The sequence below is a fragment of the Kushneria konosiri genome (assembly GCF_002155145.1).
GTDB lineage: Bacteria > Pseudomonadota > Gammaproteobacteria > Pseudomonadales > Halomonadaceae > Kushneria > Kushneria konosiri.
Window position 1 is genome coordinate 173,014 of record NZ_CP021323.1, and the last position, 57,671, is coordinate 230,684.

The 57,671-nt window shown below is 58.5% G+C and carries 55 protein-coding genes and 1 pseudogene (1 of these 56 running past the window's edge); 23 read left to right on the top strand and 33 right to left on the bottom strand.

Annotated features, from left to right (window positions below):
- Window positions 1-54 precede the first annotated feature (54 nt).
- The 3 genes and pseudogenes from B9G99_RS00900 to B9G99_RS00910 all read right to left on the bottom strand — a co-directional run.
- Window positions 55-1,629: pseudogene (locus tag B9G99_RS00900) on the bottom strand (DNA translocase FtsK); the annotation flags it as partial.
- Window positions 1,630-1,643: 14 nt separating this feature from the next.
- Window positions 1,644-3,824 (bottom strand): DNA translocase FtsK, encoded by a 2,181-nt coding sequence (locus B9G99_RS00905; RefSeq protein WP_086620331.1) that lies wholly within the window; start codon window positions 3,822-3,824, stop codon window positions 1,644-1,646.
- A gap of 184 nt (window positions 3,825-4,008) precedes the next feature.
- The gene (locus B9G99_RS00910) at window positions 4,009-5,952 is read right to left on the bottom strand and encodes a methyl-accepting chemotaxis protein (RefSeq protein ID WP_158521413.1); all 1,944 of its coding nucleotides are present in this window, start codon (window positions 5,950-5,952) and stop codon (window positions 4,009-4,011) included.
- A 162-nt stretch (window positions 5,953-6,114) separates the two neighbouring features.
- Between B9G99_RS00910 and aat the strand changes: the two genes are divergently transcribed.
- The 3 genes from aat (at window position 6,115) to infA (ending at window position 7,987) form a co-directional block, all read left to right on the top strand.
- Window positions 6,115-6,804, top strand: coding sequence for a leucyl/phenylalanyl-tRNA--protein transferase (gene aat / locus B9G99_RS00915; RefSeq protein WP_086620333.1), 690 nt, complete (start codon window positions 6,115-6,117; stop codon window positions 6,802-6,804).
- Window positions 6,805-6,850: 46 nt separating this feature from the next.
- The gene (locus tag B9G99_RS00920; RefSeq protein ID WP_086620334.1) at window positions 6,851-7,615 is read left to right on the top strand and encodes an arginyltransferase; all 765 of its coding nucleotides are present in this window, start codon (window positions 6,851-6,853) and stop codon (window positions 7,613-7,615) included.
- A gap of 153 nt (window positions 7,616-7,768) precedes the next feature.
- Window positions 7,769-7,987, top strand: a complete 219-nt coding sequence (gene infA, locus B9G99_RS00925; RefSeq protein WP_007111068.1) for a translation initiation factor IF-1 — start codon at window positions 7,769-7,771, stop codon at window positions 7,985-7,987.
- Window positions 7,988-8,171: 184 nt separating this feature from the next.
- Here the strand turns inward: infA and clpA are convergent, their stop codons facing one another.
- From clpA to icd, 3 genes are all read right to left on the bottom strand, one after another.
- Window positions 8,172-10,448, bottom strand: a complete 2,277-nt coding sequence (gene clpA, locus B9G99_RS00930; protein WP_086620335.1) for an ATP-dependent Clp protease ATP-binding subunit ClpA — start codon at window positions 10,446-10,448, stop codon at window positions 8,172-8,174.
- Between the two features lie 30 nt (window positions 10,449-10,478).
- A complete protein-coding gene (clpS, locus tag B9G99_RS00935; RefSeq protein WP_227875864.1) occupies window positions 10,479-10,811 on the bottom strand; it encodes an ATP-dependent Clp protease adapter ClpS in 333 nt (110 codons plus the stop codon).
- 316 nt (window positions 10,812-11,127) lie between these two features.
- The gene (icd, locus tag B9G99_RS00940) at window positions 11,128-12,390 is read right to left on the bottom strand and encodes an NADP-dependent isocitrate dehydrogenase (RefSeq protein WP_086620337.1); all 1,263 of its coding nucleotides are present in this window, start codon (window positions 12,388-12,390) and stop codon (window positions 11,128-11,130) included.
- 115 nt (window positions 12,391-12,505) lie between these two features.
- On the opposite strand from icd, the gene B9G99_RS00945 reads away from it, so the two are divergent.
- From B9G99_RS00945 to B9G99_RS00990, 10 genes are all read left to right on the top strand, one after another.
- Window positions 12,506-13,114, top strand: a complete 609-nt coding sequence (locus tag B9G99_RS00945) for a pseudouridine synthase (RefSeq protein WP_086620338.1) — start codon at window positions 12,506-12,508, stop codon at window positions 13,112-13,114.
- On the top strand, window positions 13,111-13,593 hold the full coding sequence (locus B9G99_RS00950) for an NUDIX domain-containing protein (RefSeq protein ID WP_086620339.1): 483 nt from the start codon (window positions 13,111-13,113) through the stop codon (window positions 13,591-13,593). The genes B9G99_RS00945 and B9G99_RS00950 overlap by 4 nt, the downstream gene beginning before the upstream one ends.
- A 105-nt stretch (window positions 13,594-13,698) precedes the next feature.
- Window positions 13,699-14,841, top strand: a complete 1,143-nt coding sequence (gene mnmA, locus B9G99_RS00955; protein ID WP_086623201.1) for a tRNA 2-thiouridine(34) synthase MnmA — start codon at window positions 13,699-13,701, stop codon at window positions 14,839-14,841.
- Window positions 14,838-15,449, top strand: a complete 612-nt coding sequence (hflD, locus tag B9G99_RS00960) for a high frequency lysogenization protein HflD (RefSeq protein ID WP_086620340.1) — start codon at window positions 14,838-14,840, stop codon at window positions 15,447-15,449. The genes mnmA and hflD overlap by 4 nt, the downstream gene beginning before the upstream one ends.
- Window positions 15,450-15,523: 74 nt before the next feature.
- The gene (gene purB / locus B9G99_RS00965; RefSeq protein WP_086620341.1) at window positions 15,524-16,900 is read left to right on the top strand and encodes an adenylosuccinate lyase; all 1,377 of its coding nucleotides are present in this window, start codon (window positions 15,524-15,526) and stop codon (window positions 16,898-16,900) included.
- A 26-nt stretch (window positions 16,901-16,926) separates the two neighbouring features.
- On the top strand, window positions 16,927-18,126 hold the full coding sequence (locus B9G99_RS00970; RefSeq protein WP_086620342.1) for a cupin domain-containing protein: 1,200 nt from the start codon (window positions 16,927-16,929) through the stop codon (window positions 18,124-18,126).
- A 47-nt stretch (window positions 18,127-18,173) separates the two neighbouring features.
- Window positions 18,174-18,560: a GNAT family N-acetyltransferase gene (locus B9G99_RS00975; protein ID WP_335617620.1), complete on the top strand. Its 387-nt coding sequence runs from the start codon at window positions 18,174-18,176 to the stop codon at window positions 18,558-18,560.
- Window positions 18,561-18,710: 150 nt separating this feature from the next.
- Window positions 18,711-19,178, top strand: a complete 468-nt coding sequence (locus B9G99_RS00980; protein WP_086620344.1) for an outer membrane lipoprotein — start codon at window positions 18,711-18,713, stop codon at window positions 19,176-19,178.
- A gap of 145 nt (window positions 19,179-19,323) precedes the next feature.
- The gene (locus B9G99_RS00985; protein WP_086620345.1) at window positions 19,324-20,301 is read left to right on the top strand and encodes a lipid A deacylase LpxR family protein; all 978 of its coding nucleotides are present in this window, start codon (window positions 19,324-19,326) and stop codon (window positions 20,299-20,301) included.
- Window positions 20,302-20,513: 212 nt separating this feature from the next.
- Window positions 20,514-21,083 (top strand): OmpW/AlkL family protein, encoded by a 570-nt coding sequence (locus B9G99_RS00990; protein ID WP_158521414.1) that lies wholly within the window; start codon window positions 20,514-20,516, stop codon window positions 21,081-21,083.
- Between the two features lie 86 nt (window positions 21,084-21,169).
- On the opposite strand, the gene B9G99_RS00995 is transcribed toward B9G99_RS00990, so the two are convergent.
- Both B9G99_RS00995 and B9G99_RS01000 read right to left on the bottom strand, forming a co-directional pair.
- Window positions 21,170-21,703 carry a gamma-glutamylcyclotransferase family protein gene (locus B9G99_RS00995; RefSeq protein ID WP_227875865.1) on the bottom strand — a complete coding sequence of 178 codons (534 nt, stop codon included), beginning with the start codon at window positions 21,701-21,703 and terminating at the stop codon, window positions 21,170-21,172.
- Entirely contained in the window at window positions 21,700-22,053 is a 354-nt protein-coding gene (locus tag B9G99_RS01000; protein ID WP_158521415.1) for a YqcC family protein, read from the bottom strand. Before B9G99_RS01000 ends, B9G99_RS00995 begins: the two co-directional genes overlap by 4 nt.
- A 283-nt stretch (window positions 22,054-22,336) precedes the next feature.
- On the opposite strand from B9G99_RS01000, the gene B9G99_RS01005 reads away from it, so the two are divergent.
- From B9G99_RS01005 to B9G99_RS01020, 4 genes are all read left to right on the top strand, one after another.
- On the top strand, window positions 22,337-23,359 hold the full coding sequence (locus tag B9G99_RS01005) for a DUF3549 family protein (RefSeq protein ID WP_158521416.1): 1,023 nt from the start codon (window positions 22,337-22,339) through the stop codon (window positions 23,357-23,359).
- Window positions 23,352-23,789: an ATP-dependent zinc protease family protein gene (locus tag B9G99_RS01010; RefSeq protein ID WP_086620349.1), complete on the top strand. Its 438-nt coding sequence runs from the start codon at window positions 23,352-23,354 to the stop codon at window positions 23,787-23,789. Before B9G99_RS01005 ends, B9G99_RS01010 begins: the two co-directional genes overlap by 8 nt.
- Before the next feature lie 23 nt (window positions 23,790-23,812).
- Window positions 23,813-24,721 (top strand): 30S ribosomal protein S6--L-glutamate ligase, encoded by a 909-nt coding sequence (gene rimK / locus B9G99_RS01015; RefSeq protein ID WP_086620350.1) that lies wholly within the window; start codon window positions 23,813-23,815, stop codon window positions 24,719-24,721.
- Between the two features lie 162 nt (window positions 24,722-24,883).
- Window positions 24,884-25,327 carry a hypothetical protein gene (locus B9G99_RS01020; protein ID WP_086620351.1) on the top strand — a complete coding sequence of 148 codons (444 nt, stop codon included), beginning with the start codon at window positions 24,884-24,886 and terminating at the stop codon, window positions 25,325-25,327.
- Window positions 25,328-25,364: 37 nt separating this feature from the next.
- On the opposite strand, the gene B9G99_RS01025 is transcribed toward B9G99_RS01020, so the two are convergent.
- The 18 genes from B9G99_RS01025 to B9G99_RS01110 form a co-directional block, all read right to left on the bottom strand.
- Complete coding sequence (locus B9G99_RS01025) at window positions 25,365-26,159, bottom strand: SanA/YdcF family protein (protein ID WP_227875866.1); 795 nt, start codon at window positions 26,157-26,159, stop codon at window positions 25,365-25,367.
- A gap of 138 nt (window positions 26,160-26,297) precedes the next feature.
- Window positions 26,298-26,861, bottom strand: a complete 564-nt coding sequence (gene sufT, locus B9G99_RS01030) for a putative Fe-S cluster assembly protein SufT (RefSeq protein ID WP_086620352.1) — start codon at window positions 26,859-26,861, stop codon at window positions 26,298-26,300.
- A gap of 22 nt (window positions 26,862-26,883) precedes the next feature.
- Window positions 26,884-28,131, bottom strand: a complete 1,248-nt coding sequence (locus B9G99_RS01035) for an aminotransferase class V-fold PLP-dependent enzyme (protein WP_086620353.1) — start codon at window positions 28,129-28,131, stop codon at window positions 26,884-26,886.
- Window positions 28,128-29,450, bottom strand: a complete 1,323-nt coding sequence (gene sufD, locus B9G99_RS01040; protein ID WP_086620354.1) for a Fe-S cluster assembly protein SufD — start codon at window positions 29,448-29,450, stop codon at window positions 28,128-28,130. Before sufD ends, B9G99_RS01035 begins: the two co-directional genes overlap by 4 nt.
- The gene (gene sufC, locus B9G99_RS01045) at window positions 29,447-30,199 is read right to left on the bottom strand and encodes a Fe-S cluster assembly ATPase SufC (RefSeq protein ID WP_086620355.1); all 753 of its coding nucleotides are present in this window, start codon (window positions 30,197-30,199) and stop codon (window positions 29,447-29,449) included. Before sufC ends, sufD begins: the two co-directional genes overlap by 4 nt.
- 94 nt (window positions 30,200-30,293) lie before the next feature.
- Entirely contained in the window at window positions 30,294-31,736 is a 1,443-nt protein-coding gene (sufB, locus tag B9G99_RS01050) for a Fe-S cluster assembly protein SufB (protein WP_086620356.1), read from the bottom strand.
- 79 nt (window positions 31,737-31,815) lie between these two features.
- The gene (locus tag B9G99_RS01055; protein ID WP_086620357.1) at window positions 31,816-32,283 is read right to left on the bottom strand and encodes an SUF system Fe-S cluster assembly regulator; all 468 of its coding nucleotides are present in this window, start codon (window positions 32,281-32,283) and stop codon (window positions 31,816-31,818) included.
- Window positions 32,284-32,459: 176 nt separating this feature from the next.
- Window positions 32,460-33,755 carry an adenylosuccinate synthase gene (locus B9G99_RS01060; protein ID WP_086620358.1) on the bottom strand — a complete coding sequence of 432 codons (1,296 nt, stop codon included), beginning with the start codon at window positions 33,753-33,755 and terminating at the stop codon, window positions 32,460-32,462.
- Between the two features lie 56 nt (window positions 33,756-33,811).
- The gene (locus B9G99_RS01065; protein WP_086620359.1) at window positions 33,812-34,996 is read right to left on the bottom strand and encodes an ATP phosphoribosyltransferase regulatory subunit; all 1,185 of its coding nucleotides are present in this window, start codon (window positions 34,994-34,996) and stop codon (window positions 33,812-33,814) included.
- 173 nt (window positions 34,997-35,169) lie between these two features.
- A complete protein-coding gene (hflC, locus tag B9G99_RS01070; protein ID WP_086620360.1) occupies window positions 35,170-36,138 on the bottom strand; it encodes a protease modulator HflC in 969 nt (322 codons plus the stop codon).
- Window positions 36,138-37,391 (bottom strand): FtsH protease activity modulator HflK, encoded by a 1,254-nt coding sequence (gene hflK / locus B9G99_RS01075; RefSeq protein ID WP_086620361.1) that lies wholly within the window; start codon window positions 37,389-37,391, stop codon window positions 36,138-36,140. The genes hflC and hflK overlap by 1 nt, the downstream gene beginning before the upstream one ends.
- 177 nt (window positions 37,392-37,568) lie before the next feature.
- Window positions 37,569-38,885, bottom strand: coding sequence for a ribosome rescue GTPase HflX (gene hflX / locus B9G99_RS01080; RefSeq protein ID WP_086620362.1), 1,317 nt, complete (start codon window positions 38,883-38,885; stop codon window positions 37,569-37,571).
- An 11-nt stretch (window positions 38,886-38,896) separates the two neighbouring features.
- Complete coding sequence (gene hfq / locus B9G99_RS01085; RefSeq protein ID WP_086620363.1) at window positions 38,897-39,148, bottom strand: RNA chaperone Hfq; 252 nt, start codon at window positions 39,146-39,148, stop codon at window positions 38,897-38,899.
- A 125-nt stretch (window positions 39,149-39,273) separates the two neighbouring features.
- A complete protein-coding gene (gene miaA / locus B9G99_RS01090) occupies window positions 39,274-40,212 on the bottom strand; it encodes a tRNA (adenosine(37)-N6)-dimethylallyltransferase MiaA (protein WP_086623204.1) in 939 nt (312 codons plus the stop codon).
- A gap of 15 nt (window positions 40,213-40,227) precedes the next feature.
- Complete coding sequence (gene mutL, locus B9G99_RS01095; RefSeq protein WP_086620364.1) at window positions 40,228-42,228, bottom strand: DNA mismatch repair endonuclease MutL; 2,001 nt, start codon at window positions 42,226-42,228, stop codon at window positions 40,228-40,230.
- A gap of 40 nt (window positions 42,229-42,268) precedes the next feature.
- Window positions 42,269-43,720: an N-acetylmuramoyl-L-alanine amidase gene (locus tag B9G99_RS01100; RefSeq protein WP_335617621.1), complete on the bottom strand. Its 1,452-nt coding sequence runs from the start codon at window positions 43,718-43,720 to the stop codon at window positions 42,269-42,271.
- Between the two features lie 79 nt (window positions 43,721-43,799).
- Window positions 43,800-44,285 carry a tRNA (adenosine(37)-N6)-threonylcarbamoyltransferase complex ATPase subunit type 1 TsaE gene (gene tsaE / locus B9G99_RS01105; protein ID WP_227875868.1) on the bottom strand — a complete coding sequence of 162 codons (486 nt, stop codon included), beginning with the start codon at window positions 44,283-44,285 and terminating at the stop codon, window positions 43,800-43,802.
- Between the two features lie 69 nt (window positions 44,286-44,354).
- Entirely contained in the window at window positions 44,355-45,854 is a 1,500-nt protein-coding gene (locus B9G99_RS01110; RefSeq protein ID WP_086620366.1) for an NAD(P)H-hydrate dehydratase, read from the bottom strand.
- Window positions 45,855-46,215: 361 nt separating this feature from the next.
- Here B9G99_RS01110 and queG point away from each other — a divergent pair, with 361 nt between their 5' ends.
- On the top strand, window positions 46,216-47,328 hold the full coding sequence (gene queG / locus B9G99_RS01115) for a tRNA epoxyqueuosine(34) reductase QueG (RefSeq protein ID WP_418268961.1): 1,113 nt from the start codon (window positions 46,216-46,218) through the stop codon (window positions 47,326-47,328).
- A 26-nt stretch (window positions 47,329-47,354) separates the two neighbouring features.
- Here the strand turns inward: queG and orn are convergent, their stop codons facing one another.
- The gene (gene orn / locus B9G99_RS01120) at window positions 47,355-47,900 is read right to left on the bottom strand and encodes an oligoribonuclease (protein ID WP_086620368.1); all 546 of its coding nucleotides are present in this window, start codon (window positions 47,898-47,900) and stop codon (window positions 47,355-47,357) included.
- A gap of 153 nt (window positions 47,901-48,053) precedes the next feature.
- Here orn and rsgA point away from each other — a divergent pair, with 153 nt between their 5' ends.
- Complete coding sequence (rsgA, locus tag B9G99_RS01125; protein ID WP_086620369.1) at window positions 48,054-49,070, top strand: small ribosomal subunit biogenesis GTPase RsgA; 1,017 nt, start codon at window positions 48,054-48,056, stop codon at window positions 49,068-49,070.
- A gap of 93 nt (window positions 49,071-49,163) precedes the next feature.
- On the opposite strand, the gene B9G99_RS01130 is transcribed toward rsgA, so the two are convergent.
- Window positions 49,164-50,492 carry an NCS2 family permease gene (locus B9G99_RS01130; RefSeq protein ID WP_227875869.1) on the bottom strand — a complete coding sequence of 443 codons (1,329 nt, stop codon included), beginning with the start codon at window positions 50,490-50,492 and terminating at the stop codon, window positions 49,164-49,166.
- Window positions 50,493-50,678: 186 nt separating this feature from the next.
- Here B9G99_RS01130 and B9G99_RS01135 point away from each other — a divergent pair, with 186 nt between their 5' ends.
- From B9G99_RS01135 to B9G99_RS01145, 3 genes are all read left to right on the top strand, one after another.
- Window positions 50,679-51,506 carry a sulfurtransferase gene (locus tag B9G99_RS01135; protein WP_086620371.1) on the top strand — a complete coding sequence of 276 codons (828 nt, stop codon included), beginning with the start codon at window positions 50,679-50,681 and terminating at the stop codon, window positions 51,504-51,506.
- 86 nt (window positions 51,507-51,592) lie between these two features.
- On the top strand, window positions 51,593-52,471 hold the full coding sequence (gene asd / locus B9G99_RS01140) for an archaetidylserine decarboxylase (RefSeq protein WP_086620372.1): 879 nt from the start codon (window positions 51,593-51,595) through the stop codon (window positions 52,469-52,471).
- Window positions 52,472-52,552: 81 nt separating this feature from the next.
- Window positions 52,553-52,849: a YciI family protein gene (locus B9G99_RS01145; RefSeq protein ID WP_086620373.1), complete on the top strand. Its 297-nt coding sequence runs from the start codon at window positions 52,553-52,555 to the stop codon at window positions 52,847-52,849.
- Window positions 52,850-52,921: 72 nt separating this feature from the next.
- On the opposite strand, the gene epmA is transcribed toward B9G99_RS01145, so the two are convergent.
- On the bottom strand, window positions 52,922-53,905 hold the full coding sequence (epmA, locus tag B9G99_RS01150) for an EF-P lysine aminoacylase EpmA (protein WP_086620374.1): 984 nt from the start codon (window positions 53,903-53,905) through the stop codon (window positions 52,922-52,924).
- Between the two features lie 83 nt (window positions 53,906-53,988).
- Window positions 53,989-54,555 (bottom strand): elongation factor P, encoded by a 567-nt coding sequence (gene efp, locus B9G99_RS01155; protein WP_086620375.1) that lies wholly within the window; start codon window positions 54,553-54,555, stop codon window positions 53,989-53,991.
- A 138-nt stretch (window positions 54,556-54,693) separates the two neighbouring features.
- On the opposite strand from efp, the gene epmB reads away from it, so the two are divergent.
- Window positions 54,694-55,752 carry an EF-P beta-lysylation protein EpmB gene (epmB, locus tag B9G99_RS01160; protein ID WP_227875870.1) on the top strand — a complete coding sequence of 353 codons (1,059 nt, stop codon included), beginning with the start codon at window positions 54,694-54,696 and terminating at the stop codon, window positions 55,750-55,752.
- A 10-nt stretch (window positions 55,753-55,762) separates the two neighbouring features.
- Here epmB and B9G99_RS01165 read toward each other — a convergent pair whose 3' ends face one another.
- The 3 genes from B9G99_RS01165 to B9G99_RS01175 form a co-directional block, all read right to left on the bottom strand.
- The gene (locus B9G99_RS01165) at window positions 55,763-56,092 is read right to left on the bottom strand and encodes a protealysin inhibitor emfourin (RefSeq protein WP_086620376.1); all 330 of its coding nucleotides are present in this window, start codon (window positions 56,090-56,092) and stop codon (window positions 55,763-55,765) included.
- Window positions 56,089-57,132, bottom strand: coding sequence for a M4 family metallopeptidase (locus B9G99_RS01170; protein WP_086620377.1), 1,044 nt, complete (start codon window positions 57,130-57,132; stop codon window positions 56,089-56,091). Before B9G99_RS01170 ends, B9G99_RS01165 begins: the two co-directional genes overlap by 4 nt.
- 195 nt (window positions 57,133-57,327) lie before the next feature.
- Window positions 57,328-57,671: the final stretch of a lytic murein transglycosylase gene (locus B9G99_RS01175; RefSeq protein ID WP_227875871.1), read on the bottom strand. It continues 1,048 nt past the right edge of the window; 344 of the gene's 1,392 nt are visible here — the last part of the coding sequence; the start codon falls outside the window, past its right edge; the stop codon is at window positions 57,328-57,330.

The window sequence follows — 57,671 nt, forward strand, 5'->3', positions numbered from 1 at the left end:
CCCAGCTGAAGCTTAAGACTTGTCGAGAGATATCAAGGTGTTGCCTCATTCCTATCAATGTGCCGGCGGCGATGCCAGCACCTCTCTTGCGCCATTGCTGCCCATGGAAGAGACCACGCCGGCCATCTCCATCGCTTCCACTAGCCTTGCCGCTCGGTTGTAGCCAATCTTGAAGCGGCGCTGGACCGAAGAGATCGAAGCACGACGCGACTCGGTCACATAGGCCACGGCTTCGTCGTAAAGCGCATCCTGTTCCGGGTCATCGCCGCCTTCCCCTTCGGCTTCAAGGCCTGCCAGTGCATCGGCAGAAACGCCGCCGGAGAGGATCTCATCGATATACTCGGGCTCTCCACGTCGTTTCCAGTCATCCACCACCCGATGTACCTCGTCATCATCGACGAAGGCGCCATGAACGCGCATGGGAATGCCGGCACCGGCCGGTAGATACAACATGTCGCCGTGACCGAGCAGATGTTCGGCACCGCCCTGATCAAGAATCGTGCGGGAATCGATTCTGGATGACACCTGAAAGGCCATGCGGGTAGGAATATTGGCCTTGATCAGACCGGTCACGACATCCACGGAAGGACGCTGCGTGGCCAGAATCAAATGAATACCGGCAGCACGGGCCTTCTGGGCGATGCGAGCAATCAGCTCCTCGACCTTTTTACCCACGATCATGAACATGTCGGCGAATTCGTCGATCACCACCACGATATAGGGCAGTTTTTCGAGCACCGGTGGCTGCTCGTGCATTTCCCAGGGCTGCGGCTCCCAGAGCGGGTCGGCAATCTGGGCACCGGCCTGCGAAGCTTCATCGATACGGGCATTGAAGCCGGCCAGGTTACGTACCCCCATGGCTGCCATCAACTTGTAACGACGTTCCATTTCAGCCACACACCAGCGCAGCGCATTGGCAGCTTCCTTCATGTCGGTAACCACTGGCGCCAGCAGATGCGGAATGCCGTCATAGACCGACAGCTCCAGCATCTTGGGGTCCACCATGATCATGCGCACTTCATCTGGCGTGGCCTTCAAAAGCATCGAGATCAGCATGGCGTTGACGCCGACCGACTTGCCCGAGCCGGTGGTACCGGCCACCAGCAAATGCGGCATCTTGTTGAGGTTGGCAACGACCGGATTACCACCGATGTCCTGACCCAGCGCCACCGTGACCGGCGAGCGCGCATCCTGATAGACGTCGGAGTCAAAGACCTCTCTAAGCCGGATCATCGCCCGGTTGGGGTTGGGGATCTCGATACCGACCGTTGGTCGACCCGGAATGATCTCGACCACGCGAACGCTCTTGACCATCAGCGAGCGCGCCAGGTCCTTGGCCAGATTGCTGATCTTGGAAACCTTTACCCCGGGCGCCGGCTTGATTTCAAAGCGGGTAATGACAGGGCCGGGCCAGGTGTCGACCACCTCTGCCTTGACACCATACTCACGCAGGCGCACTTCCAGCAGCTCTGCCATGTCCTGCAGCTGTTCGGCCGTATAGGTCGGTTCATGCGACGACGGCGGCGTCAAAAGTGACAGAGCGGGCAGCTTGCCAACCGGCTCCCCGTCAGAGTCGTGCGCAGGACGCTGGGTCTGCATCTGCTGCACGGTCCAGAGCGTGGGACTGCTGTTGTCCTCGGCCGTCACTTCCTGCTCGGGGCGTGCTGCAGGCGTCTCACTGCCTGCTGCCCCCCCTGATCAGGAGGTGCGACAGGTGGCGTCACTGCTCTGTCTTCACCGTGATGCGAGGGGCCAGACGGCACCGGTGTCTCGCGAGCAGCAGGCGTGGAAGGCGCTGTCACCGAGGACTCGGATGCCGGCGCTGCCGGTGCGACATCCTGACGATCGTTCTCATCTTCCTCGAACGTCAGCGCTGAAGCTGAAGGCGCACTGGACGACGGCTCTGCTTCATCACGCGCGCTCAACGGTGTCGAGAACTCAGGCTCATCATCTTCCCAGCTCAATACCGGGCGAGGAGCGGCCTGTAGATCATCGACCAGCGGCATGTCGCGCTCATTCGAGGGCTCTGTCGCTGACAGCGGCATGTCATCATCCGTGGTCGGCTCGCCAGAAGCGGTCGAGGCCGGCACGTCGCTTTCAGCAGAGGCATTTGTTGACGACCCGGATTGCTGACGCATCGCGGACTCGGGGCGCTCAAACGCAGGCGTGACGGGCGACTCGAAACCATCTTCATCATCTTCGGCCAGGCGTGGCTCGGGGATAACCTCAGGAATTCGCCGGCGTGTAACATCACCCGGGGCATGCTCTGCTCGAGGCGCCTCAGCGTCCTGTGGTGTACCCACCGGCGGTGAGGAAGGCTGCGCCTGCGCCGGAGTCTCGTCAGCTGGCGCACTGCTAGCCATATTGCCGGAGGCAGCACTGGAAGTTTCTTCATCAGACGTTACCGGGCGAACCAGTGGTTCCTCGATGGGTGCGGCCCTGGAAGAAAGCACATCACCGCGCTCTTTCGGCACCTGTGAAGATACCGCAGCACTCGTGATAGAAGGGGCCGAGGCATTTGCTGTGCCTGCATCAGTGCGAGCGTCATGGCGCTCGACATCGGCCGTCTGACGCTCCGGGCTCACCGGCGCATCAGTGTTATGGGTTTTCGACGCCTGATCCGATTCGGGAACGGTTTCGGATGTGGAGAGCATTGGGTCGATGGTCGTACGGTTGTCACGATGTGACTCACGGGCTTTTGGAGCTTCCTCATAAGGCTGCTCCCAGGGGATATCGTCATCGCCAGTACGCATACCGGAGATCTGCTCCGGCATATCGTCAGCGTCACGATCACCACCCTGCTGACGTGTCGGCGCGACCGGTTCCTCGTCATCTTCAAGGAATTCGTCGTCGTGAGCTGGTGCACGGCGCCCGGGCATGAAACGCGCCAGCAAACCACTTCGTTCACGTCTGGGGCGAGCATCTTCGGCATCTGCTCTCAGATCGGTGTCGACATCATCGTCATCATGACCAAAATCAAACTCGTCCTCTTCCTGAGCGGCCAGATAGGCTTCGCGGCGCTCCTGCGCCATTTCCCGACGCCGCTCCTGGAGTCTCGAGCCGGCACTGCCAATACTTGCGCCTGCCATGCCTACACGACGGGCACACCAGCGCACGCCACGCCAGATGCCATTGCCCACTTCATCGATGATGGAAAACCAGGACATGCCGGTCAGTAGCGGCATGCCGCAAAGAAAGGCCGCCAGCGACAGCAGTGTGGTGCCGTGCCTGCCCACCAGAGACGCCAGTGCCGCCGAGATACCCTCACCCACAATGCCGCCCGAGCCGTAGGGCAGATCATTGCTGGCATCCTGAAAATGCAGGGCCCCCACGTTACAGGTCGCTACCATGACCAGCAGCAATCCGCCGCCGCGTACGGCCAGGGCCATGGGGTCCCAGACAACGTGCGCCTCTTTGGCCCGTATCAGACGCCAGGCGCCCAGGCCCAGCATGCCGGGTGCCCAGAGAGCACTAGCACCAAAAAGGGAATAAAGAACATCGGAAAGCCATGCTCCGACAGGCCCCATCCAGTTGGTCACCTGCTGATCCGGTCCGCTGTGTGACCAGCTGGGATCAGCCGGTACATAGCTGAAAAGCGCCAGCAAAAGGAAGGCGCAAAGCGCCAGCATGACGATGGCGACTCCCTCCTTGGCGGCACCCTGAAGTCGGGCACTGAAATGTCGGGCGTTATCCCGGGCTTTGGTCACACGCTGTCGAGAGCGCTGCGTCGTGGCGCTTTTGCGCGTTGTTCGCGGGCTGGCACCACTTTTACTGCGGCGGGCCTGTGACTGCGACTGCGATTGTCTGGTCTTGCTGGCGCTCAACGGCCATCCCCCCTGCACTCATGCGAGTGTTATGGCTGTACTCTGATGAAGCATTCGAAGGCCTGATAAAGGCATATTGGCAGGGTAATGACACTGGGTCACACCCTGCCAGAGGCAGGTATCATACCTGGAGATGATGGTACGGCACAGACCCGGCAATTGCAGCCGGCAAATCCGGGAAATCTCAGGCTGGCAGATGAAAGACCTTTACTACCTCGCTGAGCTTGCGCGCCTGCTCATCCAGATGACCCGAGGCAGCCGCCGACTGCTCGACCAGTGCGGCGTTGTGCTGCGTCGTTTCATCCAGTGACGCCAGCGCACTGCTGACCTGCTCGATTCCTGTAAGCTGCTCTTCGCTGGCACGGCTGATTTCATTGACGATGACGCTCAGATTTTCCATTCGCGCGGTGATTTCTGCGATTTGCTCACCGCTTTGCTGGATATGAGCATTGCCGGTAGTGACCTCTTCGATGGTGTGTCGAATCAGATGACCAATGTCAGCCGAGGCTTCACTGCAACGAACCGCCAGACGGCGCACCTCGTCCGCCACGACGGTAAAGCCTCGACCATGGACGCCGGCACGCGCCGCTTCAACCGATGCGTTAAGCGCCAGCAGGTTGGTCTGAAAGGCGATACCATCAATGGTGGCGATGATATCGGACATTTTCGAAGCCGTTGCGTCCAGATCCCTGAGCGTGGTGACAGCGCGGCCCAGCCGCTGTTGCCCTTCCCGGGCCGAAGCCACTACTTCGCCAGCCATGGTATCTCCCTGGCGGGCTCGCTCGGTGTTCTGACGCACCGTGGCAGTAAGCTCCTCGATACTGGCCGCGGTTTGCTCAAGGCTTGCCGCTTGGCTTTCGGTACGACGTGACAGATCCATGTTGCCACTGGCGATTTCGCCCGACGCGTGGCCGATACTTTCCACCGACTGGCGTACGCGACTGACAATATCTCGCAGGCCATCTCCGATACCGTTCATGGCGCCTATCAGTGAGCCGATCTCATCCTGACGGCGACTGTCCAGGTGCTGCCTGAGATCACCACTGGCCAGATGGCCGGCCATGCCCTGTACGCGAGCCAGCGGACTGCTCAGGCTACGGCGCATCATGACATAAACACCCAGCGCAGCGGCCAGCGCCAGACCCAGTGCAATCAGCAAAAACCGATTTCGCGCCGCGGCAATCTGGTCATCAATATCAGCGTTGATGGCCGTGGCCGTGACGATCCAGTTCCAGGCGGGATACTGCATGAAATAGGTAGTTCGACCCGCGTGTTCGGTATCGGGCAGCTGATACTCGAAAAGGCCACGCTGCTCATTGAAAATGGGCGCAAAGGCAGGGTTACCTTCGACATCGGACATTTCCCGCAGGGAAACGCCTTCGTTTTCGCCGCCCGCCAGTACCTTGCCGCTATCAGCATTGACGATCATGAAATAGCCGTTGTCCCCGATCTTCAGGGATCTAACGCGCGACTCAAAGCTTTTCAGATCCTCCGTGATATCCACGCCAATAAAGCTTGCGCCGATCACGCGGCCCTGGGCGTCATGAATGGGCTCATAGCGGGTGATGTAGGGCGTACCAAACAGTGTGGCGATTCCCGAATAGACCCGGTCTTCCATCAGGGCACGATAGCTTGCGCCGTTGCGATCAAGAAGCGTGCCTATGGCACGAGCGCCCTGGTCGTTCTTGAGAGAGGTGTTCACCCGCACAAAATCATCACCGGTACGGGCAAAAATGGTAACCGGTGTGCCGGTACGCTGAGTAAAGTCATCCACCCGCTGAGTGTCCATATTGATCACCCCACGCTGATCCATCAAAAGCGGGGTCTGACGAGCGTTGATCTCCATGGTTTGATCAGCATCGAGCACAAAGGGCGGGGCCAGACTATCGGTCTGAAAAAGCTTCAAAAAGCGCGCACTTTGTTGCTGTAGACTCTGATCGAAAAGCGCGACGGAATCAGTGAACTGCTGCGTTTGTTGCTCCATGCTGTTTGTTGACTGCTCACGAAGCGCGCGAGCATTTGAAGCCGACAGCCCCCAGCTCAGGGCAACAAAGGCAATAATGGCCACCAGCCCGATAATCAGCGCCAGGCGCGAGCCGATACCCATGCGTCGAAAATAGTTTCCCATGATAGATATCCGGTAATGTGATACTTCTTCTCTGGTGGCCAGAACCTGGCAAACCTTCCTGCAATCCAATGTCGGCCGGAATGAATAAAACTGAAGAGGCTTTGATGTGTTACCGGTCACCCGCCCATGCATCACCACTCTGCCCGTCCACAAGATGCGATCATGATTGACTGGCTCGCTCCGTGGCCTGTCGGCTTTCCACCGTCAGAGAACGCGCTTGAAACCCCCAACGGCCTGCTGGCCGCTGGAGGAGCACTCACGCCGGACTGGCTGCTGGCGGCCTATCGGCGCGGTATTTTTCCGTGGTTCAATGAGGAAGATCCCATACTCTGGTGGTCACCCGACCCCAGAATGGTGCTGTTCCCGGAGTCACTTCGTGTGCGGCGCAGTCTGGCCAAACGACTTCGAAACTCGGGCATGACAGCGACGTTTGATCAGGCCTTCGAGTCTGTCATCACGCAGTGTGCCGAACAGCGACAGGCGCTCGAAGGCACATGGATTTCATCCGACATCATCCGGGCCTATGTGAACCTGCATCAACTGGGCCACGGACACAGCGTTGAAGTATGGGAGGGAGATACACTGGTGGGTGGACTCTACGGTATCCTGCTGGGACGCGTGTTTTTCGGCGAATCCATGTTTTCCATACGACCCGACAGTTCAAAGATTGCGCTGGTACGGCTGGTAGAGTGGCTGTCCGAGGATCATGATCTGGCGATGATAGATTGTCAGATGCATACGTCACACCTGGCCAGCATGGGGGCCTGTGATATTTCACGCGAACATTTCGATGCCCTGCTCAGGCGCTATATACCTGAAGACTGTCAAGAAGCCTCGACACCGCGCCGATAATCATGATCAAGTCATTCATGTCGCAAGCCCCGGCCCACACTTTTGGATGTTGCGCCCGTTGAACAATTCAAGCACGCATTCGTCTCTTCAGGATTTACGGTTTTTCCTGACAAAACCTCATGATTGCAGCTATCTGGGATCACATGAGGCTACAACGCTGTTCATGGATCCACACACTCCCGTGGATCATGATATGTACAGCGCTCTGACGTTAATGGGCTTTAGACGAAGTGGCACACACCTCTATCGCCCCCACTGCCAGGAGTGTAATGCCTGTGTCTCCGTGCGCGTGCCGGTCGATGATTTCGAGCCCGACCGTTCACTCAAGCGTACCGAGCGCAACAATCAGGATCTGGACGTCATCGAGCGGCCGGCCGTGTTCGATGAAGAACATTACGCGCTTTATGAGCGATATATCAGCACACGTCACAGTGATGGCGAGATGTATCCACCGGCCATCGAACAGTACCGCGCCTTTTTAAACATCGCGCACGATTTTTCACGCCTGATCGAGTTTCGTCTAAAGGGTAAGCTTCTGGCGGTGGCCGCCGTGGATTTTCTGACCCATGGACTTTCTGCCATCTATACTTTCTTTGACCCTGATGAAGCGTTCCGGCCGAGATCACTTGGAAGCTGGGCGGTCATCTGGCAGATCCGTCGGGCCCAGTCATTGGGACTCAAGCACGTTTACCTCGGGTACTGGATCCACAAGAGCCAGAAAATGGATTACAAGCAGCGCTTCAAGCCGCTCGAGTATCTGCAGGGGCACCGCTGGCATCGGGGCATTCCGATCACACAGGCGCATCATTAAAGGCGCGTCAGCGTCAAGCGGCTTTGCGCTTCAGGCAGGTATCAGGCAAAATATCGCACGTTCAGTCCGCCATCATTTACGTTGTCTGATGATTTAATCAGCAAGACTGCCCTGATGGCGTGCTCATATTACGATTATCGGGGACTACATCATATGGCAAGAGAAGATCATATTGAAATGGAAGGCGTGATTGTCGATACGCTTCCCAACACCATGTTCCGCGTTGAGCTGGAAAATGGCCACGTCGTGACCGCTCATATTTCCGGCAAGATGCGCAAGAACTACATCCGCATTCTGACCGGTGACAAGGTCAAGGTTGAGCTGACCCCTTACGATCTGTCCAAGGGCCGCATCGTCTATCGCTCCCGCTAAAGGACGCCCGGCGTCCTTGTGACTCTGCCCTCCTCATGTCTTTTCGCTGCCTGTCAGCGCCCTGACTGCCCTGCCAATGGCTGACAACCTGCTGTCCGAGGCACAGCCTCTTGTCTGCCATTCGTAACCTGCATAAAAAAACGCCCCGTCCGAAGACAGGGCGTCAGTAGTGACCGGCAGCCGATCAGGCCACCTGTTCGGCAGCCGCTGACAGCTGAAGCTCTCCGTTTTCCAGTGTGACATGCACCGTGCCACCATGGTCCGCCAGATCGCCGAACAGAATCATCTCGGCGAGAGGCTTCTTGAGCTTTTCCTGAATCAGACGCGCCATGGGGCGCGCGCCCATTTGCGGATCGTACCCATGTTCGGCAAGCCAGCTTCGTGCCTCATCATCGACGTCAAGCTGAACACGCTTCTCGTCCAATTGCGCCTGCAGCTCTACCAGGAACTTGTCGACGACACTTCGTACAATCTCCATGTCCAGATGGCGGAACTGAATGATGCTGTCCAAACGGTTGCGGAATTCAGGCGTGAAGGTGCGGCGAATGGTTTCCATGGCGTCGGTAGTGTGGTCCTGAGTCTGGAAGCCAATGGAGCGACGCGAGGCCAGCTCTGCCCCGGCGTTGGACGTCATGACCAGAATCACATTACGGAAATCCGCTTCACGACCGTTGTTGTCGGTCAGCTTGCCATGATCCATGACCTGCAAAAGCAGATTGAAGACATCCGGATGCGCCTTTTCGATCTCATCAAGCAGCAGCACACAGTGCGGGTTCTTGGTGACGGCTTCGGTCAGAAGTCCACCCTGATCGTAGCCGACATATCCCGGAGGCGCGCCGATCAATCGAGACACGGTGTGACGCTCCATATACTCGGACATGTCAAAGCGTACCAGCTCGATCCCCATGATCTGCGCCAGCTGACGGGCCACCTCGGTTTTGCCCACCCCGGTCGGACCGGCAAACAGGAAATTACCCACCGGCTTGTCCGGAGAGCCAAGCCCGGCACGCGACAGTTTGATTGCCGAGGACAGGCTATCGATGGCCTCATCCTGACCAAACACCAGCATCTTGAGGTTGCGATCCAGATCGGCCAGCAGCTTGCGATCCGAGCTGGAAACGCTCTTGGGCGGAATGCGGGCGATGGAGGCCACGATCGATTCGATCTGCTCGACATCGATCTGCGAAAGACGCGCCTCGACCGGTAGCAGTCGTTGATGCGCGCCGGCCTCATCAATGACGTCGATCGCCTTGTCCGGCAGATAACGGTCATTGATATAGCGTGATGCCAGACGTACGGCAGCTTCCATCGCTGCATCGGTGTACTTGAGCTGATGATGCTCTTCAAAGCGACCACGCAGCCCCTTCAAAATACGGATGGCGTCATCCACCGTCGGCTCCAGTACATCCACCTTCTGGAAGCGACGAGCCAGCGCGCGATCCTTTTCAAAGATGCCGCGAAACTCCTGAAAGGTCGTGGACCCGATGCAGCGCAGCTCACCTGAAGACAGCATGGGCTTGAGCAGGTTGGAGGCATCCATGACACCGCCTGAGGCAGCACCAGCACCGATGATGGTGTGGATCTCGTCGATGAATAGAATCGAGTTGGGCTCTTTCTTGAGCTCGGCGAGCAGACCCTTCAGGCGTTTTTCAAAATCGCCACGGTATTTGGTTCCTGCCAGCAGGGCACCCATGTCAAGTGAGTACACTACGGCATCACTGATGACATCCGGCACATCTTCTTCGACGATGCGCTTGGCAAGACCTTCTGCGATGGCTGTCTTGCCGACACCCGCCTCGCCCACCAGTAGCGGATTGTTCTTGCGACGACGCGCCAGAATCTGAACTACACGTTCAAGCTCATGATCACGGCCGACCAGAGGGTCGATACGCCCGATACGCGCCTGCTCGTTCAGATTGGTCGCATAGCCGGTCAGGGGATGCGATGAGGCATCACCAGAAGCGTCCTCACCGTCCTCCGATTCCGAGCCACTGTTGTGCTGGCCCTGCTGCTGGTTGTGTCCGGCCACCTTGGCAATACCGTGAGCGATGTAGTTGACCGCATCAACGCGCGCCACGTTTTGCTGCTTGAGGAAATAGACTGCCTGGCTTTCCTGCTCGGAGAAGATTGCCACCAGCACGTTGGCACCGGTCACTTCCGACTTGCCGGAAGATTGAACATGGAAAACCGCGCGCTGGAGTACTCGCTGAAAGCCCAGAGTTGGCTGGGTTTCACGATCATCCTGATCCTCGGGAATCAGCGGCGTGGTGGTATTGATGAAATCCTGTAAATCGGTGCGAAGCTTGTCGAGATTGGCTCCGCAAGCCCGTAGAACGTCTGCAGCCGAAGCATTGTCCAGCAATGCCAGCAGAAGATGCTCCACAGTCATGAACTCGTGTCGCTTTGAACGCGCCACGGTAAATGCGGTGTTCAGGGTCAATTCAAGTTCTTTGCTCAACATGGCAGTCCCCTCTTGGCCGCTGCAGACAGCTCAGTCTGCCCGGTCGATGTCGCACAGCAGTGGATGCTGGCATTCTCGAGCGTATTGATTGACCTGCTGGCTCCTGGTTTCCGCAATATCACGGGTATAGATGCCACAGGTCGCCTTACCCTGAGTATGAACGGCCAGCATGATCTGTACCGCCTTCTCGTGATCCATGGCAAAAAAGGTTTGCAGTACTTCGACGACAAACTCCATGGGCGTGTAGTCGTCATTGTGAAGGACCACCTTGTACATCGGAGGTTCTTCAAGTTTCGGATCACTCGTCTGCTCGGCCACATCGCCCTGGTCCTGATGCTCAGGATCGGAATCGGGAGGTGTCATGCCTGCACGCGTAACCGTATTACGAAAATCGTAGTGAAGTGCTTCACTATCTATCTTGAACATATGTGCCCGGGTCGATGAAAACAAGCGGAAAGATGATTGAATGCACTCATCGAGCTAACAGTTTGAGCGCTGATACGACTCAGTGTTCCCTATAAAGATGGTGCTGCCCTGCCGACGATGCAAGCCTGCGGCGATAAAAACAGTATCTCATGCCCGGGGGTAGCACGGGAGTCAAACATCATCAGGCGTGTCATGCAGGCAGCCATCCTCCCTTCAGCCGCCCTGCATGACGTCCGGCGCTTAAAGAAAATCCTCAGGCCGACATGTTGCGCACCACGGCATCGGCAAAGGCCGATGTGCTTAAAAGCGTCGCCTCGGACATGACCTGATGAAAATCTCCGGTCACCTCACCGTGGGCGATCGTGGCTTCCATGGCGCTGACGATGCACGCCGCTGCTTCATCCCAGCCAAGATAGCGCAGCATCATTTCAGCCGAGAGTATCAGTGACCCCGGGTTGGCACTATCCTTTCCAGCCAGCTTCGGGGCCGTCCCGTGAGTGGCCTCGAACATCGCTACAGCGTCACCGCGGTTGGCACCGGGTGCGATACCGATACCGCCTACCTGAGCCGCCAGCGCATCGGAGAGAAAGTCACCGTTGAGATTGAGCGTGGCGATGACATCAAACTGCTCGGGATGAATCAGGACTTCCTGAAGCATGGCATCAGCGATGACATCCTTGATCACGATCGTACTGCCATCGAGCGGGTTTTCCATGGAAAGCCACGGTCCGCCATCGAGCGGCGTTGCCCCGAACTCGTCACGTGCCACGTCATAGCCCCACTGCTTGAAGGCGCCCTCGGTGAACTTCATGATGTTGCCCTTGTGCACCAGCGTCACCGATTCCCGACCATTTTCGATGGCGTAGTGAAGCGCCTTGCGCACCAGTCGCTTGCTGCCCTCTTCCGAGACGGGCTTGATGCCGATTCCACACTGATCGGTAAAGCGAATATTGTCGACCTGCATCTCTTCGCGCAAAAACCGGATGACCTTCTGGTTTTCGGCCGTCCCTGCCTGCCATTCAATACCGGCATAAATGTCTTCGGCATTTTCCCTGAAAATCACCATATCGACATTCTGCGGCTGGCGTACCGGACTGGGCACCCCCTTGAACCAGCGTACCGGGCGCTCACAGACATAAAGATCCAGCGTCTGGCGAAGTGTCACGTTCAGTGAGCGCATGCCACCGCCGACCGGCGTGGTCAACGGCCCCTTGATGGAGACCACATAATCCCTGACGGCGTCGAGCGTTTCCTGGGGTAGCCAGGTACCTTCACCATAAACACGCGTTGCCTTTTCACCGGCATACACCTCCATCCACTGAATCTGACGGTGTCCGCCATAAGCGTTTTTGACGGCGGCATCCACCACCTTTTTCATGGCCGGCGTGATGTCTGCACCGATTCCGTCGCCCTCAATGAAGGGAATGATGGGATGATCCGGTACCGACAGCGTTTGATCGTTGTTGACCGTAATCATATGGCCACTGTCAGGAATGCTGATATTGCCGCTGGACATGGGGTGAGGTACTCCGACGTGATGAGGACGAAAGATTCTGTCCCGAGATGAGTCGCCTAATGTAGCATCAAGGACCCGCCACTGCGTAGAGGTTGTCGACAATCAGACCAGACTTATGAGCACACTTTATCTCTTTCACAAGCCTTTTCAGGTACTGACCCAGTTCACCGACCCGCAGGGCCGTGACACGCTTTCCCACTGGATCAATGTTCCGGACATCTATCCGGCAGGCCGGCTGGATTATGACAGCGAGGGGTTACTGCTGCTGACCGATGACGGCATGCTGGCCCACCGAATCACCCATCCTGATCATAAACAGCCCAAGACCTATCTTGTACTGGTAGAAGGTCAACCTGATGACAATGCCATCAAGGCCCTTTCCAGGGGGGTGATGCTCAAGGATGGGCCAACGCGCCCGGCCCGCGTACGTCGCGTCACCTCACCACAGGTTCACCGACGAGAACCGCCGGTGCGTCATCGTGCCAATATTGTTGACACATGGCTCGAGATATCAATCACCGAAGGTCGCAATCGGCAGGTACGCCGCATGACGGCACACGTGGGCCACCCCACCCTGAGACTGATCCGCACGGCCATCGGTCAATGGACACTGGGTACGCTTTCGCCGGGTGAATGGCGGCGTGAGACCATTCACATGCCGCGCACTACGTCGTCAGCAAACACACGCCCCTCGCGCGACCGATCACGCAGGAAACCGCGATGAACCGATTCCTTCCTCACGTCACGGTGGCTGCCGTGGTGACCGACCGTGAACGTTATTTGCTGGTTGAGGAGCGCAACCGTCTCCGACCGGACGCGACAGTAACCGTCTTCAATCAGCCGGCCGGTCATCTCGAGGCCGATGAATCCCTGATCGATGCTGTTCACCGGGAAACGCTTGAAGAGAGCGGCTGGGAGATCGCGCTCGAGGGCTATATGGGCCTTTACATCAATACCGCACCCAACGGTGTGGTCTATCACAGCCATACCTTTCTGGCACGCCCGGTGCGACGGACCAATGAGACACTCGATGACGGCATCATACGGGCTGACTGGTACTCGCTGACCGACATTCAAGCGCTGGAGTGTCAAGGACGACTCAGAAGCCCCCTGGTGCTCAGACGCATTCATGATGCCCTCGAAGACCGTCTCTATCCGCTGACCCTGATCCGGGATCTCGATCACCCTGATACTGCCTCATGAGATTTCAGGACAGGCATCGTGCCAGGCTCGTTGACTCTCGCCTGTCAAGGCAGGGGGCCGCTGACGTATAATGTCGGCCAAATGATTTCTTACGACGGGTACGCCATGACTTCCCCTGTCAACAACACAGTCTCCTCTTCCACGCTTTCAAGAGTCATCGTAGGCATGTCCGGCGGTGTGGATTCTTCCGTGACGGCGCTTTTGCTGCTTGAGCAGGGCTATCACGTGGAAGGTCTTTTCATGAAGAACTGGGATGAGGACGACGGTACCGAGTACTGCACGGCGAAAGCCGATCTGGCCGATGCGCAGGCCGTGTGTGATCGCCTGGGCATCCGCCTGCACACGGCCAATTTTGCCGCCGAATACTGGGACAACGTCTTCGAGCATTTTCTCGAGGAATACCGTGTCGGTCGAACGCCCAATCCGGACATCCTTTGCAACCGCGAGATCAAGTTCAAGGTCTTTCTCGACTATGCCGCCATGCTGGGCGCTGACCTGATCGCCACCGGCCACTACGTTCGGCGCGAGGATCGTGACGGTCGCACCCTGCTGTGCAAGGGCATCGATGCCAACAAGGATCAGAGCTATTTCCTGCACGCCGTCAGCGAACAGGCGCTCAGCCGCACCCTGTTTCCGATCGGGGAAATGGAAAAGTCCGAAGTGCGAGCCATCGCTGAACAACACGGTCTGGCGACAGCACGCAAGAAGGATTCCACCGGCATCTGCTTTATCGGCGAACGTCGCTTTGCCGATTTTCTGCGCCAGTACCTACCGGCCCAGTCAGGGCGCATTCAGACCCCTGAAGGCGAGGATATCGGCGAACACATGGGGCTGATGTATTACACCCTGGGGCAGCGCCAGGGGCTGGGCATCGGTGGCATCAATGGCTATCCGGAAGCCCCCTGGTATGTGGCTGACAAGGATCTTGAACGCAACGTACTGATTGCGGTACAGGGCAAGCATCATGACCTGCTCTATCGACAGTCGCTGACCACCGAAGCCATGCACTGGATCGGTGAAGCGCCTGCAACGAAGGATTTCCACGCCAGCGCCAAGATTCGCTATCGCCAGAGCGATCAGCCCTGCCGGGTCGTCGTCAACGAGGATCAAAGCGTTACCCTGATCTTTGACGAACCCCAGCGCGCCGTCACCCCGGGGCAGTCCGCAGTCCTCTACCAGGGCAACGTTTGCCTGGGCGGTGCGGTGATTGCCACGACATTTCGTCAGGCACTGGAGAGTGCAGCATGAACAGTGAAGCGCGCCAGGCACTGGCACTGGCCGGCGTATTCCAGGCCGCGACCGTGGTTGATGAACTCGCTCGTACGGGACATACCAATGAACGGGCCTGGTCGACGCTGATCAGAGCCACGCTGGATACCGACCCCGCCTCGTTCGAGGATATCTATGGCGGCCAGATCAACAATCTGCGTCCGGGTATCGAGGCACTGGAGAGTGTCCTCACGCGCCAGCAGGTTTCCCCCAATGTCATGCGCTACGGCTTCTCCCTGATTCTGCTCATGCATCGCCTGCGCAAGAACAACGAGATGATGAACACGCTGGGGCAGCGTCTTGGGCAAATCCAGGGCCAGGCCGAGCATTTTGGCGAGTTGCACGAGAACGTGATCGCAAGCCTGGGTGAACTCTACCAGGAGACCCTGTCCACCTTTCGATATCGCATTGTGGTACAGGGTGACCCCTCCCTGCTGCAGAGTCGGCAAATGCCGGAGCGTGTCAGAGCAATTTTGCTGTCCGGTGTGCGTTTTGCGCTGCTCTGGCACCAGCAGGGTGGCCGACGCTGGAAACTGGTCGCCGGGCGCAGCGGCATTCGACGCGCGCTTAAATCGCTCGACGGCTAATGGCTTTTCGGGCAGCTCTCCCCCGGGCTGCCCTTTTCATTTCACAACGATTGGGCAAAGGCCCGGGAATCACGATGGAACTTTCTGCACTGACCGCTCTCTCTCCTGTTGATGGCCGCTACGGCAGCAAGACGATGGCACTGCGTGAACATTTCAGTGAATACGGCCTGATTCGCGCCCGTGTCATTGTCGAGGTGCGCTGGCTGGAACGTCTGGCCGAACACGAGCAGATCGAGGAAGTCCCGCCGTTATCGGATGAGGCACGACAGTTTCTGGATCGGTTGATCAAGGACTTTTCCGTTGAAGAGGCCGAGCGCGTCAAGACCATCGAGCGCACTACCAATCACGACGTCAAGGCGATCGAATACTTTCTCAAGGAGAAGTTCGAGGGTCACGCCGAGCTTGAGGCCATCAGCGAGTTTGTGCACTTTGCCTGCACCAGCGAAGACATCAATAACCTGTCCCACGCCCTGATGCTGCGCGCCGGACTCGACAACGTTCTGCTGCCGACCATGCGCGAGATTGTCGAAGCCGTCACCACCCTGTCGCAGGCGCACGCCGAGCAGCCCATGCTGTCGCGCACGCACGGCCAGACCGCCAGCCCCACCACGCTGGGAAAGGAAATGGCCAACGTGGTCTATCGCCTGCGTCGCCAGCTCAAGCAGATCGAATCCATCGAGATGCTCGGCAAGATCAATGGTGCGGTCGGCAATTACAACGCCCACCTGGCCGCCTATCCCGAAATCGATTGGGCCGAGAACGCGCGCGTCTTCATCGAGCGTCTGGGACTGAGCTTCAATCCCTACACCACGCAGATCGAGCCGCACGACTACATTGCCGAGTTCTTTGACAGTGTCTGCCGCTTCAATACGATCCTGATCGACTTTGATCGCGATGTCTGGGGCTACATCTCGCTGGGCTATTTCAAGCAGCGCACCGTGGAAGGCGAGATCGGCTCCTCGACCATGCCACACAAGGTCAACCCAATCGACTTTGAAAACTCGGAGGGCAATCTTGGGCTGGCCAACGCCATTCTTGGGCACCTGGCGCAGAAGCTGCCCATCTCGCGCTGGCAGCGCGACCTGACCGATTCTACCGTGCTGCGTAACCTGGGGGTGGGGCTGGCTCATGGCCTGATCGCCTATCAGGCCACGCTCAAGGGCATCAGCAAGCTGGAAAGCAATCCGACACGACTGGACGCCGACCTTGATCAAAGCTGGGAAGTGCTGGCCGAGCCGGTACAGACCGTCATGCGTCGCTACGGTATCGAAAAGCCCTACGAAAAGCTAAAGGCGCTGACGCGCGGCCGTCAGATCGACCAGCAGGGCTTTGCACAGTTCATCGATACGCTGGCGCTGCCGGAAGACGTCAAGACAAGACTCAAGGCCATGACACCGGCGAGCTATACCGGGAACGCGGCCGAGCAGGCACACGACATTACACGTACCTGAAGCGCATCCAACAGCAGGGATCTCTCATGACCGATCACACACGCCTCCCTCTGGGAGGCATGTCAGCCGAAACCTTCCTGCGCGATTACTGGCAGAAAAAACCGCTGTTGATCCGGGGCGCCTTTCCGGATTTCCAGTCGCCGCTGGAGCCGGACGAGCTGGCGGGCCTTGCCTGTGAAGACAACGTCGAGGCGCGTCTGGTCGAGCTGGAAGGGCCGGACAAGGCATGGCAGGTCTCGCACGGCCCGTTCGATGACGAGACCTTCTCCCGCCTTGGACGCCGCGACTGGTCCCTGCTGGTTCAGGCCGTGGATCACTATGTGCCGGATGTGGCCGAACTGCTCGAGCACTTCACCTTTATCCCGCGCTGGCGACTGGATGACATCATGGCAAGCTTTGCCCCGCCGGGTGGCAACGTTGGCGCACACGTTGACAACTACGACGTGTTTCTTCTGCAGGCCAGTGGTCAGCGCCGCTGGCAGCTCGGTGATGTCATGCCAGACGATGCCCCCATCATTGATGGCATCGATCTGCGCATTCTTGCCGACTTCCAGGTGACCAACGATCAGGACTGGGTGCTCGAGCCCGGCGACATGCTGTATCTGCCGCCGCGAGTGGCCCATCATGGCATCAGTCAGAGCGAAGACTGCATGACCTTCTCGGTCGGCTTTCGGGCGCCGTCCATGGATGAAATGGTGACGTCCTGGGCGGATTACCTCGGTGAACAGCTTGAAGAGTCATCGCGCTATCAAGACCCGGACCTGGAAGCGTCCGATGACAGCGCCCTGATCAACGACGTCACCCTGACCCGCGTGCGCAAGCAGATGCTGGCCGCGCTGGATAACCCCGAGCAGATGGCACAATGGTTCGGACGCATCATGACTCAGGTGAAATATCCCGATCAGCTGATGCCCCCCATGACCCCGGCCAGCGAAGACACGGTGACCCGCGCACTGGAAGAAGGCGACCTGCTTGAACCGTCCCCCGGTTCGCGGCTGGCCTGGCACCCACAGGAGGAACGCGCCACGCTCTTTGTCGATGGTGACGGTCACGAATGCAGCTCTGCACTGGCAAGGCGCCTGACCGGCGCCAGGCTTCTGGATCAGGAGATACTATCGCTGGAAGGTGCTGGCGCTCTGCTTGCGACGCTGCTCAATCGCGGCAGTCTTCGCTGGGTAGATGAAGATGAGGATCTGGATGATGACGACGAGTTTGCGGACGACTGACCATGCCGGGTGATGAGATCACAATCGAAACTGGCGATTGGGCAACGTTGAGTGAACCCTGTAGCCATATCCGACGTCTCGTTTTCATCCAGGAGCAAAGCGTTGATGAAAGCGAGGAGCTGGACGCACTGGACGCGGTGTGCACTCACTTTCTCATCGTGGATGGCCAGATACCCTGCGGTACCGCAAGGCTCCTCCCCGATGGCCATATCGGACGTGTCGCCATCCTCACAACTCATCGTGGTCTTGGACTGGGCGCAAGGCTGATGCATCACGTGATTGAACATGCCAGAGCGAAACACTTCACCGAGTGCGCGCTCAGCGCCCAGACTCATGCCACCGGATTCTACGAACAGCTGGGCTTTGTGGCGCATGGAGCGGTGTATATGGATGCGGGCATCCCACATCGTGACATGACGCTGGCGCTTGCCTGAGCCAGAAGGGTGACGCTGGCAGTTGCCATATTCGCAGGCTACAGTGTTGCTGCATGCAGACCGGATGGAAACCTGTACCGGATTCCATTGTCAAACAGTGTTCCAGAACAAACAGCCCGTCGGCTCAAAAAGCCGGCGCAGGAGTAATCCATGAAGCGTTATCTTGCTGTTGCAGCCGTTGGCATTCTGACCCTTGGCGGGTGCGCCAACAGCGACATCTACTCCGGTAATACTTACACCGGCAACCAGGCCAAAACGGCACGCAACGTCACCTATGGCACGGTCACCGGTGTACGTCCCGTGACCATTCAGGCGGGTAACGAAAACAACTCCGGGCTTGGCGGGATCGGCGGTGCCGTTCTGGGCGGCCTTTTGGGCAACCAGTTCGGTGGTGGCTCCGGGCGTGTCCTGACAACGGCAGTAGGTGGCATTGGTGGCGCCATTGCCGGCAGCAAGGTTGAAGACCGTGTCAATCAGGTCAGCGCCTATGAAATTCAGGTCCGCACTGACAGCGGTCAGGACATTGTGGTGGTGCAAAAGGCTGACACCCCCTATCAGCCCGGCCAGCGCGTCAGACTTATCGGTTCGGGCAACAGCATGAGCATCGCGCCCGAATAAGCGCTTTGCTTGTTTTCAACGTTTTAAAAACCGCCTTTGTGGCGGTTTTTTAACGCCTGAAGAATTGACCGGGCACAGTCTGTCATCATCAGCTAAAGTAAGCCTGTTAATGAAAATAGCCTCATAAAAAACGGGAACTTTTCTCATGATCGGTCGCGCGATACTGGCAGGCAGTACCCTGCTTTTCTCCGCTTCTGCCATGGCAGATGGCGTTTTGACCCTCAAGCTTGCCAATGACTTCTTCAGTGCACGCAGCGATGACGGCCACTATACCAGCGGGCTTGAAGGAAGCTGGACCTTCAAGCCGCACGACAATCACTGGACACGCACAGTGGCGGGCTGGATTCCGGGCTGGAGTGCCGATGACGTTGATGCCGCCTCCTATCGCTTTGGCCAGCAGATCTATACCCCCAGAAATACCAGACGTGATGAACTGATCACCGATGACCGCCCTTATGCAGGCTATCTCTATGGCGGCGTCTCCCTTTACCGCCACAACCTGAGCCCACAGTGGCGCATCAACGATGCCTTCTCTCTGGATATCGGCCTGGTTGGCCCGGGATCTGGTGCAAAGGCGGTGCAGAAGAACTTTCATCATCTGGTCGACAGTGATGATCCAAAGGGATGGCATCATCAGCTCAACAATGAACCCACCGTCACCCTTGCCATGCAGCGGAGCTGGTGGTATCGCGATAGTCTGGGCGATCTGTCCATGGAATATGGCCCCAATATCGGCCTTACTTTAGGCAACCTCTACGACTATGCCTCTGCAGGGCTGGGGATCCGTCTCGGACGCCAGCTGGACAATCAGTACACCACACCGAGTGCAGCGCCCTACTCTTCTTCCAACATGATGTTTTCGCGTGACCGCAGCTTTAACTGGTACGTCTTTGGCAACGCACAGGGCCGTTTCGTGGCACGTAACATGCTGCTGGATGGCAACACGTTTGAAAACAGCCACAGTGTCGACAAACGTCAGTGGGTAGGTGATCTGGAACTTGGCGGCGCCATCACCTGGGGTAGCTACAACTTGAGCCTGACAACACTTAAACGCAGCCGTGAGTTTGAGCGTCAGGACGACGCTGACTACTTTAGTGTTGTGACGTTATCAAGCTGGCTTTGATCCCGACAGAATGATCCGGGAACCGGCTTTCCTGTATAACTCTTGTATCGCTTCATAGCTTTCGATTATCAAAACAATAAAAAACACTGTAAAAAAATAACGTGACAAACAAAACAGTGTTCTCTATAGTTTGCATCAAGCATTAGGAAACAGCGTTTTCCAACTACAACCCCATCGATATGAACCTATTCATTTCGAGCAAGGAGAAGATCATGACTCTGAACAAACTCTTCGCAGCTTCTGTTCTGGTAGGCACCAGCGTTTTCGCCGCTCAGTCTGCCATGGCTTATGGTCAGGGTGATGTCTACGCCCGCGCCGATGTTGTTAAATCCGACATCACCGCCAGCGGCGGCTTCAATGACGAAAACACCTGGAACGGTGCCATCGGTGTCATGCCGTTTGACAAGCTGGGGGTTGAACTTAGCGGCAGCAACAGCAACGACTATGACGGTAACAACGGCGATAGCTTCAAGATGAAGCAGTACAACATCATGGCGCAGTACTACCCGTTGGGCGGCACCGACTCACGCGTTCAGCCTTATGCAGGTCTGGGCGCCAGCTACGTTACCTTCAACGATTCAAGCCTCAATGGCGGCGCTGACACCTTTGAAAAGCGTCAGTGGGCACCGACAGCTCAGGTAGGTACTGACCTTCTGATCACTGATAACTGGGCACTCAACGGCTTCGTCCAGTACACCGATCTGAAGGCTGACTACACCGATGGCGGCGATCGCGACATCGATCCGCTGACCGTAGGCGGCGGCGTCTCCTTCCGCTTCTAATCGCCGGATATGACAGGTTCTGCACAAGTTGCTGCAGAATACAAAAGGCCACCCTTATGGGTGGCCTTTTTCATTGCAGGTTTCAATTACCCTGGCGTGGTTCGAGAAATTCCCAGCGACAGCAGTGCCTCATCACCAAGACTTTCAATACAGTGCTGGGTCCTCAGGCGCTCAAGATAGGTTTGGCTTAGAAAGTCTCTGCCTTCAAGAAGGTGTCCCAGATATTCACGTGCCGGCAATCGCCCGGGCGCCGTTTTTTCCGGCAAAGCCACATAAACCCAGGCAAATCGCGGTCCATCAGGGGTATCAATCCTTTCCACCTGTCGGCAGTACTCTGCAGGATGACCTTCAAAGGGGTCCATGTCCCTGATCTGACCAGGGTGGTTCAACTCATATAAAACGCCTTCGACCTGCCCTCCAGCCTCCTTCCTGACATTGGCATGCGCGACGCCATCGACCCGGGAGGCCTTGTCAAAATAGAGCTGCCAGCCTTCAAGAAGTCCAGACATCCTGCGCCGGGTCTCCCCGACGCGCGCCTGCATCCGATCGGCATTCATGTTGCTGCCATAGGCAAAATAATGAAGTATTTCAACATCCTGATCATGAAATTCGCCGCTCATTCACTCTCCTGTGGTCGCAGTTTACCTTTGACGAGCACGTTATCCACATCGCGAAGTGCTTCCAGAATGGGCAGTCGAACGCTGGACCGGTTTTCCTGCAGATAGACTTCAGCTGCCGGAGCGATATTGGCATTGTCCGGCAGCGGGTGCCTGCCGTCCATGAGACTGCGCAGTCGGGGAATCAGCACATAGCGCAGCCATTGACCCATCGACATGGTGTCGGCGTTGAAAGGTTGCTCACTGTCAAAGGCTGACGGCTCAGGCTGGGTCTGACTTTTCCAGAGGTCTCCTGCACGCATGGCAGCTTCAAGACGTGTCAGTGCGACATCCAGTGATTCATATTGGGTCATGAGGGTTCCTGCTCGATAAAATGGAATACCGACCATTATGCGGGCGCAAAACGATGAATAAAATGACGAGCAGCTGACATGGGCCTGTCATTGTCCGGTCATCTTTTTGCACAGATTGACTGAATGAACGTGTGGATAAGATCGGGATAGTTTTGCCAGCCCCTGTTGACTCGCTGGCTGCAGGGATTTGTTTATTTTTTGCACAGTGCGGGACTGGCGCACCAATCATCAACACGATACATTGCGCGGCCGCGCCGATATGAATCCTTCTGGAAATACCCTGATGTTAACGCCCACACTTGTTGATCTTTTCAGTCACGCCGACATCACGCTTCAAATCTATCATCTCGGCCGGCGCGTCGTGCCCTGCTCCCTTGAACACTTCGGAGCCTTTGAAAGACAGGAAATCGCCTGGTCCCAGCCCTGGCAATCGCAGGCACAGGTGGCCCTGGTCTTTACGCCTGCCCCTGCAGATGACCCCATCATCTGGTGTCTGGCGCTGCCGCTGGACGAGCAGTCCATGCTGGTACCGGCCTTGCGCGATGGATTTCTCGAGCAGTTGATGAGCGCCTTCAAGCGCCAGCCGGATGGCAGCCTGGCGCTGGACAGCGCCGCAGAAACCCTCAAGGAGGTTGCCATTGCCCTGCAGCCCGGTGAACTCACCAAAGCGCTTTTGCATGCGCGCATTGCTCATGATCTTGAACGCCCGGCCAGCCGTTTTCATGACGACGCCCGAGCCTACTATTTAGGTGATGAGCCAACACCGGCGTGGCAGGACCTGGGTCTTCAGGGCATCGCTGATCTGGTGGTGCGCCGAACGGATGAGGACGAGAGGCATCTGGCCAGCCGGCTGGAGAAACTCTCCAGCCCGGCGCTTGTCGCCCTGTGTGACTGTCTTGCGCATGCGCCAGTACAGCAGCCTTCCCTGCTTGACGCCATGGTATCAAGGCATCAGGCAACGGCTGCGGATCATCCTTGCCTGCAGGCACTCATGAGCGCGATTCTGGCCAGCCCGCTCGATCAGGCAGGTCGATGGCTGGAAACCCTGCTGGAGCACTCGATGGAGACTACGGCGCTGGCTACCATTGCCGCACGTGGCTGGCACCATCTTGAGCATGAACAGCGCAGCATCGACTATCTTGTCAATATGTCGCAGCTTTCGACGCATGATTTCAGGGTTCTGATCAAGGACCTTACCCGAATCCCGCGTCTTCGGCTGCCCATGATCATGGCCATGAAGCAGGCAAGCCCCGGCTCTACCCTGTGGCAGCAGATTGACGCGATACAGAGAGAAAAGCATGGATGAGCTACCTTATAAACCAAGAGCCATCGTGGGCCGCCGAGAGATGGTGGCTCTACCGGAGCTTGATCTGCGACTGGCCTGCAAGATCGATACCGGTGCCAGAACCTCTGCCCTGCATGCTCGCAACATTCATGCCTTCGAGCAGCAGGGCGAGTGGTGGATCAGCTTTGATACCTGGAGCGGCGAAAGTACACAAAATGACAGTCGTTTTACTCTCCCGCTGAGTGATCGGCGCAAGGTCAGAAGCTCCAATGGTCATGCCAGCTGGCGATATGTTATTCGAACCACCATGCAACTGGGAGAATTGACCCAGGAGCTGGATCTGACTCTGGTAGACCGCGCTGCCATGAAACATCCCATGCTGCTGGGGCGTCGTGCCATGAAAAGGGTTCTGGTGGCCCCTGGCACTGCCTTTCTGCATGGCAAACCCTGAGCACGGCTCAAAAGGACCTCTTCATGCATATCGCCCTGTTATCCCGCAATCGCAACCTCTATTCCACAAGGCGACTGATCGAGGCCGCCGAGCAACGTGGACATACGGTACGCGTGATCGACACCCTTCGTTGCTATATGAACATCGCTTCTCATCATCCGACGATTCATTATCGGGGCGAGCAGCTTGAACCCTTTGATGCCGTCATCCCTCGTATCGGCGCCTCGGTGACCTTTTATGGCACGGCAGTTCTGCGTCAGTTCGAGATGATGGGCACTTATGTCCTCAACGACTCGGTCGGGATTACCCGGTCGCGAGACAAGCTGCGCTCGCTGCAACTCCTGTCTCGCAAGGGTCTGGGATTGCCGATTACCGGTTTTGCCCACTCTCCCGATGACATCCCCGACCTGATCAAGATGGTCAAGGGCGCGCCGCTGGTCATCAAGCTTCTGGAAGGTACACAGGGGATCGGTGTAGTACTGGCTGAAACCCAGCAGGCCGCAGAGAGCGTCATTCAGGCTTTCATGGGGCTCAATGCCAATATCATGGTGCAGGAATACATCAAGGAAGCGCGCGGCGCAGACCTTCGCTGCTTTGTCGTGGGCGACAAGGTGGTCGCGGCCATGAAACGCCAGGCGGCCGAGGGGGAATTCCGCTCCAATCTGCATCGGGGTGGCAGCGCCAGCAGCATCCGAATTACCCCGGAAGAGCGCTCTACTGCCATTCGCGCTGCCAAGGCCATGGGACTTCAGGTGGCAGGCGTCGACCTGCTGCGTTCCAATCACGGGCCGGTGATCATGGAGGTCAATTCCTCGCCCGGCCTCCAGGGCATTGAAACCAGTACGGGCAAGGATGTTGCCGGTATCATCATCGAGCATATTGCACGAAATGCAGCCCCGGTGACCAAGGCCCCGCCGCGTCCCAAGGGCTGACAGGGGAAGAGCTCGCAACTCGACTGGATAACAGGACACCATCAGCAGGATTTTCCTCTAATAAATCCTGGCTGATGGATGTCACAAATCCTTCCAGCACGTTAGAATTTCAATACCTTCCTTCCCCCACAATTCTTCTGGCATCAGTGGAGATAGCCCCTCATGTTTCTCGACAATCGCCAGGCGGCGATGGATGGCCTGCTCGAGGCTCTGGCCGATAGCCTTGACTACTATCAGGATAATGTCGCCCGCCTGCGCAACGACATGCGTGAGGCATTGTCTCCCTGTTTTGAAGAACGTCGCCAGGACATGCGTCTGCTACAGCAGCAGGCCAAGCGGCACCTAGATCTACTTCCTCGAGATGCCGACGTCGAGCGCGATGACTATCTCTGGCTCTGGAGTCGGCTCAAGAGCTTTGTGGTCAACAATGAACATGTCCTGGTCAACGAACTGCTCGAGCAGGAGCGCATCATCATGCAGGCGCTTTCCACCATGATGACCCATGCCCTGCCGGAAGAAATCGAGCCTGTCATGGAGCGGCTATGGAAAAACTGCCGCGCCACCATCCGCGTATTGCATCAGTATCAGCATCAGAAAAAACGCTGATTCTCGCGCAGGCATTGACCGGTCAGGCAGTCTCGTTTCATCGGATCACGCGCCACGGCGGCGCCGGTTTCGAAGCACTCGGCGCATCAAGTCGTATCCTTAGATTTCTCAGGGCATGCTCTACAGGAGCGGGCATGGGCACGCGCTGATACACCGGGATGATATTACCGGGGGCCTGAGCACTGGTAGGCAAAACGATGCTCGGCCCCAGAAAATAGGGATGACGGTCGAGGAGATAAAGGTCGGCGATGACCTGCACGCGTGCCAGAATTTCCCTTGCCCACATCCAGCGATCCTCGAATATCGTGCGCCCACGGGTGGCACACCCTCTGGCTTCAAGACCAAGATATCGGGCAATGAAAAGCGCGCGAGGCAGATGCCAGCGCTGAGAGATGAGCGTCACTTTTGACACGCCAAACACATCCCGACTGCGCGCCAGCGTATCGAAGGTACTGAAACCGGCGTAATCAAGCGTCATGGCAGCATCTGGTATCTGCGCCTGACGAAGGTCACGCCACATGCGCACAGGCTCATTGTAGTAACGCGTATGGTTATCACCGGAGATCAGCAGATGATCCACCTGCCCCGACTTCCAGAGACTTGCCGCCAGGTCCAGCCGAGCCCGATACCAAGGGTTCTCACCACCGCCACGTAATCCGTAGGACGTCCCAAAGACCAGCCCTACCGGCTCATGAGCGCACTGCTCGCTTTCAAGCGTGATGCTGGCATGGGTCTTTCGCCATACCCAGTAATTGGCACTTATCGTGACTATAACGAGCAGCACCAATGCCATGGCACCCGCGATTGCCATGCCCTTGAGCAATCCTGCCATGTATTTATTCATTCGCCAGGCAATCACCAGAACAGACCGCCGGCCAGCTTAAGCGACCACTTGCGAGCGAGCAATACCCCAGCAAAAGCGCCCCGAAGCCTGAGCTCTCGGGGCGCTGAATATCGGGCTTTCAAGCCTTCAAAACATGTTGAGCGCAAGCCTTGCCTCATCGCTCATCATCTCGCGCGACCACGGCGGGTCAAAGACCAGCTCGACGTTAACGCGATTGATCTGCTCGGCACCCAGAATTTTGTGTTTGGCATCTTCGGCTATCACTTCTCCCATGCCACAACCCGGGGCTGTTAGCGTCATTTTGATCTGCGCCATTTTCTGCCCGTCGATCAACGTCGTGATCCTGCAACCATATACCAGGCCCAGCTCAACAATATCGACCGGAATTTCCGGATCAAAACAGGTATGAAGCTGCGCCCAGACAAAAGCTTCCAGCTCTTCATCGGTAGCGCCATCAGGAAGATGGGGCCTCTCCATGGGCTCCATCCCGAAGGCGTCCAGATTAAAGCCTTCGATCAAAAACATGTTGCCCTTGTGCAACACCGACACCGATGTGCCAAGCGCCTGCATGACCTGAACCGTTTCATCCTCATCGAGCCAGACCGGCTTGCCAAAGGGAATCGAAATCGCCTCGACACTGCGCTGCAGCGGTAACTGGTGGCCCTTTTGAAGGGATGTGATTGCACTCATCAATAATTCTCTCTGGCCATGCTCAATCCCGCACCATGTTCACGACACGCTGAAGGGCATCGACAAAGTAGTCGACCTCTTCAAGCGTATTGTAGGCAGCAAACGATGCGCGGCAGGTGGCATCAAGCCCGTAGTGATGCATCAGCGGCTGTGCGCAGTGGTGACCGGTGCGTATGGCCACGCCGAACTGGTCAACCAGAAGGCCGATATCCTGAGAATGGGCGCCTTCCACCACAAAGGAGATCACCGCTGCCTTGTGCTGTGCCTCGCCAATGATGCGCATACCTTCAATGCCTTTCATACGCTCGGTGGCATGCTTTAGCAGACGCTGCTCCCAGTCTTCCAGAAGCTCAAAGTGAAGATTGGTCACCCAGCGAATGGCGCGCTCCAGTGCGATGACCTCGGCAATCGCCGGCGTTCCGGCCTCGAATCGATGCGGCGGCTCGGCAAAGCGCGTGCCCTCTTCAAGGCTGACGGTCTTGATCATTTCACCACCGCCCTGCCAGGGCGGCATCGCTTCCAGCAGGGACAGACGGCCATAGAGCACGCCGACACCGGTCGGCCCGTAAAGCTTGTGTCCCGAGAAGGCATAGAAGTCGGCATCGAGCGCCTGCACATCGACCCGCGTATGCGCGACAGCCTGGGCGCCGTCGACCAGAATGCGCGCATCATGCTCATGCGCAATGTGTGCCATCTGTGTAATGGGGTTGACCGTGCCCAGCGCATTGGAAACATGCGACACACACACAAGACGGGTTCTCGGCGTGAAGAGCTCACGATAGGCCGCCAGATCCAGCTCACCACGCTCATCCACCGGAATGACCCGGATGGTCAGCCCCTTCTCCTGCGCCAGCATCTGCCAAGGCACAATGTTGGAATGATGCTCCAGACGCGAAATCAAAATCTCGTCACCCTCGACGAGCTGGCTGCGTCCCCAGCTCTGGGCGACCAGATTGATGGCTTCCGTAGTACCGCGCGTGAAGATGATCTCGCGAACATCCTCGGCATTGACAAACTCACGCACGGTATCCCGGCTATGCTCATAGGCCTGAGTGGCTTCATCAGCCAGACGGTGCAGTCCGCGATGGATATTGGCGTTGTAGCGCTCAAAATAATCCACCCAGGTATCCAGCACGGCTTTTGGGGTCTGGGTCGTGGCGGCATTATCGAAATAGACCAGCGCCTTGTCCCCATGAACCTTGCGGCTCAGCACGGGAAATTCCGCGCGCAGAGCCTGGACATCCAGCGTGAGTTCGTCGGTCATGCTCATAGCGAAGTATCTTCTACCAGGCTTTCGAGATTGAAGCGGTCAGGCAGCTTGCCCGCTACCGCACGTTCAACACGATCGGTCAGCTCGCCATGGCGAATGCGCTCCATGACTTCGTTGGCAAAGGCCAGCGTCAAAAGCCCACGGGCCATCTGCTCGTCGATGCCTCGGGCACGCAGGGCGAAAATGGCGTTCTCATCGAGCTGACCGGTGGTCGTACCGTGAGAGCACTGTACATCATCTGCGTAAATCTCGAGTTCGGGCTTGGTATCGATCTCGGCACGATCGGAGAGCAGCAGGTTGGCGTTGCTCTGATACCCCAGCACCTGCTGAGCATCGCGCTTGATATACACACGGCCATTGAAGACACCCCGGGCTCGGCCATCGAGAATACCCTTGTAGTTCTCGTTGGAATACGTGCGCGGCGCGTTGTGATTGACCTTGGTGTGGTTATCGATGTGCTGTCGGTCCTGACCGAAGAACAGCCCCAGCAGGTCCACCGTGGCGTTTTCATCATTGAGATCGGTAACGATATCGTTACGCACCACCGCACCACCCAGGTTCAGGTTGTGAGAGGTGAAATTCGTATCTCGACGCTGATCCACCTGGATGCTGGCCACGTGATACTCACTCTGGCTCGCTTCCTGAAGCTTGTAGTGCGAAAGCCTGGACGCCGGTGACATCTGGATTTCGGTGACGACATTGGTCAGGTTGGCAGCGCCCTGCTCGCCCACATAATGCTCGATCAGCGTGGCTTCGCTTTCGGCCTCGCAGTGCACCAGAATACGCGGATGGCTCATGACCGGGCTTGCGTTGTTGCGCGAGACGAACAGCAGATAAATCGGCGTCTCGATGGCCTGCCCCTTGCCGATGTTCACGACCACACCTTCTGTGGTCAGCGCCGTGTTCAGCGCCGTGAAGGCCGAGAAATCAATGCCGGTGAGCTGTCCCAGCTGTTCGCTGAGGCCATGCTGATCCCCTGTCAGCGTCTGAGACAAGGGAGTCACGGTCACCCCGGCGCTCGGCGCAGGGTCGGACAGCTCGGCATTGAAAAGACCGTCAACAAACACCAGCCGGCAGGCATCGATATCCAGCTTGAGCGCATCAAGGCGGGTTTGGTCGAGCTCTGCACTGTCGGCCTGACCAAACTCGAGACTGGAGAAGCGAGACATGTCGGTGTATTTCCACGCCTCATCACGACGCGTGGGAAAGCCGACCGTTTCAAGGTGCGACGCTCCGGCACGGCGCTTCTCGGCGAGCCACTCGGGCTCACCGACAGGCGCTTCATGCAGGCGCTTCACAAGTGTTTCAGGCAGACTCATGCGGCCGGCTCCTCGATAACCCATTCATAACCGCGCGCTTCAAGTTCTTCGGCCAGATGACGATCGCCGGACTTGGCGATACGGCCATCAATCAGCACGTGGACATGATCCGGTGTGATGTGATCAAGCAGGCGCTGATAGTGCGTCACCATCAAAATGGCGCGGTTTTCGTCACGCAGGGAATTGACACCTTCGGCCACGACTTTCATAGCGTCGATATCAAGACCGGAGTCGATCTCATCAAGCAGGGCCAGCTTCGGCTGCAGCACCAGCATCTGCAGGATTTCGTTACGCTTTTTCTCACCGCCCGAAAACCCTTCGTTAACGGCGCGATGCAGAAAGCTTGAGTCCATCTTCATGAAGGCGATCTTTTCCTTGATCAGCTTCATGAATTCGGGTGCCGGTATCTCGTCAAGCCCGTGCGCGGCACGCTGCGCGTTGAGCGCCGACTTGAGCAGATAGATGTTCTTGACCCCCGGAATCTCGACCGGATACTGAAAGCCCATCAGAAGGCCTGCCTGCGCACGCTCTTCAACTTCCATTTCCATGAGATCCTTGCCATCAAACGTGATGGTGCCCTGAGTGACCTCATAGCCATCACGACCGGCCAGTACGGCCGACAGTGTCGACTTTCCGGCACCGTTGGGACCCATGATGGCGTGTACTTCACCGGGCTTGATGGACAACGTGATTCCCTTGAGGATTTCGTTGCCTTCTACCGTCGCGTGAAGATCCTTGATCTCGAGCATGTTGTAACCCTGATTCTGTAATGATGCGCCGCCGGGCGGCTACACGAAAATTGCCAGTACGAACGGCCGGCATGACCGCTCGTCTCAACTGTTATTAGCCGACCGACCCTTCAAGCGTGACGCTCAGCAGCGCCTCGGCTTCCACGGCAAACTCCATCGGCAGTTCCTGGAAAACGTCCTTGCAGAAGCCGTTGACGATCATGCTGACCGCATCCTCTTCGGAAATGCCGCGGCTTTTGCAATAAAAGAGCTGGTCGTCACCGATTTTCGAAGTGGTCGCTTCGTGCTCGATGGTAGAGCGGCTGTTACCGATTTCCTGATAGGGAAAGGTATGCGCGCCGCACTTGTCACCGATCAGCAGCGAATCACACTGGGTAAAGTTGCGCGAGCCGGTCGCACGCGGTGAAACCTTCACCAGACCACGATAGGACTGATTGCTTTTGCCGGCCGCGATACCCTTGGAGACGATCGTGGACGAGGTATTCTTGCCGATATGGATCATCTTGGTGCCGGTATCGGCCTGCTGACGCCCGTTGGTAACCGCCACGGAATAGAACTCGCCCTTGCTCTCGTTACCACGCAGCAGACAGGAGGGATACTTCCAGGTAATGGCAGAACCGGTTTCGACCTGGGTCCAGCTGATGCGCGAACGATCACCACGGCAGTCACCACGCTTGGTGACGAAGTTGTAGATGCCGCCCTTGCCGTCTTCATCGCCCGGGTACCAGTTCTGCACGGTAGAGTACTTGATATAGGCATCTTCCAGTGCCACAAGCTCTACTACTGCGGCGTGCAGCTGGTTTTCGTCACGCTGCGGCGCGGTACAACCTTCCAGATAGGAGACCTGCGCGCGCTTGTCACAAATGATCAGCGTGCGTTCGAACTGGCCGGTGTTGGCAGCATTGATGCGGAAATAGGTCGACAGCTCCATCGGGCAGGTAACGCCTTCCGGAATGTAGACAAACGAGCCGTCGGTGAAGACTGCCGAATTGAGCGCCGCAAAATAGTTGTCACCCTGCGGCACGACCGTGCCCAGATACTGGCGGACAAGCTCGGGATATTCGCGAATGGCTTCGGAGATCGAGCAGAAAATGACGCCGGCTTCAGCCAGCTTTTCCCTGAAGGTTGTGGTCACTGACACCGAATCAAAGACGGCGTCTACGGCCACACCTGCCAGCGCTGCTCGCTCGTGCAGCGGAATACCCAGCTTTTCGTAGGTTTCCAGAAGCTTGGGATCAACTTCATCCAGACTCTGGGGACGATCTTCCGGCTTCTTGGGCGCACTGAAGTACGAGATGGCCTGATAATCGATCGGCGGGTAATCAAGGTGTGCCCAGGAAGGCGAGGTCATCTTGAGCCATTGATGATAGGCCTCAAGACGCCAGTCCAGCATCCACTGGGGTTCGCCCTTTTTCTGCGAAATAAAGGCGATAACGCTTTCGTCGAGTCCGGGCGGCACCGTATCGCTTTCGATATCGGTCACAAACCCTTGCTTGTACTCGCGACGAGCAAGCTGCTCCATTGCTTCGGTAGCCATGATCCTCTCCCCTCAAACGGGTACTGTTCGTCTCATCGGTCGTTGGTCGGAGCCGTCGTGTTGTATCGTCTGCGGTCCGTCAGATCCCACGCGCCTCACCGAGTGCCACACTCTGTATGGGCAGCTGTACGGGTAATTTGATCGGCGCATCGTGCGCCAGATCGGCCAGCGTCACACTATCAAGCAGCTGGCGTACGGCCAGCGATACGCGCTGCCAGTTACTGGCCACCCCGCAGCTGGACATCAGGTCACAGTCTCCATGGCCATGGCTGCATTCAGTCATGGCCACCGGACCGTCGATGGCGGTAATGATATCGCGTACCGTGATTGCATTGGCCGAGCGGGACAGACGATAACCACCGTTGACGCCCCGCTGCGATGTTAAAAGCCCGGCACGCAATAAAAGCTTTAGTGTCTTGCTGACGGTGGGTCGAGGCAGTCCAACGCGATCGGCAATATCGGCAGCAGCATGCGAGCAGTCGGGATGACGTGAAATCTGCGCCATCACTACCGCTCCATAATCGCTCATTTTCGACAGCTTCAGCATGTCGGCCTCTTGCCTGACTTATTGCGGACTATTTTAGTCCTCATTATGGACGGTGTGAACCCACTTCCTTGCCAATCAGCATGATAGCGTCAGGCTCTAAAGCCCTCGGCGCTCCTTTCAGACACTAAAAATCCCTGATGAATCATCAGGGATCTGAAGGCAATGCCTGTCACGGCTCAGCTATCGAAGGGATTGCGCAAAACGATGGTTTCCACGCGATCCGGCCCTGTCGAGATGATATCGATGGGCGTGCCGATCTGTTCTTCCAGAAAACTGATATAGGCCCGGGCATTGTCAGGCAAATCATCCAGCGAGCGTGCACCGACCGTGGATTCACGCCAGCCCGGCAGATCGTGATATTCCGGATTGATCGCCTCGTAGCCTTCGCTGTCCACCAGATTGTCGATCAGCTCGCCATCCTTGGTGCGATAACCTACGCAGACACGAATGTTTTCAAGTCCATCCAGCACGTCCAGCTTGGTCAGGCACAGACCGGAGATCGAGTTGATCTGCACGGCATGGCGCAGGGCCACGGCATCAAACCAGCCACAGCGACGGGCACGACCGGTATTGGAGCCAAATTCATGCCCGTGCTCGGCCAGATGACGCCCGAACTCGTCAAACAGCTCAGTGGGAAACGGGCCGGAACCCACACGTGTGGTGTAGGCCTTGGTAATGCCCAGCACATAATCAAGATAAAGCGGCCCGACGCCGGAGCCGGTGGCGGTACCACCAGCCGTGGTGTTGGAACTGGTCACGAACGGGTAGGTGCCATGATCGATATCAAGAAGCGATCCCTGGGCACCTTCGAACATGATGTTCTTGTCCTGCTTTCGCAGGTTATGCACAAAGGAGACCGTGTCGCAGATCATCGGGCGCAGTTCTTCGGCCATGGCCATGGCCTGATCCAGTACTTCCTGGAAATCCACCGCAGGCTCGCCGTGATAGCGGGTCAGCACGAAGTTATGGTAATCGAGCACCTCTCCCAGCTTGCTGGCAAAACGCTCGCGATGCAGGATATCGCCGAGCCGCAGTCCGCGACGGGCAACCTTGTCTTCGTAGGCCGGTCCGATACCGCGACCGGTGGTGCCGATCTTGGCCACACCACGCGCCTTTTCTCGCGCCACATCGAGGGCAACGTGATAAGGCAGAATCAGTGGACAGGCCGGTGACAGGCGCAGCCTTTCACGTACCGGCACGCCGCTCTCTTCAAGCTCTGCCATCTCGCTGAGCAGCGCTTCAGGGGAAAGCACCACGCCATTGCCGATGACGCAGGTCACATCCGGACGCAGGATACCTGAGGGAATCAGGCGCAGGATGGTCTTTTTGCCATCAATGACCAGTGTATGACCGGCGTTGTGTCCGCCCTGAAAGCGCACCACAGCGGAGGCGGATTCCGTGAGCAGATCAACGACCTTGCCCTTCCCTTCATCGCCCCACTGCGTGCCCAGTACTACGACATTCTTGCCCATTGTTTCATCTCTGATTCAAAGGCCTGCCTGGAAGAGGCAGACACCGGGTGTCAAATTCAGTTGGCGAGCGGCTCGACCTGCCAGGCGCCATCGCGATGGATCAGCTGACGATCACAGAAGTGCGCCAGTGCATCGGTAGACTGCCCAGGCAACTGCTGAACGACTCGCTCTCCTGCATTGCGCAACTCATGAATGCGCCGGTTCAGGGTTTCGTCCTCTTCCACGGGGGCCCAGATGCCATCATGGGACGGCGCACGCTGGCTCAGGGTCGCCAGCTGCTTGAGGTCCATGGAGCAGCCGGTCGCCGGACGAGGCCGTCCGAACGCACGACCGGTATCGTCATAGCGACCGCCCTTGACCAGCGCCTGGCCATAGCCTGGCACGTAGGCAGCAAAGACCAGTCCCGTGTGATACTGATAGCCGCGCAGCTCTGCCAGATCGAAATAGAGTGTGACGTCTTCATGCGCCATGCGCAGGATTTCCTGAAGCGACTTCAGTTGATCCAGCGCATCAAGAATGGCCTGTGAAGCATTGGCAAAGACACTTCGCGCGCGCTCAAGAACATCGGCACTGCCGTGCAGACGAGGCAGCTGCTTGAACATGGCAGCCAGTGAAGCATCCGTAATGTGCTTCTCGATCAGCGCATCGACTTCTGAAACGGCCTTGCGCTCCAGTGCCTCGAAGATCAGGGCTTCAACGTCATCATCAAGCCGCGCCTCTTCGGCCAGTGCCCGATAGATGCCAATATGGCCGATGGCAAGATGAACGTCATGGGCACCGGCAAAGGACAGGCTGGCGAGCGCCAGCTTCACGATTTCGATGTCGGCCTCGATGCCGGCATGCCCGAACAGCTCGAGCCCCGCCTGAACCGGGCTGCGTCCGCCCTGATGCTCGTCGGCTCTGGCCCGCAGTACGTGAGCACAGTAACAAAGTCGCACCGGGCCCTGACGTCGCAGGGAGTGAGCATCCATCCGCGCCACCTGAGGCGTGACGTCAGCACTGGCGCCCATCAGGCGACCGGTCAGCTGGTCGGTCAGCTTGAATGTCTGTAAATCAAGGTCGGTACCGGCGCCAGTCAGAAGTGAGTCCAGAAACTCTACCGGCGGCGGCATGACAAGGTCATAGCCCCATCGATAGTAGAGATCCATCAGGCCACGACGCAGCGACTCCATGCGCAGTGCCTGAGGAGGCAGCACTTCATCCATACCGTCCGGCAGTAGCCAGCGATCCGCAATGGTCATCGAACATGCCCTGGCAGAAGTAAAAAAACGGTAGCCCGAACAGCACCCGAACAGGCACCACACCGAGACCATCGATAAACGACAGCCACAAAAAAACCGGGGGAGGCCCCCGGTTGAAGAATACTACCACAACTCGTTAGCGGAGGAATCCCGCTCGAGTATCTTCGCTGGTGTCAGGGCGTCGCCGAAGAAGCGTCACCGTTGCCCTGCTTGAACAGCTGCAGGAACTGGTTGCTCGACGGGCTCAGCACCATCAGGTCATTCTGACCCTTGAAGCTCTCACGATAGGCCTGAAGGGTGCGATAAAAGTTAAAGAAGCCAGCATTTTGCTGATAGGCGGATGAATAGATGGCCGCCGCTGCCGCATCACCCTCACCTCGCGTGGTTTCGGCGATCTGACGACCGCTGGCAAGCCTCTCTTCACGCTGGCGATCGGCATCAGCCCGAATCTCTTCAGCCTGACGCGTACCTTCCGCGCGATATCCGCGGGCCGCCTGCTCACGCTCGGAGTTCATGCGCTCATAGACCGCCTGAGTGACTTCGCTGGGCAGTTCGATACGCTTGACCCGGATGTCAAGGATGCGCACACCAAGCTCACGACGCATGGCCTGATCAAGCTGAGAGATGGGATCGACCATCAACTCATCACGCTCGGTGGCCACATCGCTGTCTTCCTGCTGCACCTTCTTGACCACTTCCTGATTGTCGCTTTGCGTCGCAGGCCGTTCGCGAACGATCTGTGTCAGAGTGGTCTGACCGAACTTGTTACGCAGGGCCTCATCAACACGGGGGGCAATCAAGCGCTCGGCAGCCTGTTCCATACCTCTTGTGGCTTCGTAAAACTGCGCCGGATCCACAATCTGCCATTTCACAAAGGAGTCCACGATGACGGCCTTTGAATCACTGGTCAGATAGCGCGTCGCGCTGGCATCCACCGAAAGCACTCGAGTGTCAAAGATCTTGACGGTGTTGAGAATGGGCCATTTAACATGCAGGCCCGGCTGAATATTGTTTTCCACGATTTCGCCGAAGCGCAGCTTGATGCCGCGCTCGGTTTCGTTGACCGTGTAAAGGCTGGCACTGCCGATCCAGGCAAAAATACCCAGCACGATCACGATGACAAGGGCGCGATTATTGAACATTAGCGTCCCTCCCGCAGGCTGCTGCGGCCGTTATTTTGGTTCTGACTGCTTCTCATATGTTCGACGACCTGCTGAGAAAGCTGCTCGAGCTGACGGGCATCCACATTGCTGCTCTGATTGCTGTCGCCGCTGTCCTTGCTACCGTTGTTACTGCGTCCCATCTGGTTAAGCGGCAGAACCGTTACAGCATCATTGCCCTCTCCCAGATCGACCAGTGCCTTCGGCGTGTTCGACAGAATCTCGGTCATGGTGTCCAGATACAGACGTTCTCGCGTTACTCCCGGCGCCTTCTCGTACTCACCCAGCAACGAGATGAAACGGTTGGCATCACCCTGGGCATCGGCAACGACGGCAGCCTTGTAACCCTGAGCCTCCTCGATCATGCGCTGACGCTGACCTTCGGCTTCCGGCAGGATGGCGTCACGATATGCATTGGCACGGTTGATGGTGCGCTGCTGCTCTTCGCGGGCACGAATCACGTCATCAAAGGCATCCTGCACCTGATCCGGCGGCGAGGTCGACTCCATATTGACCGTTTGCAGTCGAATACCGGTGCCGTAGGCTTCAAGGTATGACGCCAGCCGGTCATAAATATCGCCGGCAAGCTCTTCACGCCCAGTGGTCAGAATCCTCTGCAGCTCCATATTGCCCACTTCCTGACGAAGCGCGCTGTCCATGGCATTTTGCAGCGTCATTTCAGGGCCGCGAACGTTGACCAGAAACGCATGCGGGTCCGATACCACGTACTGGGCAGAGATACTGACACGCACGATGTTTTCATCACGCGTCAGCATCGAATCCGTCTGACTGGCAGAGCGGATGCGAGTCACATTGACGCTGTCTACCCGGTCAATCAACGGCGGATTCCAGTGCAGGCCCGGGCCGATAGTGTTGGTGTATTTGCCGAAACGGAAAACGACACCGCGCTCGGACTGGTCGATCAGGTGAAATCCTGACCCCGCCCAGACCACGACACCTACAATCAGGACAACAATGGGTAACAGCAGGGCACTACGGCCACCACCACCCTGATTGTTGCCACCGTTGTCGTCGCCGCCGTTGACCGAGCGGAGCTGTCGACGCCCCAACAGTCCGTTGAGCTTGTTACGCAGTTTCCTGATGACTTCATCAATATCAGGAGGTCCACCACCCTGGTTTTTGTTGCCACCACCGTTACCACCGCGGCGATCACCACCACTCCAGGGGTCCTGCTGGTTATTGTTGCCGCCACCACCAGGCTCATTCCAGGCCATACATCTTCTCCACTGGGCAAGAGTTGCGAAACGCCAGTCTTATAACGTCATTGCGCGCCATTCTTACAGTAGCGCTTCGAATATCCGATCATCCTGATAATGACGGAAGCGTCCCTATTTGTAACATGTCGTGATACCAAAGACCTGAAATTCTTCCTGGCATGACAACGTGGCGTTTTATTCCTGCCACTGCTCCCGACCCTGCTCCGCCTGAGAGAGATAATCATCCGGGTTTTCATCGGCATGAGAAAGGAGACGCAACAGGTCACGACGCGGCAGCCGAACCTTCAAATGCGTTCTACCTTCTTCATCAAAGGTCTCTTCCTGAACGGCGTCGTGGGAAAAGAGCTGGGCCCGCAACCAGCCCTGAGAGGGCTCAAGCGTCATTGTGGTTTCTACCAGGTCCGTGGCGAGCCGCTCCGAGAGCGCCTGCTCCAGCAAATCAAAGCCCGCCGCATCACGCGCCGAAAGCCAGACCATCGACGCATCGTCACTACCGCTGCGCTCAAGACGCGGCGACATGCCCAAAAGGTCAGTCTTGTTCATGACAAGAAGCCTTGGCACTTCGCCGGCACCAATCTCGTCAAGCACGGCATTGACCTGCTCGATATGGGCCTCACGCTGCGGGTCTGCCGCATCGATGACATGTACCAGAAGCGTGGCTTCGGCAGCCTCCTGAAGCGTGGCACGAAAGGCTTCGACCAGCTTGTGCGGCAGATGACGGATGAATCCGACCGTATCGGCCATGACGATAGGACCGACGTCACTGATCTCAAGACGTCTGAGCGTCGGGTCCAGAGTGGCAAAGAGCTGGTCGGCGGCGTAAACCTCGGCATTGGTCAGCGCATTGAAAAGCGTTGACTTGCCTGCGTTGGTATATCCCACCAGCGAGACCGAGGGAATTTCTGCACGAGTACGCGAGCGGCGATTCTGATCACGCTGGCTGCGAACCCGATCAAGGCGCTTATGGATGGCCTTGATACGTCCGCGCAGCAGGCGTCGGTCGGTTTCGAGCTGAGTTTCCCCGGGCCCGCGCAGACCGATCCCCCCCTTTTGACGCTCAAGGTGTGTCCAGCCTCGCACCAGACGGGTCGACATGTACTCGAGCTGGGCAAGTTCGACCTGCAGCTTGCCCTCATGTGTTCTTGCACGCTGGGCAAAAATATCGAGGATCAGACCGGTACGATCCAGTACGCGGCACTGAAGGGCCCGCTCAAGATTTCGTTCCTGAGAAGGCGACAGGGAGTGGTTGAAGATGACAAGTTCGGCGTGATGCGTTGTCAGCATCTCGCGAAGCTCTTCGAGCTTGCCTTCACCAATCATGAGCTTGGGGCTGGGAGAGCGGCGACTGCCTGTCAGCAGCGCCGCCGGTACGGCACCGGCGCTGCGAACCAGCTCCATGAACTCTGAAGTGTCTTCACGCTCGGTACTGTCCTGGAAATCGATATGCACCAGGACAGCCGTTTCTCCCGAATCAGGGCGTTCAAAAAACAATCAGCGCCTCTCTATTGGCTTTCCTGACCGGGGGCAGGAGCATCCTGCGCCGGCAAACGGACGTTACGCGCAGGCACGACAGTAGAAATGGCGTGCTTGTACACCATCTGACTGACGGTATTGCGCAGCAAAATGACAAATTGATCGAAGGATTCAATCTGGCCCTGAAGCTTGATGCCATTGACCAGAAAGATGGAGACGGGGATACGCTCCTTACGCAGGATATTCAGATACGGATCCTGAAGGGATTGTCCTTTGGACATGTGGCTCTCCCAAAATATTAGTATTAATTGCTGTATGTTTATCGGTTTTTAACTTGCTGTAAGCGCAAGAAAGATCCACGTCCCGGAGCTTCATGAGAGGCTCGCTGGTAACCGATCATATTACGCTAAGTGCCGATGTCGCGCACGATTTTCAGTAGTCGCTGCGCAATCCCGGCTTCCTGCGGATCAAGCGTCAATGCGCCCGGCCAGCGCCGCAGCCAGGTCATCTGTCGCTTGGCCAGTTGCCTGGTCGCCGTTAACGCCTTGAACGCCATTTGGGGGCGATCGTCGCCGCGATCAAGTCCTTCCCACACCTGACGATACCCTACACTTTTCATTGAAGGTAAATCCGGGCTTAAATCGCCACGGGCACGCAGCCCTTCTACTTCTTCAACGAAGCCATCGGCGAACATTTTGTCAAGACGCTGACCGATCCGCGCATGCAGCTGTTGGCGATCGCCCGGCAATAGCGCAACAGGATGCGGCGTAAACGGAAGCGTTACGGGAGACTGACGTGCCCAGTGCGCGCTTAGCGTTTCCCCGCTGGCACGATAAACCTCCAGCGCGCGCATAAGCCGCTGTGGATCGTTGGGGTGAAGCCGCGCGGCAGCCTCGGGATCTACCCGGGAAAGCTCATCATGCAAAGCCCCGGGGCCACCCTTTTCAAGCATTTCCCCCAGCGCCCGGCGGATTTCAGGATCCGCCTGGGGCATGTCGGCGGCGCCTTCGGTCAAAAGACGAAAATAGAGCATGGTCCCACCGACCAGCAACGGCACACGACCGCGGGCGGTGATCTCTTCGATACAGCCGAGCGCATCGTCACGAAAGGCCACGCCCGAATAGGGTTCGCAAGGGTCCCGAATATCGATCAGACGGTGCGGTGCCCGGGCAAGCTCCAGCCTTGATGGCTTGGCGGTTCCGATATCCATGCCCCTGTAGACCAGCGCTGAATCGACGCTGACCAGCTCTACCCCGAGCTGCTCATGCAGCTCAATGGCAAGATCGGTCTTGCCGACGGCCGTGGGTCCCATCAGCATGATGGCCGGCGGACGTGATGCAGTAATGTTCATGAAGGCACTCTACTGGCCGCGCAAAAAGAGACGGTCGAGGTCACGCATCGACATTTCCGTCCAGGTCGGTCGACCATGATTGCACTGTCCGCTGCGTTCGGTACGCTCCATGTCCCGCAGCAGCGCGTTCATCTCCTCGATTTCAAGACGACGGTTGGCGCGCACGCTGCCGTGACAGGCCATGGTCGAAAGCAGGTCGAAAAGATGATCCTTGACCACCTGACTGCGACCGTAGCGCTCGAGTTCCTCGAGCATTTCACGCACCAGTGCCTCGACGCTGCCGTTTTTCAAAAGCGCGGGGACTTCCCGAATCAACAGCGTTTCAGGCCCGGCCGCCTCCAGTGTCACGCCCATCGCCTCGATCGTTGAGTGCTCGCGTTCGGCAAGCTCGATCTGCGACTCGCTGACCGACATGGAAACCGGCACCAGCAACGGCTGGGTGTCGATGCCCTCTCCAAGATACTGCGCCTTCATGCGTTCATAGGTGATGCGCTCGTGAGCGGCGTGCATATCCACGACCACCATGCCGCGCTCGGTCTGCGACAGAATATAGACCCCGTGGAGCTGTGCCACGGCATATCCCAGCGGCGGTGCGCGGGTTGCATCCACCGAAGACGTCGGCTGTGCATTTTCAAGCGGTGACGTACTTTTTTGATACGGCGCACTTTCCCGAGGCGACTGCGCCTCATCAGGCGCCGAAGGGGCAGAATGCTGGCCGTCTGCGCTCGAGCGCGAGGTCAGCAGTCGTGATTCGTGGTCCGGGTGCAGCGCCCGGTAGCCGGCCATGAACTCTCGAACCTGCTGTTCACCCGGTCGACCGGCACCACGATACTGCCCCTGCGATGACCGATCATTACCTGAATGGCGGTCACTCTGCTCCGCAGCGGCCTCGTTGAGCGCCATGCGCTGCTGATCGAAACGGGGTTCCGGCGCAGGCGGCGCAGAAGAGGCCTCGGGCGCTGGAGTGGCACGGCCCTGAGGCCTGACTTCGGCCAGCGCCCGATGCAGGCTTGAAAACAGAAAATCATGTACCAGCCGGCCATCACGGAAACGCACTTCATGCTTGGTAGGGTGCACGTTGACATCCACGCCGTGGGCATCCAGGTCCAGATAAAGCACAAACACCGGATGGCGGCCATGAAACAGGACATCACGATAGGCCTGGCGCACGGCATGGGCGACCAGACGATCCCGAATGACGCGACCATTGACGAAAAAATACTGCTGATCGGCCTGACTGCGCGTGTGGGACGGCAACCCTACCCAGCCCTTCAGTGCCAGCCCGGTCGCCGCCATATCGATATGGATGGCGTTGTCCAGAAAACCACGCCCCAGCAGCTGGGAGATGCGCTTTTCCATGGCGACCTGACTGCTACCGCCCATCAGCTGATGCACGGTCTTTTGATTGTGTCGCAGTACCAGGTCGACGTCCTGACGCGACAGGGCCAGCCGACGAAAGGCCTCCTCAACGTGGTTGAATTCGGTCTTTTCGGTACGCAGAAACTTGCGCCGGGCCGGCGTATTGAAAAAGAGATCACGCACCGCCACGGTGGTGCCACGTGGGTGCGGCGCCGGTGAGAGACGCGGGGCCATCTCGCGCCCTTCCGCCACCACACGCCAGCCGTTGACCGGATCATCACTGGTATTGGAATACAGTTCGAGCCTTGAGACCGCGCTGGTGGCCGCCAGTGCCTCACCGCGAAATCCGAGGCTGGCGACACCCTCAAGATCATCCAGCGAGGAGATCTTGCTGGTCGCGTGCCGCGACAGCGCCAGCCCGAGATCATCGTGCTCGATTCCGCTGCCGTTGTCGCGCACGCGAATCAGACGACTACCACCGGATTCCAGCTCAATCTCGATGCGAGAGCTACCGGCATCAATGGCATTTTCGACCAGTTCCTTGACGACCGACGATGGCCGCTCGACCACCTCGCCGGCTGCAATCTGGTTGGCCAGACGCGGGGCCAGCGCCTGAATGCGGCGGCTTCCGATTGCTGTGGTATCACTCATTGCCGCTCTCCGAGAGGATGAATGCAGGCATGACCATCCATCAGGGGATAGTCAGTACCTGCCCCAGACGCAGCACATCGGTATCAAGACCGTTGACCCGACGAAGCGCCGCCAGCGACACGTTCTGGCGCGCCGCAATCCCCGACAGCGTATCACCAGGCTGAACGCGATACTCGTTGGAAGCACCGCCGCGGTTCTGGTCACGCTGCCACGCCAGCAGGCTGTCGGGCGGGGGGCTGCGCAGAAAGTGCTGGCGAATCCCCTGAGCGATGGCCTGCGCCAGTTTTTCCTGATGCGCAGGAGACTTGAGCTGACGCTCCTCGGATGGATTGGTCAAAAAGCCGGTTTCGACCAGAAGCGACGGAATATCCGGCGATTTGAGCACCACAAAACCGGCCTGCTCGACGCGTGAATGGAACAGCTTGTTGAAACTGGAAACACGGCTGAGCACGTCCGTGCCGGCCGACAGTGAATCGTTGACGGTTGCCGTCATGCTCAGATCAAGCAGCACGCCGCGCAGCACCTGATCCTTGTCATCAAGGTTTAGATCGCCATCCACACCGCCGATCAGATCGGAGCGGTTTTCACTCTGCGCCAGCCAGCGAGCGCGCTCTGAAGTTGCACCGTGCTGGGACAGGGCATAGACAGAAGTGCCTCGAGGCGACGAGGACCCCCCGGCATCAGCATGAACCGACACGAAGAAATCGGCATGATGCTTGCGGGCAATGCGTGTCCGGCCGCGCAGTGGAATAAAGGTATCGTCGCTGCGGGTCATGTAGGCCTTGAATCCGGGCATGGCATCAAGCTTGGCCTTGACCCGCAGACCAATCTGCAACACCACATTTTTTTCATGAGCCCCACCCGGGCCGGAGGCGCCCGGGTCCTTGCCACCGTGCCCGGGATCAACCACCACGATGATATCGCGTCGCGGATGAGGCTTGGCCGTCTGGCGTGACTCGGCCGTCGGCTCGTTGCTGACCTGCTGTGCCACCTGCGGATTTTCCGTGGGCCGGCTGCTGGCAAGCTTGCTGCGAGCGGCCTGCTCCTGCCTCTGGATCATGGCCGTGATGGGATCTTCGCTGCCGCCTGACGCTTTTGAGCCGCTGCCACCCTTTCCGGGGGCCAGATCCACCACCAGACGATGGCCGTGCCCGCCTCCCGGGGGCAGCTTGAAGGCATTGGGCGTGGCTTGGTGCTCGAGCTCCACCACCACGCGAAGATCAGAGCCATCGCGCACGCCGGAACGCACGTCCCTGACCAGTCCGCGACCGTCCACGGCGCGACTCAGGTTCGTGTCCAGAGTGGTATTGGACAGATCGATCACCAGTCGTGCCGGGTCATCCAGAGTGAATACATCGGCGTTGACCTCGCTGGAGAGATCAAACACCAGCCGTGTTCCGTCGCTGTCGGTCCACTGCCGAAGCCCCTCAAGCTGGGCGGCCTGAGCGGCATTGGCCATGAGGCTCAGCATGATCATGGCAAAAAGGGTCAAAAAAGCTGCCGGAAACTTCATCACTGCCTTATCACTGTATTGGTGTTCATGGCGGGCATGGCCGGCCCGGAATCAGACATCATGAAATGTCCCGGGCAGCATCCGCCAGTTGTTGCAGGGCCTGTACGCCATGCTCGCTGCCGGCCTCGAAGACCAGACGCCGTCCCTGATCCATCAGCGACAGCGTAATGACAACATCGGCAGCGGGCAGCCAGCCTTCACCACGTACCGGCCACTCCACGAGCGTCAGAGCCTCATCGGCAAACATCTCGCGCCCCCCCAGAAACTCGAGCTCTTCGGGATCGCCCAGACGATAAAGATCGAAGTGATAGACCCGACCGGCCGCCAGATCGTAGGGCTCCACCAGCGTATAGGTCGGGCTCTTGACCGCGCCTTCATGGCCGAGTGCACGCAGAACGCCCCGGGACAGCGTGGTCTTGCCGGCTCCCAGGTCGCCGTTGAGATACACGATGCCGCGATAGCCCAGCGCCTCGGCCAGCCGTCGGCCAATGGCTACCTGTGCGGCCTCATCGCCGGATTCAAGGATGATGGTTGTCTTGCTCACGTTAACCCACTCTAAACTGATCAAGGCCCTGCCCTGTTATCGGCAGGCCACCATGTTAATGACATCCTTTCACCTGCCGGGATTAGCGCGGCGGCGCGCGTAGCATGCCAGATCACTTGCCAGCAGGCCACGTTCGCCCTGGTCGCGCGCCGCATCATCGGCGGCCAATCCATGGATCAACACGCCGCTGGCTGCGGCCTCCAGCGGCGAAAGGCCCTGTACCAGCAGTGAGGCAATCATGCCGCCCAGCACATCCCCCATCCCACCGGAGGCCATGCCCGGGTTGCCGAAAGGACTGATAAAGCATGCCTCAGGACCTTCACCGCCGACCACCAGCGTGCCGGCCCCCTTGAGCACAATCACACCGCCATAACGGCGATGCAGGCTCAGCGCCGCCTGGTAACGATCGGCCTGTACTTCCGCCACGCTGCAATCCAGCAGCATGGCCGCTTCCCCCGGGTGCGGGGTCAAAATCCAGTCATCGCGACGCTCGCCGGCGTAACCTGCCGCCAGCAGGTGAAGCCCATCGGCATCCACCAGCCTGGGGCCATCGGCCTTCATGACCGTCTGCATCAGCCCCTGCCCCCAGGCGCCCTGACCCAGCCCGGGCCCGATCAACACGGCCGTGGCCTTGTCGACCAGCGCCTCGATATCCAGCCCGTTGCGCGCCTCATGTACCATCATTTCCGGACAGCGCGTCAGGGCCGGCGGAATGTGCACGCTCGCCGTGGCCAGACTCACCAGCCCGGCGCCCAGGCGCGCGGCGGTCTCGGCGCTCATGATGGTTGAGCCACCAAAGCCCGGCTGGCCACCCACTACCAGCAGATGACCACAATCCCCCTTGTGGGTGGTGGGACGCCGACGGGGCAGCGTCTCCTTGAGCCGCTCAGCCACCAGCAACTCGCCCACATGGTCGCTCTCTGAAAGCGCCACCCTGGCGACGCTCAGGGGCGACAGAACGATCTCACCAGTGACGTCAGGTGCCTGGCCGGTATACAAGCCAAACTTGCGTGCGATAAAGGTGACCGTTAGATCGGCCTTTACCGCCTCACCCAGCAGCGCGCCCGTATCGGCATGCAGCCCGGAAGGAACATCCAGCGCCACGACCGGCGCGCCTGATCGATTAATGCCTGCAATGGCACTGTCAAACGGCGGGCGTATTTCGCCCCGAGTACCGGTGCCCAGCAGGGCATCAACGATCACGTCGGTGTCGAAAGGAATCACGGTATCCGGATGCCAGTCCTCAATGGTCACACCGCTTTCGCGCGCCAGATGTACTGCATCAGCGGCCTCGCCCTGTAGCTGATCCGGCGTGCGCAACGCCAGAAGCTGTACATCCAGCCCCTTTTGGCATGCCAGTGCCGCCACCACATAGCCATCACCACCATTGTTGCCGCTGCCACAAAGAATGCACAGGCGCCGTGCCGTGGGCCAGCGTCGGATAATTTCATCCAGAGCGGCACGGCCGGCCTGCATCATCAGGGCAAATCCCGGCATGCCCTGTTCGATGGTACGTTGATCCAGCGCCTGAACCTGTCGGGCGCTGTAGAGTCGTGCATTCGCCGCCATGGCATTCTCCTTTCGGACCGTCCGTGTCCTTGATATTGATTGAGGCTGTCTTGCGCGGCCGTCAAACACGTTCAGCCAACATGGGCCGACAAGCAGTGTTGTGACCCTGCCACCCTGCGCAGGTTCCGATCATCAGCGCTTTCTGATGGTTCAAAAACGTCTCTTTGGCCGAAAGCGCAGGCACTGTCATACTGTCGCCTTCATGTCGCGCTTCACTCAACGGGCCGCCATTATGCCCCGCATTACCGAGCCTCGAGGCTCGCATACCATGACCACTGCTTCTTCAAATACTGCTTCAGACATGGCCCTGCACCATGACACCGATGCACCGCCCGCGCCCGGGACGCTCGACCCTGCCCGGATGGCCGAAAAACTTCGGGTCTGGGCACGCGAGCTGGGCTTTCAGCAGCTGGGCATTACCGACACCGACCTCGATGCTCATGAAGACCATCTCCATCGGTGGCTGGAAGCGGGCTATCACGGCGAGATGGACTACATGGCACGCCATGGCACCAAACGTACTCGCCCGGCCGAACTCGAGCCCGGCACGCTGCGCATCATTAGCGTACGCATGGACTACCTGCCGCCCGAAATCGAGAGCACTCGGGTACTGGGTCAGCCCGAACGTGCCTATGTGGCACGTTACGCGCTCGGGCGCGACTATCACAAGCTGATCCGCAAGCGTCTGACCCAGCTGGCGCAAAAGCTGCAAAAGGAGATCGGGACGTTCGGCTTTCGCGCCTTTGTGGACTCCGCACCGGTCATGGAACGCGCGCTGGCCCAGAAGGCGGGCATCGGCTGGTTCGGCAAGAATGCGATGATTCTCAACCCTAAGGCCGGGTCGCTGTTCTTTCTCGGCGAGCTTTATACCGATCTGCCCCTGCCCGTGGATGAACCCTTTGAAGGCGATCACTGCGGCAAGTGTACGCGCTGTCAGACCTGGTGCCCCACCGGCGCCATCGTGGATGACAAGGTCATCGATGCAAGGCGCTGCATCTCCTATCTCACCATCGAAAAGCATGGCTCGATCCCGCTGGAATATCGCCACGCCATGGGCAACCGCGTCTTCGGCTGCGATGACTGCCAGCTTGTCTGCCCTTTCACGCGATTCACGCGTACCACAAGAGAGCAGGACTTTGCCCCGCGCCATGCGCTGGATCGTGCCCGGCTGGTCGATCTTTTCAACTGGAGCGAGCCCGAGTTTCTCGAGCACACGCAGGGCAGTGCCATCCGACGGCTGGGCTATGAACGCTGGCTGCGCAACCTGGCCGTAGGACTGGGCAACGCCCCCTTCAGCGAAGAGATTGTTTCGGCGCTCAAGGCGCGCCTGGCCTGGCCCAGCGACATGGTCCGTGAGCACGTGCGCTGGGCGCTGTCGCAGCAGCTTCAAAAGCGCGATGACGCTCGAGAAGCGGCGTTAGCGCCACTGATCGAGGCCGGTTTCAAGGACATCATCGCCCGCCAGCCGGCCTGATCGGCAAAACCGGGGTCGAAACAGAACTACAACGCCAGCAGATTGGCGCGGTAGTAGCGCAGCTCCTCAATGGAGTCACGGATGTCATCCAGCGCCAGGTGCGTGCCCTGTTTGCTGATGCCGGAAAGAATCGAGGGCTTCCAGCGACGTGCCAGCTCCTTGAGCGTCGAGACATCCAGATTGCGGTAGTGAAAGAAGGCTTCCAGCGCCTGCATTTCATGCTGCATGAAACGCCGGTCCTGATGGACGCTGTTGCCGCACATCGGTGAGGCGCCCTTCTCGACGTGCTGCTCCAGAAAGCGCAGCGTCGCCTGCTCGGCTTGCTGCGTGGAAACGCGGCTCTGACGCACTCGCTCGGTTAGTCCTGTATTGCCGTGAGTGCGGGTGTTCCAGTCATCCATCAGCGCAAGCTGCTCATCGCTTTGATGAATGGCCATGACAGGGCCTTCGGCAATCACGTTGAGCTGGTTGTCGGTCACGATGGTGGCGATCTCGATAATGCGGTCCCGCGCCGGATCCAGACCGGTCATTTCGAGATCGATCCAGATCAGACGTTCATTTTGAGTACTCATCACACATTCCGGATAGACTTGAAGGGAGATTCTTCCCGATGCCCCTGATGGGCCGGGATGAAACACGAATGCCCTAAAGCGTACAATTGCGCGACGCTTTCCACCAGCCGGGATCGGCGCCGGCGTGCAGGCCCACCACCGCCCAGGAGTTTCATGAGTCAACGCAAGCTATCCCGCCAGCAGCGCTGGCGTGTCGAGAAGGTTCAGGCCGAGCGGGCCAGGCGCGCCGAAAAGCGCGAGCAGACCGACCAGCGCCAGCTGGCCGAGGGAGAATACGGTCCAGAACAGCTCGGCCGCGTGGTGGCGCACTTCGGCCGCAACATGGAGGTGGAAGGCAGCGACGGCGTGCGCCATTTGTGTCATCTACGCGCCAATCTCGACACGCTGGTGACCGGTGACCGGGTCAGCTGGCGCGAGGCAAGCGATGGCAGCGGCGTAGTTGAGGCGCGCCTTGAGCGTTATTCGACGCTGGAGCGCCCGGATGCCCGTGGCCGACTCAAGAGCGTGGCGGCCAACATCGATCGCATCATGATCGTATTTGCCGTGGAGCCCGAGCCACACCCGTTTCTGATCGACCGCTATCTGGTGGCCGCTGAAGCTACAGGGATCGCGCCGGCGCTGGTCCTTAACAAGATGGACCTGCTCGATGAGTACCACGCGCTACACGCGCTGGCCAGTCGCTATCGGGCGCTCGGATATCCGGTCATTGGCGCCTCGACCAGACGTGACGGCGGGCTCGAGGATCTGATCGCGGCCATGGATGACACCACCGCCGTGTTCGTGGGCCAGAGCGGCGTGGGCAAGTCTTCCCTGATCGATGCCCTGCTGCCGGATGAATCACTGGCCGTGGGTGAACTTTCAGTGGACAGTCGCAAGGGCCGCCATACCACCACCACCGCACGGCTTTATCACTTCAGCCAGGGCAGCGGCGCCCTGATCGACTCTCCCGGCATCCGCGAGTTCGGCCTGGGCCACCTTGATGAGCAGCAGGTCGAAAACGGCTTTATCGAGTTTCGCCCGTACCTGGGCCACTGTCGCTTCCGCGACTGCCGTCATCGTCATGAGCCCGGCTGCGCCATTCTGGCTGCCGCGGAAAACGGCGAGATTCTTCCCGAACGACTGGAAAGCTTCCGCCGCATCGTGCATGAACTCAATGCCCCGCCCCGATAGTCTCCTGTCCTTTCCGTGACGCCTCATCATCGACAATCAAAAAGGGACCGCCCGAAGGCGGCCCCCTGAGCCATGACTTCTGCCGAGCAACGCCTACTCCTGAAACAGCAGCAGCAGTGACAGCGCGGCCAGAATCCACATGGTCGGGTGAATCTCGTGACGCTTGCCCACGCCTGCCTTGACCACCACAAAAGCCAGAAAGCCAAAGACCACGCCGTGCGTGATCGAATAGGTCAACGGAATCAGGATCATGGCGATAAAGGCCGGAATGGCGTCGTCAAACTCGTACCAGTTGATATGACGAATCGGGTCCAGCATGAACACGCCGACCATAATCAGCGCCGGCGCCGTGGCAATCGAGGGCACCAGTGACAAAAGTGGTGACAAGAAGAGAAACGGCAAAAAGAGCAGCGCTGCCGTTACTGCCACCAGCCCTGATCGCCCGCCCTGACTGATGCCTGCCGCCGACTCGACATAGGCATTGGCCGGGCTGGTCCCCAGTGGTGCAGAGATGACTGCCGACATCGCATCGACCATCATGGATTGGCGAATATTGCGCGGCTCGCCGTTGCGATCCAGCAGCTTGCCGGCCTGACATACCCCCATGAAGGTCGACAGCGCGTCAAAAAACGTGGTGAACAGCACCACGAAGATAAACGGCCAATAGGCGATATTGAGCGCCCCGATCAGATCAAGCTGACCCACGGCGCTGAAATCCGGCAGGGCAAAGATGCCGTTGAAATTGACCAGCGTCGCCGTACCGGTGGGAGAAAATGCGCTGGCATCGCCCCAGAACCGGCCAATGGCCGTCGCCATCAGCGTTGTGGCCACAATGCCGATGATCAATGCTCCCGGCATGTTGCGCGCGACCAGAACGGCGGTAATGGCAAGGCCGATCAGAAAGGTCACCAGCGTCGGGGTCATCTCGCCCAGGCCCACTACGGTCGCAGGATTACTGACCAGAAAGCCCGCATTGACCAGACCAATGACCGTGATGAAAAGCCCGATGCCACAGGAGATGGCATAGCGCAGCTGCGCAGGAATGGCATCAATGATATAGCGGCGTACGTTGAGCACCGCCAGCACGGCAAAAAGGATGCCGGCCCAGAACACACACCCCAGCGCCGTCTGCCACGGGATGCCCGCGCCAACAACCATGGTGTAGGTAAACAGCGCGTTGATGCCCATGCCCGGTGCCACCAGAATCGGGTTGCGCGCATAAAGGCCCATCATCAGGCTGCCAAAAAAGCTGACCAGCACCGTGGCGGTCAGGGCACTGGCAAAGGGAATCCCTGCCGCATTCATGATGGTTGGATTGACCACAATGATGTACATGGCCGCCAGAAAGGTGGCGATGCCGGCCAGGATATCGCGACGTACGCTGCTGCCCTGACTTGTTATTTTAAAATACGATTCGAGCACGCTGACTCTCCACTTGCACTGTTGTCTATCCTGATAATGGGTTGATTGTCGACATATCCCTGCCAATGGTGTCGCTGGAACACCGTTGTCCCTTAAGACTGGCATTGCCACCGTTCGCGAGCGGCCATCGAGTGTGCAATGCTTGTGCCATGTTAACCCGCTCGCGTCACCAAAAGGAGAGTGAGGATGTCACAGGACGAGGCAAGGTTTCCCAGAATCATTGAGCCCCGGGCGCTGTCGGCGCATCTTGAGGCGCCTGATCTTTTGATCATTGATGTGCCGGCCAGCGCTCAGAGCTATCAGGACGGCCACGTCCCCGGCGCCGTTTTTCTCGATTATCGTCGTCTGCTGTCGGGTCAGGCCCCGGTGGCCAATGACGTGCCTGACGAGGATGCCCTCTCGACACTTTTTTCCGAACTGGGCCTGACGCCCCAGACGCACGTCATTGTCTACGACGATGAAGGCGGTGGCTGGGCCGGACGACTGGCCTGGACACTCACCCTGCTGGGCCATGACCAGTGGTCCTATCTCAACGGCGGCATTCACGCCTGGCGAGCCGACGACCTGCCCCAGTCACAGCAGCCACATTCGCCTACCCCTTCACGTTATCAGGCCCGCATTCAACACCCGGAACTGATGATCCAGCGCGAGGAATTGATCGAGCGCCTTGAAGACCCCGAACTTGCCATCTGGGATGCCCGCAGCCCCGAGGAATATGACGGTCTAAAGGGCAACAATCAGCGTCTGGGCCATATCCCCGGAGCGGTCAATCTCGAGTGGACCGACACCATGGACAAGGCGCGCCATCTGCGGCTGCGTGACCTGTCGGAACTGGTGACTGAACTGGCCGCCCTGGGCATCGATGCCGACGGCGACATTGCCACGCACTGTCAGAGCCACCATCGCAGCGGGCTGACGTGGATGATCGGCTATATTCTGGGCTACAACATTCGCGCCTACCCCGGTTCCTGGCAGGAGTGGGGCAATCGCGACGATACCCCCATCGAAACCTGACGCTCTGCCCTGCCGGTGCAAGGCTTGAGCCTCCGGCAGGGGTATGTAACATTGCCTCCCTTCATGACTGTTTTCAGGTGCCTCTTTTGAATCGCGATCGTCTGTTTGCCCTGCTGCAATATCCGCTGCCCCAGCACGCCATTTCCCGACTGGCAGGACAGCTTGCCGATGCGCGCACGCCCTGGATCAGGGATACGTTCATTCAGCGCTTTGCCAGTCACTACGATATCGACATGAGTGAAGCGCTTGAACCCGATCTCGGCGCGTACAAGAGTTTCAACGACTTTTTTACCCGTGCCCTCAAGCCTGATGCCCGCCCCATCGACTCCGGGATCGTTTCGCCTGCTGACGGTGTGCTCTCGCAGTTCGGACGCATCGATCATGGCACCTTGATGCAGGCCAAGGGCCATGCCTACTCGCTGACGGCCCTGCTGGGCGGTGATGATGCTGCGGCCGCCGAGCTGCGCGATGGCAGTTTCGCCACCGTCTATCTCTCGCCGCGAGACTACCACCGCGTGCACATGCCACTCGAAGGACGCCTGATTCGCACCATCTACGTGCCCGGAAGGCTCTTTTCCGTCAACCAGGCGACCGCTCGTGAAGTGCCGGGGCTTTTCGCCCGCAACGAACGGCTGGTCTGCCTGTTTGAAACCGAACTGGGGCCGATGGCACTGGTGCTGGTGGGTGCGATGATTGTGGCCGGCATCGAAACCGTCTGGTCGGGTCAGGTCACCCCGCTGTCGCGCCAACCGCACAGCAATGACTGGGCCAGAGGCGACATCACCCTTGGCAAGGGCGATGAAATGGGCCGTTTTCACCTCGGCTCTTCTGTTGTCATGTGCCTGCCAAAGGCCTACTCCTTCGTTGATACCCTCACCCCCGGCATGAAGATTCGCCTGGGTCAGCAGCTGGCACCTGATCCCGACATTCCCGCCGACACGCTCACACCGGAAGAGCTTTCCTGAGACCTGAACTCACCGAAAAATGGTTCGGGCTTTTATCGAGCCGCGGCTGCCTCGAATGACGGCGCCTTAAAGGAACAAGACATGACACAATTTACGCTGCTGGCCTGGGACTACACCGATGAGGGCGCCCTCGAGCGCCGCATGGGCTGTCGAGAGAAGCATCTGGAGGATCTTCGCGAGCTTGCCCGGCAGGGGCATTTCATCAGTGGCGGCGTCATCCTGGATGATGACGGCAAAATGATTGGCTCCAATGTCCACTGCCGGTTTGAAAGCCGGGAAGCGCTGGAGGCCTGGCTCGAGACGGAGGTCTACGTCACCGAGAAGGTCTGGGAGCATATCGATGTTCGCGAGATCAAACTGTTCGACCCGAACGCCTGACCCCGATACCTGAAACGCCCCGTGGCGAGATGACGACGGGGCGGATCAAATCATCATGTGATGCCGACCGAATCAGCAGCGGGCGGTGCCAAAGGCCATGGCTCTATCGATATCATCGATGCCCAGTGCCAGCATGACCAACCGATCGACCCCCAGCGCCACGCCGCAGCCCTGCGGCATGCCAGCGCGCAGTGCCGCAATCAGGCGTTGATCTGCCTCGACCTGAGGTTTACCCAGCGCCAGACGCCCCTGATTGTCCGCCTCAAAACGGGCCTGCTGCTCATCGGCATCGGTCAGCTCATCAAAGCCGTTGGCAAGCTCGATGCCCTCCAGATAGATCTCAAAGCGCGCGGCCACCATCGCACCGTCATGATCAATGTGTCGACGCGCCAGCGCCGCCTGGGAAGCCGGATAATCCATCACGACATCAAGCCCCTCTCGCCCCAGAAGCGGCTCGATGACCAGCGACATCAGAAGGTCACAGCAGTCATCGCGTGACCACTCGCCCGTGTCGGCATCTGAATGCTGCGCGGCCCTGGCACGCAATGCTGCCAGCGTCTCCGGGCACTCCAGTAGCGGGTCCACCGACAGGTGGGTGATGAAAAGCGCTCGGTAGGCATTCAAGCGCACCGCTGGCAGAGGCCTGTCCAGCACGGTCTCGATCAGCGTCACGACCTCCTGAATCAGCGCCTCGAGTTCAAAGCCGGGGCGATACCACTCCAGCATGGTGAACTCGATGTTGTGACGCCGCCCCGCTTCATTGTCTCGAAACACTCGCGACAGCTGAAAAATGGGGCCGCTGCCGGCCGCCAGCAGACGCTTCATGTGGTATTCCGGCGACGTCTGTAACCAGAGCCGCTCATCACCGTTCATGGTGCGGGCACCGAGAGAGAGCGAATCCAGATGCACGTCACTGCTGCCGGCATGGCCCAGCACGGGGGTTTCCACTTCAAGCACATCACGCACGTCAAAAAACTCGCGGATGCGACGCATTAGACCTGCGCGCGCGCGCAATACCTCTAGGGTGGCGCCGGGGCGCCAGTCATCAGCACTCATGACACATCATCCATTGATGGAATGGGGCCAAACGCAAACGCCGGACCATGAGGCCCGGCGTTTGCCATACTTCGGGACACGCCTTATGCGCGGCTGACGTACTCACCGCTGCGGGTATCGATCTTGAGCGTTTCACCCTGATTGATGAACAGCGGCACACGCACTACGGCACCGGTGGTCAGAGTGGCCGGCTTGGAGCCGCCCTGGGCCGTGTCACCCTTGAGGCCCGGATCGGTTTCCACCACTTCCAGTTCGATGAAGTTGGGCGGCGTGACCGAGATGGGATTGTCGTTCCAGAGCGTAATGGTGTAGACCACCTGTTCCTTGAGCCACTTGGAAGTGTCGCCCACGGCCTTCTTGTCGGCAGCGAACTGCTCAAACGAGCCGTCGGTTCTCATGAAGTGCCACATCTCGCCATCGTTGTAGAGATACTCCATGTCGATGTCGAGCACATCGGCACCTTCCAGCGATTCGCCGGACTTGAAAGTGCGTTCCCAGGTGCGGCCGGTCATCAGATTGCGCAGCTTGACGCGGTTGAAGGCCTGACCCTTGCCGGGTTTGACGAGCTCGTTTTCGACGATGTTGCAGGGATCGCCGTCGAGCATCACTTTCAGACCGCCCTTGAATTCGTTGGTAGAATAGCTTGCCATAACGCCTCGTTGTGTTCGCAGCCGTCTGAAAACCAGAAAGACTGCGGGGACAGTAAATCAACAAAAGGCTCCGACGCCCTGCCCATTCGGGCCCGGCGACGTCGAAGCATTACAATGTATGCGATGATAACGCGAACCATGCAGCCTGTGCAGACTATCTCTTTATCCGCTGACGGTAACGACAGCGATCCCGACCAGAGCTGGCAGTCGCAGCTCTCCGGCGCCCTTCGTGACCCGAAGGCGCTGCTGGCCGCCGTTGGCCTTGACAACCGCTGGCTGCAGGGCGCCCGGGATGGCCACGAAGCCTTTGAGGTTCGGGTGCCACAGGCCTATCTGTCGCGCATCAAAAAGGGCGATCCTGCTGATCCGCTGCTGCGACAGGTGCTTCCACTGGGCAGCGAGACACAGGCGGTGGCAGGCTATGTCACCGACCCGCTGGAGGAGGCCGATCACACCCCGGCCGCCGGGCTGATTCACAAGTATGCCGCACGCGTATTGATGATCACCAGTGGGGCCTGTGCGATCAACTGCCGCTACTGCTTTCGACGCCATTTCCCCTACGAGGATCACGCCGCCTCCCGCGCACAGTGGCGCAAAACGCTCGACTATCTGCGTGATGACGAGTCACTGATCGAGGCCATTCTTTCCGGGGGCGACCCGCTTGTCTCAAGCGATGCCAGGCTTTCCTGGCTGGTCGGCGAGCTTGATGCCATCCCCCATCTCAAGCGGCTTAGGCTGCATACGCGGCTGCCGGTGGTCATTCCCGATCGGGTCGATGACGCCATGCTTGAATGGCTCGCCGCGACGCGGCTTCAAAAGGTGGTCGTGCTGCACATCAATCATGCCAATGAAATCGATGACAACGTGATCCGGGCCTGTGACAGGCTCAAGAGCGTTGGCGTGACGCTGCTTAACCAGAGCGTGCTGCTGCGTGGCGTCAACGACGATGTCGAGATCCTCAGAGCGCTGTCCGAGCGTCTGTTCGAGGCCGGCATCCTGCCCTACTACCTGCACGTGCTGGACCCGGTGGCGGGGGCCGCCCACTTTGATGTGCCGGATGATGAGGCTCAGCGACTTCATGACGCGCTAAGAGATCAGCTACCGGGATTCTTGCTGCCACGACTGGTGCGTGAGGTTCCAGGAGAGCAGGCCAAGACACCGGTCCAGGCCCACCACACGTCTTCGACGCCACGATAAACCGGTCACCTCAGTCGTCGCAGGGTCCGTTTTTCCAAAGCGACACCAGCGACTCCGGAGCACGATGTTCGGGAACATGCAGGGTGATCACATCGCTATCGCTACCGACGGGCATGATAATGATGCGAAAATAGCGCTGGTCGCCCTGTCCGGCCTGATCTCCGGCACATTTCAGCTGTTCCGCTTCATCCAGCAGTCTGCAGACCTTCTTGCGCTGCGACAGGGAGCAATCATGAAAGGCGATCTCGCGAGGACGCACCAGTGCCGGCATATGGGCCACGCCGCCCTCTCGCGCCAGGCGAACGCGTGCACGTTCGCCCAGAGTGTGTTGATAACTCATACTTCGACACCTACGCCCAGCCAGCCATCGCGGACGGCATCACGCACCTCGTTGCCTTCAAACAACTGGTCGGCGTTGTCCAGCGTCAGGCGGGCGAAGTCCTCGAATTCAGCATCGTTGGCCAGTCGGTTGTCAGTCAACGTGGCATACCAGACCCGCCCGGCGCGGTCCCAGCTGTAGCCACCCAGCGCCATGGCCGTCAGGTAAAAGGCGCGATTGGGAATGCCGGAATTGATATGAACGCCGCCGTTGTCCTCATTGGTTTCCACGAAATCGCGCATGTGCGCCGGCTGCGGGTCACGGCCCAGCAGCGGATCATCGTAGGCCGTGCCGGGTTCGGACATTGAACGCAGTCCCGTGCCGTTGATACCGGGGGCCAGCAGCGCCCGACCGATCGACCAGTCAGCCTCGTCAACCGTCTGATTGGCGTCGTACTGGGCCACCATCACGCCGAAAACATCCGAGACGGATTCATTCAACGCACCCGACTGGTTGTAGTACACAAGGCCTGCTTCACGCTCGATAATGCCATGGGTCAGTTCATGGGCAACCACATCCAGCGCTTTCGTGAAGGAAAGAAAGATTTCGCCATCACCATCGCCAAAGACCATCTGATAGCCGTTCCAGAAGGCATTCTGATAGTCCTCGCCATAATGCACGGTACCCAATAGCGCACCGCCCTCATCATCGATGGCGTTGCGCTCAAACACTTCCCAGAAAAAACGGTAGGTCGCGCCGAGGTCCTTGTAGGCTTCATCCACGGCCTCATCACCAGTGCTATGCTGCCCCTCGCGCCGCACCTGCTCTCCCGGCAATTCCATGGTGTTGCCCGCGTCAAAAATGTAACGCAGGGGTTCACCCCTGGCGCCACGACGCGCATCGGTGGGCGACGTGTGACGCTCGGTGCGGGCCCTGAAACGGGAATCGAGTGTCAGGGTGTTCAACGCGCAACGGCGATGGCGGTCGTTGCCGTGTTCAATCAGGTAATTGAGTAGATGGGGGGGAATGACCCCATAAGGGTTGTTGCGCGTCGCCTTCATGATGACCCTCCAACTGTCCACCGCAGTCACCTCACACAAGGGGTGTGCGGCCGTCACTGTCTGTCATTGAATCCTTTCGCCAATAAGCCTAGTCGATCACGGACGGGGGACTCCTTTAAGTGTGATGAATCGTCACACCGACTTTTGTCTAACCCCGCCCGAGATTACAGATTTCGCTGCCTGACGTGCTGCCCGTCAGGATGACGGCTGACGCAGTGCCTCGAGCACGCTGCTGCTGGGAAACCCATCCGGGGTCCTGCCGACACTGCGCTGCCAGGCCCGCAGCCCTTCCCGGGTATTGGGGCCCATGATGCCGTCGGGCGTGCCGGTGCCAAAGCCCTTCTGATTCAATAGCGTCTGCATTTCTTTGGTCTGCGAACGCGTCAGCGGTTTCAGACCTCGCGGCCAGTTACCCTGTACGCCGGGACCGCCATCAATGCGCTGTGACAATAGCGCCACGGCGAGTGCGTAGCTGGTGGCATTGTTGTAGCGCATGATGACGCGAAAGTTGGGCCCGACCAGAAAGGCAGGTCCCTGAG

Bases quoted from the DNA above. Each gene is read 5' to 3' on its own strand.
- B9G99_RS00950 (WP_086620339.1), top strand. From the start codon at position 13,111: ATGAACCGATTCCTTCCTCACGTCACGGTGGCTGCCGTGGTGACCGAC.
- sufB (WP_086620356.1), bottom strand. From the start codon at position 31,736: ATGGCTACCGAAGCAATGGAGCAGCTTGCTCGTCGCGAGTACAAGCAA.
- hfq (WP_086620363.1), bottom strand. From the start codon at position 39,148: ATGTCCAAAGGACAATCCCTTCAGGATCCGTATCTGAATATCCTGCGT.
- B9G99_RS01055 (WP_086620357.1), bottom strand. From the start codon at position 32,283: ATGCTGAAGCTGTCGAAAATGAGCGATTATGGAGCGGTAGTGATGGCG.
- hflK (WP_086620361.1), bottom strand. From the start codon at position 37,391: ATGGCCTGGAATGAGCCTGGTGGTGGCGGCAACAATAACCAGCAGGAC.
- efp (WP_086620375.1), bottom strand. From the start codon at position 54,555: ATGGCAAGCTATTCTACCAACGAATTCAAGGGCGGTCTGAAAGTGATG.
- B9G99_RS01025 (WP_227875866.1), bottom strand. From the start codon at position 26,159: ATGGCAGGATTGCTCAAGGGCATGGCAATCGCGGGTGCCATGGCATTG.
- B9G99_RS01110 (WP_086620366.1), bottom strand. From the start codon at position 45,854: ATGGCGGCGAATGCACGACTCTACAGCGCCCGACAGGTTCAGGCGCTG.
- B9G99_RS01145 (WP_086620373.1), top strand. From the start codon at position 52,553: ATGACACAATTTACGCTGCTGGCCTGGGACTACACCGATGAGGGCGCC.
- B9G99_RS01035 (WP_086620353.1), bottom strand. From the start codon at position 28,131: ATGAGCATGACCGACGAACTCACGCTGGATGTCCAGGCTCTGCGCGCG.
- epmB (WP_227875870.1), top strand. From the start codon at position 54,694: ATGCAGCCTGTGCAGACTATCTCTTTATCCGCTGACGGTAACGACAGC.
- mutL (WP_086620364.1), bottom strand. From the start codon at position 42,228: ATGAGTGATACCACAGCAATCGGAAGCCGCCGCATTCAGGCGCTGGCC.
- hflD (WP_086620340.1), top strand. From the start codon at position 14,838: ATGAACAGTGAAGCGCGCCAGGCACTGGCACTGGCCGGCGTATTCCAG.
- sufD (WP_086620354.1), bottom strand. From the start codon at position 29,450: ATGAGTCTGCCTGAAACACTTGTGAAGCGCCTGCATGAAGCGCCTGTC.
- clpS (WP_227875864.1), bottom strand. From the start codon at position 10,811: ATGACACCTCCCGATTCCGATCCTGAGCATCAGGACCAGGGCGATGTG.
- rsgA (WP_086620369.1), top strand. From the start codon at position 48,054: ATGAGTCAACGCAAGCTATCCCGCCAGCAGCGCTGGCGTGTCGAGAAG.
- B9G99_RS00985 (WP_086620345.1), top strand. From the start codon at position 19,324: ATGATCGGTCGCGCGATACTGGCAGGCAGTACCCTGCTTTTCTCCGCT.
- B9G99_RS00910 (WP_158521413.1), bottom strand. From the start codon at position 5,952: ATGGGAAACTATTTTCGACGCATGGGTATCGGCTCGCGCCTGGCGCTG.
- B9G99_RS01170 (WP_086620377.1), bottom strand. From the start codon at position 57,132: ATGAAGGCGACGCGCAACAACCCTTATGGGGTCATTCCCCCCCATCTA.
- B9G99_RS00990 (WP_158521414.1), top strand. From the start codon at position 20,514: ATGACTCTGAACAAACTCTTCGCAGCTTCTGTTCTGGTAGGCACCAGC.
- B9G99_RS00920 (WP_086620334.1), top strand. From the start codon at position 6,851: ATGTTGCGCCCGTTGAACAATTCAAGCACGCATTCGTCTCTTCAGGAT.
- mnmA (WP_086623201.1), top strand. From the start codon at position 13,699: ATGACTTCCCCTGTCAACAACACAGTCTCCTCTTCCACGCTTTCAAGA.
- B9G99_RS01060 (WP_086620358.1), bottom strand. From the start codon at position 33,755: ATGGGCAAGAATGTCGTAGTACTGGGCACGCAGTGGGGCGATGAAGGG.
- sufC (WP_086620355.1), bottom strand. From the start codon at position 30,199: ATGCTCGAGATCAAGGATCTTCACGCGACGGTAGAAGGCAACGAAATC.
- sufT (WP_086620352.1), bottom strand. From the start codon at position 26,861: ATGAGTGCAATCACATCCCTTCAAAAGGGCCACCAGTTACCGCTGCAG.
- aat (WP_086620333.1), top strand. From the start codon at position 6,115: ATGATTGACTGGCTCGCTCCGTGGCCTGTCGGCTTTCCACCGTCAGAG.
- icd (WP_086620337.1), bottom strand. From the start codon at position 12,390: ATGTCCAGCGGCAATATCAGCATTCCTGACAGTGGCCATATGATTACG.
- B9G99_RS00945 (WP_086620338.1), top strand. From the start codon at position 12,506: ATGAGCACACTTTATCTCTTTCACAAGCCTTTTCAGGTACTGACCCAG.
- B9G99_RS01005 (WP_158521416.1), top strand. From the start codon at position 22,337: ATGTTAACGCCCACACTTGTTGATCTTTTCAGTCACGCCGACATCACG.
- orn (WP_086620368.1), bottom strand. From the start codon at position 47,900: ATGAGTACTCAAAATGAACGTCTGATCTGGATCGATCTCGAAATGACC.
- B9G99_RS01135 (WP_086620371.1), top strand. From the start codon at position 50,679: ATGTCACAGGACGAGGCAAGGTTTCCCAGAATCATTGAGCCCCGGGCG.
- rimK (WP_086620350.1), top strand. From the start codon at position 23,813: ATGCATATCGCCCTGTTATCCCGCAATCGCAACCTCTATTCCACAAGG.
- purB (WP_086620341.1), top strand. From the start codon at position 15,524: ATGGAACTTTCTGCACTGACCGCTCTCTCTCCTGTTGATGGCCGCTAC.
- B9G99_RS01000 (WP_158521415.1), bottom strand. From the start codon at position 22,053: ATGACCCAATATGAATCACTGGATGTCGCACTGACACGTCTTGAAGCT.
- B9G99_RS00995 (WP_227875865.1), bottom strand. From the start codon at position 21,703: ATGAGCGGCGAATTTCATGATCAGGATGTTGAAATACTTCATTATTTT.
- B9G99_RS01165 (WP_086620376.1), bottom strand. From the start codon at position 56,092: ATGAGTTATCAACACACTCTGGGCGAACGTGCACGCGTTCGCCTGGCG.
- hflC (WP_086620360.1), bottom strand. From the start codon at position 36,138: ATGTTCAATAATCGCGCCCTTGTCATCGTGATCGTGCTGGGTATTTTT.
- B9G99_RS00970 (WP_086620342.1), top strand. From the start codon at position 16,927: ATGACCGATCACACACGCCTCCCTCTGGGAGGCATGTCAGCCGAAACC.
- B9G99_RS01065 (WP_086620359.1), bottom strand. From the start codon at position 34,996: ATGACCATTGCGGATCGCTGGCTACTGCCGGACGGTATGGATGAAGTG.
- infA (WP_007111068.1), top strand. From the start codon at position 7,769: ATGGCAAGAGAAGATCATATTGAAATGGAAGGCGTGATTGTCGATACG.
- queG (WP_418268961.1), top strand. From the start codon at position 46,216: ATGGCCGAAAAACTTCGGGTCTGGGCACGCGAGCTGGGCTTTCAGCAG.
- epmA (WP_086620374.1), bottom strand. From the start codon at position 53,905: ATGAGTGCTGATGACTGGCGCCCCGGCGCCACCCTAGAGGTATTGCGC.
- clpA (WP_086620335.1), bottom strand. From the start codon at position 10,448: ATGTTGAGCAAAGAACTTGAATTGACCCTGAACACCGCATTTACCGTG.
- B9G99_RS01010 (WP_086620349.1), top strand. From the start codon at position 23,352: ATGGATGAGCTACCTTATAAACCAAGAGCCATCGTGGGCCGCCGAGAG.
- B9G99_RS00980 (WP_086620344.1), top strand. From the start codon at position 18,711: ATGAAGCGTTATCTTGCTGTTGCAGCCGTTGGCATTCTGACCCTTGGC.
- B9G99_RS01020 (WP_086620351.1), top strand. From the start codon at position 24,884: ATGTTTCTCGACAATCGCCAGGCGGCGATGGATGGCCTGCTCGAGGCT.